Consider the following 56,375-nt stretch of genomic DNA (forward strand, 5'->3'; position numbering starts at 1 on the left):
CACGCCTCAAGCACCTTGCGATCTTTCCTCGAAAGGTGGACTTCTCTTGCTTCGGGTATCATCCCGACCTTGAATCACGACTCACGTTCCAAGAAAAGTGGGTACTAGGGCAGCTACGCGCGCTTCGCCGTCCGCAAAAATCCCCACGCCGCGATCGCCGCCATCAACAGCGAGATCAGCACGTTGTAGCCGGCGAGCGAGAGACCGAGGAAGCGCCACTGCACCTCGTCGCAGCGCACCACCTTCACGGTATCGAGCTTGGACAGCAGGTCGGCGGCATTGCCGAGATTGATGACGGGACCGGAGCAATCGGTCGGGCCCTTCCAGAACCCCCATTCGACGCCGGAGTGGTAGGTGCCGAGGCCGGCATTGGCGAGTGCCGCCAGCGCGAGGATCGCAAGGCCCGCGAGCAGCAGCGGCCGCGGCGCCCCGCTCCGCGCCGCAAGCGCCGTCAGCACACCGACCGGGATCGCGAGATAATAGGCGTAGCGCTGCTCCAGGCACAGCGGACAGGGCAGTATCTCCAGCACGAGCTGGAAGAACCAGGCGCCGGCGATGGTCGCAGCGGCAATCAGCGTGACGAGCACCGAGGCGGTCAGCGCGGGACCGGTCCCAGCCGGCCTGAATGCAGGTATTGCGGCACTCTGGGTCGTCACGGCAGCCTCTTCCGGTGGGTCGCTTTCTTAAGGCTCTAACCCCGGCCCAGGCGGCTGTCGAGAACAGCCGGGATCACTTTGGCGCGGGTTGACCCTGCCCTGTCCATGGCTATAGTCCGCCCGCTTTGCGAGGCCCTTTTCCCGGGGGCCGACCGGGAGCCCCTGTGGCGGAATTGGTAGACGCGCTCGACTCAAAATCGAGTTCCGCAAGGAGTGCTGGTTCGATTCCGGCCAGGGGCACCAGCCTTCGCTGCTTCGCAGCTACGGCTGGGCGAGCCGGGCGGAAGTCTATCCATGCGAAGCGGGGAAGGCTGTCCCGCCGAAGCCTTGGCGAAGGCGGACTGGATCAACGAATCCGGTGTTTCCCTCCCCTTCCAATCGTCACATCCCACCTGTATAAACCGGTAGCTTCTTCTGTAACTCGAAGGAGCTCACATGAACGACCTGCATACGTGGCTTTCGCAACAGCACCACGGCCTGCGCACCTTCCGGACATTTCAGCAAAAGCTCGAGACGCTCGGCCGGGACGATCCCGCCCAGCGCGGTCTTTGCCGCCTGTTGAGCGGCCTCGTCGGCAGCTATGTCGAGGCCTTTGACGAGGAGCCGCTGCCGGTCGAAATCGCCGATGGCGCCTATCAGCGTCTGCTAACGCTGGTTGAGAGCATTGATCTTCACGGCGACGCCGACCGCCGGCTCGCCGACATCAACCGCGTGGCGGAGAGTGAGCTCTGGCGGTGAGAGGCGGCACGGCCGTCGCCATCGCCCCGGCTTGATCACGAGAGACGCGTGTAGGTCGTGTTCATCGTGTAGTCCTTGCGTGGACCCGACACGACATGACGGACGACGAACGTTCCATCCGGCAGGAACATGTAGGCCGACTGATAGTCGTCGTGCTTGCAAAGATGGCGCGCACGTTCGCTCAGCTCTCCTCCGGAAGATGCGGACAGTGAAATCTCGTGAAACAGCCGCGGCGGATCTTCCCTGAAGAAGACCTTGAATCCGCCCTCGCTGTTGCTGAAGACGTATTCGCGTTCGGCCTGCACAATGGTGCCGTTCGCGAGCTTCAGATGTCCCTGCTCGCGATAGGCCAACCGCCCCCCGTCCAGTGGCGTGAAGATCGCGATACCCTGCATCGTAGCCTGGCCTTCGATGACACGGTTGAAGGACCATGAGCCGATCAGCCTTTTCGTGACGTCCGAGGCGTCACCCCAGCCATCGATCATCACTTCATTCATATCTTCAGACCTGCGCAATTAACCAGCCGGTCCAGCTTCACAGGATCCGTAGCTGGGAGTTCGACTTCAGCGAGCCGATACCTATATCCTATCGCAACGAAATGGTGATCCAGTGAGCAGCTTTGATGGCCAGGAGACGCACGACGGAAGCGGACGCCGACGACCTCCCCCGCTATTTCGTCTGGGTCCGGGGCCTCGAGGGGCCCGAGCCGCAGAAATGGACGGCGATGGATTTCGGCATCGGTGACTGGAAGCGGCCGCAAGTGCTGGCCTTTCTGGAGCTGCCGGAAGGCGAACGGCACCTGCCGCTGTCGGCGCTGGCGCGCCGCTATCCGCCGCCGAGGGTTGAAATCCCGTAGCCACGCGGTTGCGAGAATCCCGGTGGCGCGGCGATGCGATCCCGCTTGCTACCTCAACGGGACTATGCACAGAATGCACCTGTTTTTCATGACGCAACCATTGATTGAAATCGTGGAGCGCTGAACGGCGCCAGCCTGAAGTGCTTTACCGTCGATTGCCAGAGGGGCCCCATGACCCAGCATGATGGCGCGCAGAATGGCGATTCTGCCAGACCCAAGCACACGCATGACGATGCAAGCGCCGCCGGGACGACCGCCACCACCCTGTCGAAGCGCAAGCTCGTGCTGTTCGCCGACGGCACGGGCAACGCGTTCACCGCCCAGGAATCCAGCGTCTGGCGGCTCTATGAAGCGCTCGACCACACCCAGCCGGACCAGATCGCCCACTACATCAAGGGTGTCGGCACCGCCGGCTGGGCGCCGCTCGCAGCCATCGACGGCGCCACCGGCATCGGCGTTCCCTCCAACGTCCGCAAGCTCTATCGCTTCCTGTGCTGGAACTGGCGCGAGGGCGACGAGATCTACATCTTCGGCTTCAGCCGTGGCGCCTTCACTGCGCGCACGCTGGCGGCGCTGATCGCGAGCCAGGGATTGGTGCCGGCGGAAATCAAGGGCGAGCCGGTCTCGCATGCCGAGATGGAGCGCAACGCCATGTCCGCATGGCGGGAATACCGCAAGGAATCGGTGGGCTATCGGAGCCTGCCGACGATCTGGATTGCGCGCTGGATTCGCGACCTGCTGCTCATCATCTACCATTTCGTCTGCTGGCACCGCTCCTATTGCACGGTCCGCAAGGCCATGGCCGGCCGCAAGAACGTCAAGATTGAATTCCTCGGGCTGTTCGACACGGTCGAGGCTTTCGGCGTACCGATCGAGGAGCTGCGCGTCGCGATCGACTGGGCAATTTGGCCGATTTCGTTCCGCAATCACCGGCCCTCGCGCAAGGCGAAGCACATCTGTCACGCGCTCGCGCTCGACGACGAGCGCACCACCTTTCATCCGCTGCGGATCGACCAGAGCCGTCTAGCGAATGACCAGACCGTCAAGGAGGTGTGGTTCGCGGGCGTCCATTCCGACATTGGCGGCGGTTACCCGGAATCCACCCTCTCCTTCGTTCCGCTGGTCTGGATGACCGAGCAGCTGGTGGCCAATTGCGCTTCCAGAACGGCACGATCGAGCGTTTCCGCGAGTATCAATCGGCGATCGGGCCAAAGCACGATTCACGCAGCGGCGCCGCCGTGCTTTACCGCTACGGTCCGCGGCCGATCCTCGAAGGCGATGTGAACGGCGGCAAACCGGTCGTTCACTTCGCCGTGGTCGAGCGAATGCTGTTCGGATGCGACGATTATGCGCCGATCATGCTGCCGGCGAACGCGCGGGTGCTGATGCCCGACGGAAACATCAGGGAGCTCACCAATGACGGCGCGCACCAAGCCATGCATGACGCCTACGCGAAGAAAGCGAGGCGCCCGATAAGCAAGGAGGAATCCGACGCCTTCACTGGAATGAAAGCGCCAGACGCGGACATGGCGAATCTGGCGCGCGGCGCCGTGTGGTGGCGACGCGTGGCCTATTTCTCGCTCCTGATCATGACGGGCGTCATTGCCGCCTGGCCGTGGATCGCCCACAAGATCATAGATACATCCGGCAAGAGCCTGCGCGATTTTGTCAGCAACATCGACTGGGGTTTCAGCGCCATACTCGGCTCCGTCGCGAACCTGCTCAAGAACGTGTTGCCCTCCTATGCGGGGCCATGGCTCAATATCGCACTCTATTATCCTGTCGCCACCTCACTCGTCGTGCTGGTCACGTGGTGGGTCTGGAGCATCAACGCCTCGCTGCGTGATGGCATCCAGGAGCGGGCGCGGCTCGCCTGGTACCGGCCGGAACGGAAGGCGAGCGCAAAAAACCTCAGCCGGATGAGTTGGTTGTTCAGGTTTGGCGGTTTGATGCAGCGAAATGCGCGGTGGATGAGCTTTCCGTTCACCAAGATCATCTTTCCCGTCGTCTCCATCGTCGTCATCTACGCCGCGGCCTTGCTGATCGCCTCGAGCAGCTTCTTCACCTGGCGCGTCGCGACCGGACAGGTTTGTGAAACCCCGGAAACAAAAGCCGCAGAGGCGAAGAAAAAGGGAGTGAACGTCGCGGTAGACATTCCGCCAGCCAAGCCGGTGGGCGACAACGCGCTTCCTGCGACCGAGTTGTTCAACGTCAATCAGTTCTGTTGGGCAAGCAGGCTCGCCGTGGAGAAGGGCCGCAAATACCGGGTCTGGATCGATATCGACCAACGCTGGTTCGACCGCACGATCATGACCGGCGTCAACGGATTCCAGACCTACGAAGACCACCATTACCTCGCTCTCCCGACCCGGCGGCTGTTCGGCGCGGACTGGTTCCGGCCGGTCGTACGCGTCGGCGAGAAGGGCCTGAACGATCAGCCGCTGCAGGCCATGAACGTGATGTCGGCAGATGAACTGCCGCGCCGCATTGACCCGACCCTCCCCGAGGACAATGCTCAGGATGAGCCAAAAAACAGATATCCCGTCCGCATCGAAAACGCTGAGGAATCGAGCACGGACGATGCGGCGAAGCTGACGAAACTCAAGGCCGATATCGCGAAGATGGGCACATTCGATGCGCTTCCGCCAGACGAGTCGGCACGCAAGGTCTGGGACACGCAGAAACTTGCAGACCGGATGGTGGCCGAATTCACCGCACCTGATTCCGGCGAGCTGTTCTTCTACGTCAACGACGCCGTGCAGATCGTCCCGGGCTTCCTGCGATGGCTGGCCCCGGCAAAATACGCCGACTATTTCGGGCCGGACGAACAATACTACAAGAACAACAGCGGCACGGCGCGGATCACGGTACAGCGTCTGCCCGCGCAGCCGACGCCAAAGCAGTAGGCGCCGGCCACAACGGAGCGGAAGAGTGACAACGCCCCCATGATGCCCCCATGATTATGGGTGTCGCGGCGTCCGCGCCGCGGCTAAACTTGGCCTCGCGCCGCGGGGGACACGCGGTGCGGGACGACGAACATGAGCGAACAGGGCGAGACGGGTGAGGCCATCACCATCCTCCTCGTCGAGGACGATGCGCCGACCTGCTGGCGGCTCCAGGATGCGCTGGTCAAGGCCGGCTACAAGGTGCGCAGCGCAGGCACGCTCGGCGAGGCGCGCCAGGCCCTGAACGGCGGCGCGCCGCGCGTGCTGCTGACCGATCTGCGGTTGCCCGACGGCCATGGCATCGAGCTGATCCGCGAGACCCGGCAGCGCTTTCCCGACACCGAGATCATGGTGATCTCGGCGCTCGGCGACGAGGAGAGCGTGATCTCCGCGATAACGGTCGGGGCCACCGGCTATCTGCTCAAGGACGCCTTCCCGACCGACATCGCCACCACCGTGCGCGATCTGGTCGCCGGCCATTCGCCGATCTCGGCCTCGATCGCCCGTTTCATCGTGCGCAGAACGCAAGGCGTCGCCCCGAGTTCGGCCGAGCCGCCGCGGGGGCCCGTGCTCAACACCGCACGACTCACCCCGCGCGAGATCGATATCCTCTGGGGCATCGCAAAGGGTTTCAGCTACGCCGAGATCGCGAGCCATCTCGGCCTGTCCAGGCAGACCGTGCCCGGCCACATCAAGAACATCTATCGCAAGCTCGAAGTGCACACGCGCAGTGAAGCGGTGTTCGAGGCGGTGCAGCAGGGCCTGATCAAGCTGTGAGCGAGATCGCGGCGAAGGCACCGACACGCCCGCGGCGCCGGCTGATCGTGTCGCGCCTGGTGCCTTATCTGCTGCTCCAGGCGCTGATCGTGATCGTCACCATCCTGGGGCTGCGGCTACTCCAGCCCAGCGACCCCGACGATTTTGCAGTGAGCGGATTTTCACTGCGGGAGGACGGCGCGAGCCGTCCCGTGACGCTGCCGCATTTCACGTCGTCGCGCTATTCGCTGTCAGATCCTCCGCTCTACACCGGCACCTTCACTTTCAGAAACGGCGATGCCGGATGGTGCGTATTCCTGCCGCGCTTCAGCAACGCGGTGGAGGTCGCCGTCAACGGCGTCGTCGTGCTCGACTCCCGCCGCGATGCCAACGCCAACCGGCCGGATCGCAACACGCCGCAGATCGCGCTCATCCCCGCCTCGCTGCTGCATGACGGCGACAACGAGATCGCGGTGCGGCTGTTCGTCTGGGGACCGCTGAAGGGCTTTCTCGACACCGTCTATGTCGGGCCGGATGCTGCCCTGCGTCCGTCCTACGAAACACGCACATTGCTGTTCGTCACGCTGCCCGTGGTGTTCTCCGCCTGGCAATCGATCCTCGCCGTCATTCTCGCCATCATGTGGCTGATGCGGCGCCGCGAGCCGGTCTATGGCGTGCTGGCGGAGGCGATGGTGCTCGGCGTGGTGCAGGCGTTCGTACCGCCGCCGGTGCCGCCGGCCACGACATCGCGGCTTGCCGCGGTGCTGCTGGCATCGGCGCCGACCGAGAGCGCGCTGATCGTCGTCTTCGCCCTGCTGTTCTTCGGTTGGCGCTGGCCGCGCTATGGCGCGCTGCTGTTCGTGCCGGGCATCGTGGTGTTCGCGGTCGGACTGGTGGGCGGTCCGCCGCTGCCGCGCATTCTCTTCCTGGTCCTCGGCATTCCCATGGTCGGCGTCTGCCTGCTGCTGATGGCCAGCATCACGGCGGCACAGGTGGTGCGGAGGCAGGACGCCGCAAGCTTCACGCTTGGCTGCGCAGTGACCATCGTGCTGACCTGCTGGGTCCACGACATGCTGTCGGTGTTCGAGATCATGACCAACGAGCGCATCTTTGTCTCGCGCCTGTCCTATTCGGCGATGCTGGTCGCGATCGGCGCCGGGCTGACCTGGCGCTTCGCCCGCGCCCTGAACCAGGTCGACAGTTTTGCCAGCCAGCTCGTCGCACGCGTGCGCGAGGCCGAGGAGCGGCTGAAGGCGAGCTTTGCGCGCGAGGAGGAGCGTGCGCGGGCCGCCGCACTCGCCAACGAGCGCACGCGGCTGATGCGCGACCTGCATGACGGCCTCGGCGGCCAGCTCGTCAGCATCGTCGCCCTCTCCGAGCGTGGGCACGAGAGCTCGGGCATCACGGACGCCGCGCGCGCCGCCTTGAAGGATCTGCGCCTCGTCATCGATTCCATGGACGACATCGGCGGCGACCTGATGCTTGCGCTCGGCTCCTGGCGCGAACGCGCGGCGGCACAATTGCGGCCGCACGACGTCGCCCTCGGATGGCACGTGGCGACACCGCAGGGCCTGCCGCTGCATCCCGAACTGCGGCCATGGCACGTCATCCAGATCGTGCGCATCCTCGACGAGGCCGTGACCAACGCGGTCAAGCACGCGCAGGCGCGCCATATCGTTGTCACCATCGAGACGCTCGACGATGGCCAAGGAGATGACTCCGGGCCGCGGGGCATGATCAGCGTTGCGGACGACGGCAAGGGCTTTGCCCTGCCCGGCAACGGCGAAGCCGGCAGTGCGGGCCAGACCGCACGGGGTCTGCGCAACATGCGAAGCCGCGCCGCGCGCTGCGGCGCGGTGCTGGATCTGGCCTCGGATTCCTCGGGGACGAGCGTACGGCTGCAACTGCCGAAAATCTTCCCCGATAGCGACGCCGCCGCCACGGGCTGAAAGGCCCCCCTCCCCGAACGTGTGGGACGCACGGAGAGAGGGAACGGGCCGGATTATCGTCATGCGGAGGACGGGGGGGTCGTCCGCAAATCATCCCTTCGCCCGAAGCGATGCAATCAACTCAATCAAACGAGATCGTCAGCGCACGCCGACGCGATTGACCGGGCCTCCGCGATTCATCGGCGTCCCCGCACGAACGCCGACGCCGGGCGCGCCGACTCCGGGCGTCGCCACCGCGACCGCGGCTGCCGGCGCGACCACCACCGCCCCGGCCGGCCGCACCACGCAGCCCTTGGGCACGCCGACCGTCTTGCAATAGACCACCGCCTGCGCCGGGCTCGTGCCCAGCGACACCATCGCCGCACCTGCGAGCATCATGACCGTCAGCCCGGCGCTCAGCGCTCCCACGTTTTTCAACATCTTGCTCTCCTGCTTCCCGTTCGGCGCCCCGATGCAATCACCGGGTTTCGCAGCCGACGTGCAGCCTGAATGGCAAAAGACGGCGCGCGGATACATGCCATGAAGATGGGGGTGCGGCGGGCGAGCCGATGCCATGAACATGGCATGGACCGGCAACGGCCCTCCGCGAGATGGTCCGGCTCACCCGATCCCAGCGGGACCCGTCACAATCCCAAAGAGGTGTTTCATGAAGACTTCAGTTCTTGCCGCGCTGCTGCTCGCTGCCGCCATCCTGCCCGCCGCTGCGCAATCCGGTCCGACGCCGCAGGAGCAGATGGCCTGCCGCGGCGACGCCGGCAAATTCTGCGCCGAACATATCGGCAAGCCGCCGCAGATGAATGCCTGCCTGCGCGAGAACAAGACAAAGCTCTCGGACGCCTGCCGCAAGGTGGTGGAGTCGCACGGCGGGTGATCTTCTTCCCCCTGTGGGAGAAGGTGCCTTGCTAATGGCAAGGCGGATGAGAGCTGCCTCGACGCCCCCAGAGCAGAGACTCTCTCCCGCGAGCCACCCTCTCCCGCGAAGAAGGGAGAGGGACAGCAGCTAATGCGTCAGGCCATAGACGTCGATGCGGCCGTCATAAGTCGGGCGATAGATGCGGCCTTTCCAGACGATCGGACGGTTGAATTTGGGATGCATGAAGGCGTGCTCCGGCCCCCAGTCCTCGCTGTCCCAGATCACCTGGAGCCGCTTGGAGCCATCCGGATTGGTGGCGAAATTCTGCGCATCGTAGACCAGGAAGCGGCCCGGACTGAGAATCATGTTGCTGTCCTGATAGGGCACCATCGCCACGATGATGCCATCGGTGCCGTTGTTGGCGGCAAGCGTGATGCTCCAGCCGGGCATGCCGCCCGGCGGACGCGGCGATTGCGGCGAGGCGATCTCGTTGCTCCCGGCGAGATAGGTCGTTCTCCCGTCGGCCGCAATCGACCAGGCACGCAAGGCGCTGTTCTCGCCGCCGACGAAATGCATGGTGCCGTGGGTGGCGGACTGGAACAGCAGCGGCGTGCCATGCAGATGCCGCGTCGCGCCGCCTGGAAACAGATTCAGCTCCATCGGTGACGCCGGCGCCGGCGGCACGGCGGGATCGAAATACGTGTACAGGATCGGCGGCATGCGAAGCCTGTTGTAGTTCGCCGCGAAATGGCCGGCTGCAAGTTCGCCCGGCTGTGTCTTGCCGAGCGCATTGGCATTGCCGGTGTAGAGGATGCCGTCCTTGCCCGCGGCCAGAATGGCATGGGCGGAGGCGACATAGACCGGACCGCCGGAACCGAAATCCTGGTCGGCCCACATCGACTCGTTCATCGCCTCCATGTGATGCGCCACGACCGGCGCGATCTGCGCATCGGTTGCACTGCGACCGGACGTGACCTCGACATGCGGCATCTCGCGCGCATACCGCGGCTTCAGCGGCATTCCCATGCGCCTCGCATGCGCGATCACGGAGGGCAGCGAAACATTCGACGGCAACGCCAGTTCGTCATTGTCGTCATCGTCGGCGGCTGCTGCGTCCGCGGCCGCGCCGACCCGGTTGGCGTCGGTCCATGGCGCCCACCACGACATGACTTCGAAATGCGCATGGCTTCCGGTGTGCAAGGCGAGCCGCACGATGCTCTCGCCAAAATCGCCATGCTGCGGCGAGAATGCTCCGTTGCCGGTGATGACGTAGATTGAACCGTCGGGAGCGAGGGCCGGGCCGGCCCCGCTCTGCCACAGCCCGCCGCCGGAGCCGGTGACGGTGGAGCACCACGACGCAGCGTGCCGCCAGGCATGGACGTCGACCGCGAGCAGCCAGCCACGCGCCGTCTTCGACGTCTCGGCGATCGTGCCGAAGGGAATCAGCACGTGGTTCCGCGTCAGCGTCAGGGCGCTGCGCTGCTTGCGCTGGGCCGAGACGAATTTCTGCACCGGCAGGCCGTTCGGCGGCGTGTAGACCGCGCCCTCCAGATTCAGCAGCCCGTGAACCTTCGAGCCGTCGCGGATCCGCAGCGCCGCGAGGAAATGCTGCCCCTTGGCGACGCTGCCGTCGTCGCTGATCCAGGCGCAGGCATAGAGAATGCCCGCCCCCTCGTCGATCACCGGGGTCGAGAGAATACCCCAATGGACGTTGGTCATGTGGCCGTCGATGGCCCTCGTTCCGACGATGGGACGTCCGAGGTTGGTCGCCCAGATCTTCTCACCGGTCACAGCGTCGAATGCATAGACCCAATTGCCCATGCTGGCCTGGAAGATCAGATCGCGTGTCTTGCCGTCGGCCGTGTGCACGCCGCCGACCGCCAGCGGCTGCGCCTCGAGCCTGGGATCGTCGGGAATCGGAAGGCTGAAGAGTTTGACGATGCCCCTGGTGCGGACGGCGGTCGCCGTCAGCACCGTCTCGGAATTGTTCGTACCGGTACGGGCACGGTCGTAGCTGCGGGTCGTGACGGAGGCGACCATGGTCAGGCTCCGTAGGCGATGAGGCTTCCGGCCGCAATCAGGCAAGCCGCTGCAAGCGGTCGTACGTCGCGCAAGCCTGCGCGCCACCCGCGCGACACGGCGGCTCCGCAGGCAAAGCCAAGCCCGGCCATCATCGCGCTCGACAGTGCGGCAACGGCCGGCGCATCAGTCGTACGTGACACGAGATTGTCGATCGCCAGCAGCGGTGGCAGCACATAGAACCAGCCCGGCGCATTCAAAAGACGTTGCGCGATGGGGTGGCGCACCACCAGCGAGGCGCCGCACGCGATCAGCAGGATCGCTGCGAGCCCGCCCGCGACCGGCATCGTGACGCCGAGCGCGGAACCCAGCGCATCGCAAGCGCCGAACATCAGAATGAGCGGCAGCACGTGCCGTTGCGGAACGATGAATGCGAGCGCAAAGGCCACGATGAGACTGTCCGCGGACGTCCACAACAGATGTATCGACATGGAAACCTCTAAAAGGTTTGCAATGCGAGATAAGTGAGGTCAGTCGAGAAGGCCGCTCCGCCGTCCGCCTTCGAGGGCAATTGCAGCGCGGTGAAGCCGCGATTCCGCGCGTGTCGCGCGAGAAAGTGGAGCAGCCAGGCGATGCCGGCTCTATCAACCGGCGCCCGCACGGTGACGCCTTCGCGGTACGGCGCGAAGAAGCGACCCCAAGCTAACAGCGCTACGCCCATGACGCGGCCTTTGGCTAGCCACGCCAATCATGCATTGAACGGAGATCGTCTGGAAGTTGAAAATCGAGGCAAGCGCGTCCGCAGAACGAACCGTCGCTCACGATCGCGTGCGCGATGGCGGGGATGGGCGCTAATCGTCGTCAGGTCCGAACAGCCTGATCTGCGGCAAGCCGCCGCGCGGCCGGCTCGCGACATCGCGCGCATCGGAATCTTCGCGGATGTTGCGCGCGACGTCATCCCAATCGGTGCGGTCGCGCATGCCACGCGGCTCGCGGGAGTCGTAATGCCGGCGCTCGGCCCAGCGCTCGCGGCGCTCCATGCGGCGCCGTTCGGACGCGGCGCGCTTCACGTCGGAATCCCTGGCCTTGGCATAGGCGTTGTCGGCTGAGGATGGCGGCTCTGTCGATGCCTGCTGCTCGGCAGGCCTTGCGACTTGCGGAGGCGATGCCGGCGCCGGCTTGGGCGGCTCGGCCGCGGCCGCCTGGGAAGGCTGCGGCGCTGGCGGCTCGGCGTTCACCTGACTTGCCTGCGTGTCGCGCTTTGCGGGTTCGGATTTGGCTTCGGCCTGTGCCGGCGCGGCGATCATGGCGCCGAAGGCTTGCGAGCCGGTGAGATATTGCAAGCGCTCGGAAGGCGCGTCCGTCATCGCGGGTTTGGCGGCTTCAGCGCGCTGCGCCATCTTGCTCGTGTCCGGGCCCTGCTTGGACGAAACCGGATTCATGATATTGCCGGCGACGATGCCGCCGCCAAGACCAATGGCGATGGCCGCGACGATCGTTCCGGCACCGACGAAATAGGCTGTCGAGGCGCGCATTGGTCCACTCCCTCTTTGGAGCGGGCAACGTTTGTCGATTGCCGGATGTTCCCGATACGGGGCGCAATTCCCGGAGGAACTTGCGCGTCAGATCTGCTGCGCGACCTTCTCCAGCCCGATGATGCGGGCGAGCTTGCGCACTTCTTCTTTCTGGTCGTCGCGCAGTTGGAACAGCAGCGGCATTGCCGCCGATTTCAATTGCTGGACCTCGTCGCAGTTCGGATCGATCGGCACGCCCGGCGCGTTCGGATTGGAGAGCTTGTTTGCCGAGATCTTGCGGACGACATTGCGCAGCGCGGTCTCGACCGAAGGCCAGTAATATTCCTGCGACGACGACAGCTTCAGGCGATCCCTGATGCCCGCGATCTGGGCCTCGGACAGCAGCGAATAGGATTTCTGCGGCGGCGGCTTGGCGACTACCTTCGGCTTCGCCGGGACTTCGACGGCAGGAAGCTCTGCCGCGGCCGGCGCATCATGCGCACTTGCCTTGGGCATCGGGAAGTCGGACGGCGTGGCGGCGGCGAAGGCCTGGCGCAGCGGCTCGGTCAGCACCGGGGTCTGCGAAAGCCTGTCGGCGGGCACCTGCACCGGCTCGATCGCGGCCGAAGCCAGCGCCAGCGTCGGAACCAGACGGTCGGCCTTGGCGGCGCGATTTGTCGAAAGCTGCTTGGGCGGCGGGGCCTGCGTGATCATCTCCGCGCTGACGCTGGGCACGCTGTCACGACCGAGGATGGCGGTGGTGGCGGCGCCGAGGACGAGGAAACAGGTCAGCACAACGATGGTGATGGCTTTGGACAAACGTCTCTCCAGGCCCAACTTCAAGTCCACGTGACGAGTGCCCGGAAACTGGGCGGTAAATAAGGCTTAACCGTGCCATCGTAACGGCAATCGCGCGGACTGCGGCGACATGCCCCGAAATCTCAAGAAAATCAGGCAGCTAGCGCTAGGTCGTAGGCATCCTGGATGTCGGCGACGATCTCGGAGGCTTCCCAGACCGCGCGCGGCTCGACCGATTGCAGCGTCACGGTCCAATTGCCGCCCCGGCGGGTGCGGGGCACGCTGAGGATGTCGAAGCGCACGTTGCGGCACAGCGGGTGACGGGCCAGAGCATGGGCCACGCGGACCCGGATTTCGTCCAGCGTCGCGGCTGTCTTGCTATTGAGAAAATCGAAGTCCATCGCCTGTCCCTCTCGGTCCTGATTGGCGGCCGTGAGGGGATTCTTGGCGGGCGTTGGTTAATCTGCCGTTAAGTACGGGGCCGCGGAGGAGCGCTCGATTAACTGTGATCGGGACCGACCGCCCCTCCTCTCCCTCCCCGGCAAGCGGGGCGAGGGGAAGGACGCCGCCTACCGCCCGCCCGCATCGCGATATTCGGCGAGGGTCCGCGCCACGAGATCGTCGACCGCCATCACGTCGGTCACGCCCGATGTCGCATGTCCCCCGCTCCAGATATCGCGCCAGCGTTTCGGGCGGTTTTCGCGCGCGTCGACGTCAATGTCGTTGCCGATGTCGATCGCGCCGCGTGCCGGCAGATCGTCGGGATCGAGACCCGCAGCCACGATCGACGGCTTCAGCATGCTGGTCTGCAACCCCGTGAACGCGGTGGTGAGCAGGATGTCGTCGGCGCTGCTGTCGACCAGCATCTCCTTGTGGCGCTCGTCCGCCATGCTCTCGCGCGTCGCGATGAATTTCGTGCCCATGTAGCCGAGATCGCAGCCGAGGACTCCAGCCGCATACAGCGCGCGGCCGTCGCTGATCCCTCCGGCGAGCACGATGATGCCGTCAAAGAACGCGCGCACCGCGCGGACGAACGCGAACGGATTGAGCCAGCCGGTCTGCCCGCCGGCGCCCGCGGTGAGCAGCACCAGCCCGTCGGCGCCGGCTTCCGCCGCGTGCTGGGCGTGGCGGATCGAGGCCACGTCCGCCAGCACCAGCGCGCCGGCATCGTGCAGCGGCTTCAACACCGGCGCGGGCGACCCAACAGAGGTGATGACGATCTCCGGCTTGTGTCGCAGCAGCACGGCGAGATCCTGCTCCAGCCGCGCGTTGGAGCGATGCACGATCAGGTTCGGGCAAAGCGGCGCGGCCTTACGTCCTGCGTGATCTTCGTGTTGCCGCAGTCGCGTTTCGATCTCGGCGAACCACGCCTCGAGCTGTTCCGTGCTGCGGCAATTCACAGTGGGGAAGCTGCCGATCACGCCATTGCGACAGGCCGCGACCATGAGCTCGACGCCCGACACCAGAAACATCGGCGCTGCGATCAGAGGCAGAGCGAGACGATCACGGAAGTGTTGCAGTCGATCGGATGCCACTCACGCCTCCTTGCGCGGGCTTTGTCGTTCCATCCCGCATTCTCTGTGCTAGCGTTGCGCGCAAACATTGGCACGTCAAAAGCCGATGACAAAGCAACGGGGAAACATATGTCCGATCCGCTCCACGCATCGTCCCCGACTTGCGCGCAGACGCTGCGGGCACTGTCGCGCTATCCCGGCCGCACCGCATTCGCCTGGCCCGGTGGATCGCTGAGCTATCAGGGCACCATCGACCTGATCGGACGCATCCAGGCGGTGTTCATGCGGCTTGGCTTGCAGCCCGGCGCACGCGTCGCCTTCCTCACCGCCAACCGTGCCGACACCTGGTGCGCCGGCGTCGCCGCGCAATTATCCAGGCTCTGCGTCACCTGGCTGCATCCGCTGGGATCGCGGGCAGACCAGCTCTTTCAGCTCGAGGATTCCGAGGCCGAGATGCTGGTGGTCGATGCCGCCACCTTCCGCGATCGCGGCGGCGAGCTTGCCGCGAGCGCGAGCCGGCTCAAGGCTGTCTTCACCATGGGAGCCGCCGACTATGGTGTCGACCTCCTGCAGGCAATCGAGATCGAGGGCCATGCCAGCGCGCATTGCTTCGCCGTCCCTGACGATCTCTCCACGCTGAATTACACCGGCGGCACGACCGGCAAATCCAAGGGCGCGCTGCGCTATCACCGCGAGAACGCCGGGGGTGCTGCCGCGATCCTCGCCGACTTCGAGATCCCGGACACCCCGCACTACCTCGCGGTTGCCCCGATCAGCCATGTCGCCGGCACGAAAGTCGTGCCGACCCTGATGCGCGGGGGCACCGTGCACATGCTGAAAGGCTTCGATCCCGATGCGGTGCTGACAACGATCGCGCGCGAGCGCATCAATTTCACGCTGTTCGTGCCGACCATGATCTATGTGCTGCTCGATCATCCCGCGCTGAGCAAGACCGATCTGTCCTCGCTCGAGCTCGTGCTCTACGGCGCTTCCGCGATGTCGCCGAGCCGGCTGGTCGAGGGCATCGAACGCATTGGGCCGGTGTTCTCGCAGCTTTACGGGCAGACCGAATGCTATCCGATTTCGGTGCTGCGCAAGGCGGATCATGATCCAAAAACGCCGGAGCTGTTCCTGTCCTGCGGCTTCCCGATCTCGACCTGCGAGGTCAGGATTCTCGACGACAACGACCAGGACGTGAAGACGGGCGAAGCCGGCGAGATCTGCGTGCGCGCTCCTCATGTCATGGCCGAATACTGGAAGCGGCCCGACATCACCGCCGAGACGCTGAAAAATGGCTGGGTGCACACCGGCGACGTCGCACGCAAGGACGAGCGCGGCTACATGTTCATCCTCGACCGCAAGAAGGACATGATCGTCTCCGGCGGCTTCAACATTTTTCCGCGCGAGGTCGAGGACGTGCTGTCGCGGCATGCGGATGTCGCGATGGTCGCGGTCGTCGGCATTCCCGACGAGAAATGGGGCGAAGCCGTCACCGCCATCGTCGTGCCGCGCGAGGGGGCAAAGCCTGATCCGGACGAGCTGATCAATCTGGTGAAGACGCGAAAAGGCTCGGCACATGCACCGAAGCAGATCCAGTTCGTCAAGCAGCTGCCGATGACCGGCGTCGGCAAGGTCGACAAGAAGGTGCTGCGCGCAGGCTTCTGGAGCGGACGGGACCGGATGGTGGGGTAGTCATCCCGGTCTGCAACTTGTGGCAGGCAGCACCGCACGGATTCCCGCGGCCGGACCCCGGGGTTCTACGGGTCCCTGTGACCCGCGCACAACAGCTCGGAAGGGACTTTTCAGGCACGCCGTCCGCGCAATTGCGGGCGAATCAACGAATCAACTAGACCGCTGACGGGGCTGGGAAGCGGAGTATCAAATGAGAGTCGCTTCCTTGGAAAGTGCGTTGGCCGCGATCACGTTGATCACGGCTATCATCGTCCTGCTGTGGGAGATCAAGATCGTCTACGGCAGCTGAACTGGCAGGACGCTGGCGTCGAACAGAGACCTCCGGACAAGAAGAGGTTCGCGACCAGGGCATCCCTTCCGCGGCGGCGGAAGTCTGCCGTTCCATCGGCTCAAGGAGCGATCACGGCGCTTGCCGTCACGCTTACCGCTTTTCGATCACCAGACTCTGCACCGCACGGCCGAAATAGCCGTGACGATCCGCGAGCCGCGACATCGCGAGGCCGGCGCCGTCGGGACCGATCCAGGATTCACCGTCGAGCAAGATCCACTCGCCGACCGGCTGGCGTGACAGGTTCACGGTGAGGTCGGCATTGATGTAGGTCCAGGCACGGAAGTCGAGCGTCGACGCGGTGCCGTTGGAAAAGTCGGCGGCGACCACGGCGCGCATCGCCTGCGAGACCGCTTCGCCTTCGACCAGCGGATGGTCGAGGCGAAACCAGATCGCGCCGGCCCCGGCCTGGCCGAAGCGGCCGCGCGCGGCGCGCATCGAGACCATGCCTGCGAACGGACTGGTCGCGCCATGGCCATCCTCGACCAGCGAGTCCTCGGGCGACGGCAACGTGACCAGCAACTCCTTGACGTCGTCCGGCAACGGCTGTGATTGCCGCTTGATCTTGAGCACGGTGGCACCGACGACCTGAACACCGTCCGCGAACAACTTGATCTCGCAGAGCTGGATCTTGCGCCCCTCGCGCAAAACCTCGCTCTCGATCGTCAGCGGCGCCACCGGCACCGGGCGCATCAAGTCGATGGTGACGCGCGCAACATTCATCGGCACCGGCGTCGGAATGCGCTCCGCCGCCCACGTCACCAGCGCAGACGGCGCCGAGCCGTGCTGCATGCGCCGGTCCCACGGACCGGCAGCATTGGGGCTGGTGACGACGCTGTTGCCGTCGACGCGGTAGATGGCGGTCATGTTTGCAAGATATCTCGGCTGGCGTTCCCCGGACGCAGCGTTGCACGCGGCAGCGCCGTCCGGGACACGAGAGCGGTTAGAGCGGCGGATCGATCGCCTCGTCATATTCCTTCTTGAAGCGCGCGATCAGATCGGCGGCAGGGATGATGCCGTCGACGCTGCCGATGCCCTGGCCCGAACCCCAGATCTCCTTCCAGGCCTTCGGCTTGGCGCGCTCGCCGGAGGCATCCGTGCCGAAGTTCATCTTGGACGGATCGGAGGTCGGCAGGTTTTCCGGATCCATGCCGGCCGCGAGGATCGAAGGTTTCAGATAGTTGCCGTGCACGCCGGTGAAGAGGTTCGAGTAGACGATGTCGTCGGCCGTCGAGCCCGCGATCATCTCCTTGTATTTCTCGACCGCGTTGGCCTCCTTGGTCGCAATGAAGGCCGAGCCGATATAGGCGAAGTCTGCACCGAGGATGCGCGCGGCGCGGATCGCCTTGCCGTTGCCGATGGCACCCGACAGCGCGATCGGGCCGTCGAACCATTTTCGCGTTTCTGCAACGAAGGCCAGCGGCGAGATGGTGCCGGCATGGCCGCCGGCGCCGGCCGCAACAAGGATCAGACCGTCGGCGCCCTTCTCGATCGCCTTGTGGGCGAACTTCTGGTTGATCACGTCGTGGAAAACGATGCCGCCCCAGCCGTGCACCGCTTGATTGAGCTCCTCGCGCGCGCCGAGGGACGAGATGATCATCGGCACCTTGTACTTGGCGCAGAGCTGCATGTCGTGATCGAGCCGGTTGTTCGACTTGTGCACGATCTGGTTCACCGCGAACGGCGCCGACGGCTTGTCGGGATGGGCACGGTCATAGGCCGCGAGCTCTTCGGTGATCCGCGCCAGCCATTCGTCGAGCAGCGCCGGCGGCCGCGCGTTCAGCGACGGAAACGAGCCGACCACGCCGGCCTTGCACTGCGCGATCACGAGATCGGGCACCGAGATGATGAAGAGCGGCGAACCGATCACGGGGATCGACAGGCGCCCCTTGAACAAGGCAGGCATGGACACAGGCGAAACGATCCTTTGGTGGCGAGCAAATCGAAAGCTGGAGGCCATACCAACAGGGCAATCTTTCCACTGTCAAGTATTGCGTTTTGACGCCGTGGCGGATGCCGTTACCGCAATTCCAACATGCGGAATTCGCTACGCAAATGCGGGCGGCATCACCTGATCAAATCCGGATTGATCAGCCGCTCGAACGAGAACATCTCGTCCCATTTCTCCTGCGTCAGCAGCTTGCGCTCGACCACCACGATCTGGTGCAGCGACTTGCCGCTCTTGTAGCCCTCGCGCGCGATCTCGGCGCATTGCTTGTAGCCGAGCAGCGGCTTCAGCACCGTAACGATGCCGAGCGAGTTCAGCACCATGTTGCGGGTGTGCTCCTCGTTGGCGGTGATGCCGACAACACAGTTCTCACGCAGGCTGTTGACCGCGCGCCCCATGGTGCGGATCGAGAAGAACAGCGCGAATGAGATCACCGGCTCCATCACGTTGAGCTGAAGCTGGCCGGCACTTGCGGCCAGCGTCACCGTGGTGTCGAGGCCGATGACGAGGAAGCTGGTCTGGTTGACGACCTCGGGGATGACAGGATTGACCTTGCCCGGCATGATCGAGGAGCCCGGCTGGAGCTGCGGCAGGTTGATCTCGTTGAAGCCGGCGCGCGGGCCCGAGGCCAGCAGGCGGATGTCGTTGCAGATTTTCGTCAGCTTGCTCGCCGTGCGCTTGAGCACGCCGGAGAGCTGCACATAGGCGCCGGTGTCCGAGGTCGCCTCGACGAGATCGCCGGCAAGGATGAAGTCGACGCCGGTCAGCGCGCTCAAATGCCGGACCGCGAGTTTTGGATAACCGACGGCCGCGGTGACGGAGGTGCCGATCGCGGTGGCGCCGAGATTGATCTCGCGCAGCAGCGCGCGCGCCTCGGAGATGCGGTCGACCTCCTCGCCGATCGTGGTGCCCCAACCGCGGAATTCGGCGCCGAGCGACATCGGCACGGCGTCCTGAAGATGCGTGCGCCCCATCTTCAGCACGCGCTCGAACTCGCGGCCCTTGGTGAAGAAGGCCTCCTGGAGCTGGCGCAGCGCCGTCATGTAGCTCTCGAGCCGCAGGATCAGTGCCAGCCGGAACGCGGTCGGATAGGTGTCGTTGGTCGACTGGCCGTAATTGACATGATCGTTCGGGCTGACATGCTGGTAGTCGCCCTTGCTGAAGCCGAGCGATTCCAGCGCGAGATTGGCGATCACCTCGTTGGCGTTCATGTTGGTGGAGGTGCCGGCGCCCCCCTGGATGAAGTCGGTGACGAACTGATCCATCATGTCGCCGGCGATGACGCGGTCGCAGCCCTGGATGATCGCGTCCGCAACTTTCGCGTCGATCGCGCCGAGGTCGCGGTTGGCCATCGCGGCAGCCTTCTTGACGTAACCGAGCGCCTTCACGAAGTAAGGCTCCTGGTTCATCGGGATGCCGGTGATGTGGAAGTTCTCCTTCCCGCGGATGGTCTGGACGCCGTAGTAGATGTCGTCGGCAATCTCACGCTGTCCGAGGAAGTCCTGCTCCGTGCGGCTCATGGGCGCTCCTTTGCTGGCGCTACGTCCTCAGTTCTGGCACAGCGCGCTAGTGACGAAGGTATCGGTGCGGCAGTCGTCCGGTTTGCGTTGCCGGCCCGGGATCAGAACCTTGGCCGAGCATTTTTCCGCGGAATCGGCGTTCAGGCTCTTGCCTTCCTTGTAGCCCTTGCTCTGGCAGAGCTGGTCGGCGGCTTGCTTGCAGTCGGGCGCGCCATTCGACGAGGCGGGGCAGGCGATGCGCCCCGACACCATGGCCGACGGCGTCGCCAGCCGCGACAGGTCGTTCATGGTGTCGCTCGGGCTTTTGATCGGCGGCAGGATCGAGGGCAGCTTGTCGAACAACTTGCCCATTTCGTTGATCAGCCCGGGATTTTCCTCGCGCGCCGACGGCGACGAAGCAGTTGATGTCGAGGGCGGCGGCGCGGTCCGCGGTCCCTGCTCCCGCAAGCCGAGCGCCGGCGGCGCGGATTGCGGCCAGCCGGTGCCGCCGGCACCGAGCAGGAGCGAAAGCACTGCGAATATCAGCGTCCCCGGTCGGAGGACCGGATTGCCGGATCGAACCATCATGACGGCGACCGTAGCCGAACCCGGCGCAGCGGCAAAGCGCGGGGTTATCGAGCGAACATGATCTTTGCGGAGAACGGCTTCACGCGTCGCGCTGACGCGGCCCTTCTCTAGATCAGCTTGACCGCGACGACGAAGCCGAGCACCAGCACGACGGCGCCGAGCGCCACCCAGAGACCGAGATGCTTCTCGATCCTGACGCGGATCCAGTCGCCATAGCGGTTGAGCAGGATCGCGACGATGAAGAAACGGCCGCCGCGCGCGACGATCGAGCACAGGATGAACAGGCCGATATTGTAACCGGCAAAGCCCGAGGTGATGGTGACGAGCTTGTAGGGGATCGGTGTCAGGCCCTTGAGCAGGATGATCACCGCGCCCCATTCCGCATAGGAGGCGCGGAAGGCATCGACCTTGTCGCCGAGGCCATAGACCTGGATCAGCCAATGGCCGACCGAGTCAAACAGCAGCGCACCGATGGCGTAGCCCAGGAGACCGCCCACCACCGAGGTCGCGGTGCAGACCGCGGCGTAGAGCCAGGCGCGCTGCGGGCGCGCCAGCGACATCGGGATCAGCATCACATCCGGCGGGACCGGAAAGAAGGAGCTTTCTGCGAAAGCCACGGCTCCCATGATCCAGAGCGCGTAGGGCTTGTGGGCGGCGTCGATGCACCAGTCGTAGATACGTTTCAGCATGGCGCCGCGATGAAGCACCATGGGACGGATTTGTCCATCGCGAGTTTTGTGACGATTTGGCATGATCCGGAACAGCGTGTCGCGGATTTCCGAAAGATCGCGCGCAAACAACAACCTAAAGCGCGATGACGCTTGGCTCCGGTTTTATCGCGCTTTAGTGGCGCTTGCGCGAGACGCGCCCTTCCAGCGCGACAATTGGCCGCCTGGCGGCAACGCGCGGTGACGCGACTTTGGGCAGCTTCATCGGCGACTTGGGCAGCTTCTCGGCAATGCCGAGCATGTCTTCCCGCCGCGCCATTTCGCGCCAGACATCCTCCGGGCGCACGCCGGCCGAGGCCCAGAGCACCGTGAGATTGTAGAGCAGGTCGGCGCTTTCCCGGATCACGGCCTCGCTATCGCCATTGACCGCGTCGATGACGACCTCAATGGCCTCTTCGGCCAGTTTCTTCGCCATTTTGGATGGCCCACGCTGAAACAGCCGGGCGGTACGCGATGTTGCCGGATCAAGATCCTTGGCCGCGAGCACAGCCAGATATAGCCGCTCAAGCGAATCACTCATGGTACTCAAAACTACCCTAAACCAATGGCGAGCGCGTTAACGCGCAGGGTTAAAAGCGAAAAACAGGCCGCCGCGGCAAGCGCGACGGCCCGTTGTGGTCAAGACTTGGTAGCCCGGGACTTGGTAGCCAAGGACTTGGTAGCCAAGGCTAGTAGCAGTTCTGCATGTAGCCTTGGCCACAGAGCTCCGACGGAGCCGTGCCGCCATAGCGCTGATATTGGTAGTTCGGGCCCGGGCCGTAGTAAGGACCGTAGGCGGGGCCACTGTAATAGGCAGGGCCGCCGCCGTAATAGCCATAGCCCGGACCCGGACCGTAATCATAGGCGTAGGCGTCACGGCTCGCCGCGATCGCGAGCCCGGTGCCGACGATGCCGGCAAAGGCCGCGGCAGCCGCCGCGCCGCCACCGCCGCGCCAGTGGCGGCCGCCTGCGTATGAGGCGGTCGGGGCGACCGCGGTCAGCGCGACCACGGCGGCAGTGGCAAGGACGGCCTTGCGGCCGGCAAATCTCGACAATCTGTCAAACATGTCCTGGACCCTCCTTGGGACCTCGAATGGTGCCTGGCGACAGGCTCATGTCGTTCAAACACCCGCAGCCCATGTTGGGTTCCCCAACCCCAACAGAAGCTGAACGGGGTTGCGTGATCATGACGCAACCCCCGCTCATCCGCCGTTCATGTTGGCGCGCGCAGGCTCGTGGCCGGCCGGCGCTGCGAGCGTCACGAAACCACAACAATGCGGGACCGGCGCGACTGATGTTTGCATTCAAGACGATCGTCCTTCGCGGCCTGCTGGCCATTGCAATCCCGCTCGCCGCGCTGGCTGCGCGCGACGTCAGCGCGGCCGAAACTGCTGCGCCGTCCACAGCGATCCACTTCACATTCGATCGTCCCGTCGATGCGAGCATGGCGCCGTTCTTCCTCGCGGCGAAGGACGGCAATTTCGGCGCCGAGCGTCTCAACGTGTCCTTCAAGAGCGCAGCCGGATCGATGGACGCGCTTGCGCGCGTCGCCAAGGGCGACAGCGAGCTCGCGCTCGTCGACATCAACGAGCTGATCCGCTTTCGCGACAAGGACGATGCCGCGCCGGTCAAAGCCGTGTTCGTGTTGTTCAATCGCGCGCCTTACGCGATCGTCGCGCGCAGGAGCCGCGGCATTCACTTGCTGCCCGACCTCGACGGCAAGACCGTCGGCGTCGCCGACGGTGATCTGTCGATGCGGCTGTGGCCGGCGCTGGCGCAGCAGAACGGCATCAACGCGTCGCAAGTGAAATTCCACAAGATCAGCGCCGCGGTCCGCGAGCCGATCCTCTCCGCGGGCCAGGTCGATGCGGTCGCGGGCTTCAGCTATCTCTCGGCGGTGAACCTGCGCGACCGCGGCGTGCCCGGTGGCGATCTCGTAGTCCTCCGCTATGCCGACTATGGCTGCGAGGCCTACGGCTTCGCCGTGGTGGCCAACCCCGCTTTCGCCGCCACGAAGCCCGACGCCGTGAAGGGATTCGTCCGCGCATTGATCGCCGGCGTCAACGCGACCATCAAAGAGCCGGCCCGTGCGGCGGACGAAGCCACGAGCCGGATCGACGACGGCGACCGCGACCTCGAGCGGGAACGCCTGCGCAGCGTGCTCATCGACAACATCCTGACCGACGAGGTCAAGCGCAACGGCCTCGGCGGCATCGACGCGGCGCGCCTGGACCGCTCGATCGACCAGATCGCGCAGGATTTCAAATTCCGCAAACGGCCGGCGGCGGGCGATATCTTCGACGACCGGTTCCTGCCGCCGGTCGCGGGACGGTTGATCAACTGAGCAAAACCCGCAGCTTCCGCTGTATCTCGCGGGCGATCCCGGATTAGAATATGGGCTCACCCGTTTCGTCCGCCCGAGTTCGTCGCCCGCATGCCCATCCTCCGCCTCTACACCCGCGTTCTCGAACTGCTCGGCAAGGAGGCGCGGCTCGGCTGGCTGCTGGCGTTTGCCAATCTCCTGCTTGCGGCCTCGCAGTTCGCGGAACCCGTGCTGTTCGGCCGGATCGTCGACGTGCTCTCCGGCAAGACGGTCGCCGGAGCGAACTCGGCCTGGCCGTTCCTGCTGGCCTGGGTGGCGTTCGGGCTGTTCACCATCGGCTGCAGCGCGATCGTGGCGCTGCAAGCCGACCGGCTCTCGCACCGCCAGCGCCAGGCGGTGCTGACCGACTATTTCGAGCACATTTTGCAACTGCCGCTGACCTTCCACTCCGGCACCCATTCGGGCCGGCTGATGAAGGTGATGCTCAACGGCACCGACGCGCTGTGGCGATTGTGGCTCGGCTTCTTCCGCGAGCACTTTGCCGCGATCCTGTCGGTCGTGGTGCTGCTGCCGCTGTCGCTCTACCTGAACTGGCGGCTCGCGGTCCTGCTGTTCGTGCTCTGCGTCGTCTTCACCGCGCTGACGACCTTTGTCGTGCGCCGGACCTTCGGCATGCAGATGCAGGTCGAGGAGCACTACAGCGAACTCTCCGCGCGCGCCTCCGACGCCCTCGGCAACGTCGCTCTGGTGCAGAGTTTTGTGCGCGTCGAATCCGAGGTGAAGGGCTTGCGCTCCGTCGCTGATGACCTGCTCGCGGCGCAGATGCCGGTGCTGTCGTGGTGGGCGCTCGTCACCGTCATCACGCGCGCCTCCACCACCATCACGGTGCTCGCGATCTTCACGCTCGGCATCGCGCTGCACGACCAGGGGCTGACCTCCGTCGGCGAGATCGTGATGTTCGTGAGCTTCGCGACGATGCTGATCCAGAAGCTCGAGCAGGTCGTGAGCTTCATCAACAACGTGTTCATGGAAGCCCCGCGGCTGCGCGAGTTCTTCAACGTGCTCGATGCGGTCCCTGCGGTGCACGACCGGCCCGACGCGATCGATGCGGGGCGTCTCTCCGGCCTCGTCGAATTCAACGACGTCACCTTCTCCTATGACGGCAAGCGGCCGGCGGTCGAGGACCTCTCCTTCACCGCGCTGCCCGGCCAGACCATCGCGCTGGTCGGCGCGACCGGCGCCGGCAAGTCGACGGCAATCGCGCTTCTGCATCGCGCCTTCGATCCGCAGTCCGGCTTCATCAGGATCGACGGCATGGACGTGCGCGGCGTGACGCTGACGTCGCTGCGCCGGAACATCGGCGTGGTGTTCCAGGAGGCGCTGCTGTTCAACCGTTCGATCGCGGAGAATTTGCACGTCGGCAAGCCGGATGCGACCGAAGCCGAGATGCGCAAGGCCGCGGAGCGCGCGCAGGCGCTCGAATTCATCGAGCGCAGCGGCGGCTTCGAGACCAATGCCGGCGAGCGCGGCCGCATGCTCTCCGGCGGCGAGCGGCAGCGGCTGTCGATCGCCCGCGCGCTGCTGAAGGATCCGCCGATCCTGATCCTCGACGAGGCGACCTCCGCGCTCGACGCCGTCACCGAGGCCAAGGTGAACGCCGCTCTCGACGAAGTGATGAAGGGGCGCACCACGTTCGTGATCGCCCACCGTCTCTCCACCATCCGCAACGCCACGCGGATCCTGGTGTTCGAGAACGGCCGGGTGATCGAAAGCGGAACTTTCGATGAACTCGTGGCCAAAGGCGGCCATTTTGCCGAACTCGCCCGGGCCCAGTTCATGGTTCAGGAAAATGCACGGGCCAGCGTGACGGCCGCTGAGGCTTCGGCGACCGCGGTCAAGTCCCCATAGCATCGTCGAAATTCGGCCTATTTCATCGCGGAATACCCGGCCGAAACCCCTGTTCTCGACGCACGAGCCGGTATAGGTTTGCGACGCCGCAAGCGGCGGCGCCGGATTTCAGAACCGAACATCAGATCACGAGAGCCGACCGGAACCGGCGGGTCTCCAAGGACCGGAATCGGATAGTGCACGCCCTTCGCCCGCTGCTTCGCAAGTCCCTGTTCAACCTGTTCGCTGCGGCCCTCGCGTCCGCCGCGCTGCTTGCGCCGCGCGCGGCGAGCGCCGAAGCACTGCTGCTGATCGAAGCCGACAGCGGCAAGGTGCTGCAGGCGGAGAACGCGACCATTCCCTGGTATCCTGCCTCCGTCACCAAGATCATGACAGCCTATGTGACCCTGAAGGCGGTGAAGGACGGCAGGCTCACGCTCGACACGCTGCTCACGGTGTCGCCGACGGCGGCTTCGCAATCGCCGTCGAAGATGGGGTTCCGTCCGGGAACGCAGCTCACCGTCGACAACGCTCTGAAGATGATGATGGTGAAGTCGGCGAACGACATGGCCGTGGTGCTCGCCGAAGGCGTCGGCGGCTCGATCGACGGCTTCTCGGCGATGATGAACGACACCGCGCAGAAGCTCGGCATGACGCAGACGAGCTACGTCAATCCGAACGGCCTGCCCGCCGACGGCCAGATCACGTCCGCGCGCGACCTCGGCATTCTCGCGCGCTCGTTCCTGCGCGACCTGCCGGAATACGAATACTTCGTGCACATCCCGGCGATCCGCTTCGGCAAGCGCGTGACCGGCAATTTCAACAAGCTGATCGGCCGCTACCCCGGCGCCGACGGTTTCAAGACCGGCTTCATCTGCGCCTCCGGCTACAATCTCGTGGCGTCGGCCACGCGCAACGGCCGCCGGCTGATCGCCGTCGTGCTCGGCGCCAACTCCGGCACTGCGCGTGCCGTGAAGGCGGCGCAGCTGCTCGAGCGCGGCTTCAGCCAGGACAACCTCACCTGGCTCCGCCCCTCGCTCGGCACCGTCGACAGGCTGGTGCCGGTCGACGCCTCGCCGCCGAACCTGCGCGAGGACATGTGCGGCGGTCATCGCAAGCGGCCGGCCAGCGACGATGACGACGCGCTGATCGCCACCAATGGCGGCACGTCCGGATCGGCCTCCGCCACCGGCGGCGAAGCCCAGGTGACCTTCTTCACCGCGGGCCTTCAGCCGCCCCTGATGAAGGCCTCCGAGCTGATGGCCACGGCGCCCGCGGCGGCCGAGCCCGTGCTGGTCTATACCGGCCCGACCCGCACCGGCACCGCCCTGATCGCGGCGGTCGCGGCCGATGCCGACCAGCAGGCCACGCCAAAGCCGCGTGGCAAGAAGTCGCGCGTCGCCAGGAAGCCTGATGCGGCCGACAAGCCAGCCGACAAGCCGAAGGATGCCAAGACGGCGGCGGCAAAGCCGGATGCCGCCAAGCCTGCCGCCAAGAGCGATACCAAGTCCGCGGCGAAGCCGGCCGGGACCAAGCACGCCGCGGCCAAGCACGATGCGGCGGCGAAGCCCGCCGAGAAGCCTGCGGCAAGCGGCGATCAGGCGGCCAAGCCCGCCAAGCCCAAGGCCGCGACCAAGCCCGCCGCCAAGCCGGCCAACAACAGTTAACGGCCCCCATCGAAAGCCGCCCCCGCGCTTCGCACCTGCGGCAGAGCGGCTTGCGACAATTCCAGTAGCCACTCCCGGACCTTTGTCCTAAGCCTCGACCGGCTTGCCACCCGTTCCGGCAGGCTCGATACTGGCCGCAATGAGGCAAGCCCGAGACACAACGGGCTCTGGTAAATTGAGGGGAGTTTTCCATGGAGCGCATCTGGCTCAAGCAATATCCGCCCGGCGTGCCTGCTGATATCGAGCCGACCCAATACGCATCGCTGGTCGACCTGCTGGAGGAGAGCTTCGCCAAGTTCGCCGACCGCAAGGCGTTCATCTGCATGGACAAGGCGATCAGCTATCGCGACCTCGACCAGATGTCGCTGGCGCTCGCCGCCTATTTGCAGGGCCGCGGCCTGCAACGTGGCGCCCGCGTCGCGATCATGATGCCGAACGTGCTGCAATATCCGGTCGCGACCGCTGCCGTGCTGCGCGCCGGTTTCGCGGTGGTCAACGTCAACCCGCTCTACACGCCGCGCGAGCTCGAGCATCAGCTCAAGGATTCCGGCGCCGAAGCCATCATCGTGCTGGAGAATTTCGCCCACACGGTCGAGCAGGTGATCGCGAAGACGCAAGTCAAGCACGTCATCGTCGGCAGCATGGGCGACCTGCTCGGCTTCAAGGGCGTGATCGTCAACGTCGTCGTCCGCCGCGTCAAGAAGATGGTGCCGGCCTGGTCGCTGCCGGGCGCGGTGTCCTTCAACGACGCGGTATCGGCCGGTCGCGGCCTGACGTTCAACAAGCCGAAGCTGTCGCCGGGCGACGTCGCCTTCCTGCAATATACCGGCGGCACCACCGGCGTCTCCAAGGGCGCCACCCTGCTCCACCGCAACATCGTCGCCAACGTCTTGCAGAACGACGCCTGGCTCCAGCCGGCACTCGCCGCGCCGCCGCATGTCGATCAGCTCATGATCGTCTGCGCGCTGCCGCTCTATCACATCTTCGCGCTGACGGCCTGCTACCTGCTCGCGGTGCGCGCCGGCGGCTGCAATCTGCTGATCCCCAATCCGCGCGACATCGCGGGCTTCGTCAAGGAGCTGGCGAAGTACCAGGTCAACAGCTTCCCGGCCGTGAACACGCTCTACAACGGCTTGATGCACCATCCCGACTTCAAGAAGCTCGACTTCTCCAAGCTGAAGATCTCGAACGGAGGCGGCATGGCGGTGCAGCGCCCCGTCGCCGAGCAGTGGAAGGCCGTGACCGGCTGCTTCATCGCCGAAGGCTACGGCCTGTCGGAGACCTCGCCGACGCTGACCTGCAACCCCGCGACCACGACCGAGTTCTCGGGATCGATCGGCATCCCCGTGCCTTCGACCTGGATCTCGATCCGCGACGACGACGGCAACGAAGTCCCGCTCGGCCAGCCCGGCGAGATCTGCGCCAAGGGCCCGCAGGTGATGTCGGGCTACTGGAACAGGCCGGAAGAGACCGCCAAGGTGATGACCGCCGACGGCTATTTCCGCACCGGCGACATCGGCGTGATGGACGAGAAGGGCTACACCAAGATCGTCGACCGCAAGAAGGACATGATCCTGGTCTCGGGCTTCAACGTCTATCCGAACGAGATCGAGGAAGTGATCGCCAGCAATCCGGGCGTGCTCGAATGCGCCGTGATCGGCATCCCCGATTCCAAGTCGGGCGAGGCGGTGAAGGCGTTCGTGGTGAAGAAGGATCCCAACCTCACCGCGGAAGCCGTGATCAAGTTCTGCCAGGAGCAACTCACCGGCTACAAGGTGCCGAAGCACATCGAATTCCGCACCGACTTGCCGAAGACCAATGTCGGCAAGATCCTGCGCCGGCAGCTCCGCGACGAGAAGAAGGCAGAGGCGGCGTAAGCCGCGCCTTGGTTCATGACTCTTGGGTTCATGACTGACGTCGGCGACATCACGCCGTCAGGCATTCTCGCCTTCTGGCGCGAGGCCGGCCGCGAGCGCTGGTACAAGCGCAGCGACGCTTTCGACGCGGAGGTCAGGCGTCGCTTTCTTCCGCTATGGAAGCGGGCAACCGCCGGCGAGCTGGCCTCCTGGGAAGAAAGCGACGAGGGCGCGCTCGCGCTCGTCATCGCGCTCGACCAGTTTCCCCGCAACATGTTTCGCGGCACGCCGGAAGCCTTTGCCAGCGACGCGCCGGCGCGCGACGTCGCCCGCCGCGCAATCGCGCGGGGCGTCGATCGCAGGATCGATCCCATCCTGCTCGAATTCCTCTATCTGCCCTTCATGCATTCCGAGCACCTGCCCGACCAGTTGCATTGCGTCGCGCTGTTTCAGAACACCGACAATGCCGAGAACCTGAAATACGCGCGGGAGCACGCCGACATCATCCAGCGGTTCGGCCGCTTTCCCCACCGCAACCGCCTGCTCGACCGCGCCACCACCGAGGAAGAACAGGCCTTCCTCGACGCCGGCGGTTTTGCCGGCTGATGACGTAACGGTGAAGGACCGCGACCCTCGCCGCCAATGTTGTGCCGCGCCGCCGCACGGTCTAAAAAGCGGGACCGATTTTCAGGGAGACTGACGATGGCGATCCAGACTGGCGACAAGCTGCCCGAGGCGAAATTCCGCGTGATGACGACCGAGGGTCCGCAGGTGAAGACCACCGACGACATCTTCAAGGGCAAGAAGGTGGCGCTGTTCGCAGTGCCCGGCGCCTACACCGGCACCTGCCACAAGATGCATCTGCCGAGCATCTTCCTCAACGCCTATGCCATGAAGGACAAGGGCGTCGACACCATCGCTATCGTCTCCGTCAACGACGCTTTCGTCATGAACGCCTGGAAGCGCGATACCGACCAGCGCGACGAAGCCATCTTCCTCGCCGACGGCAATGCCGACTTCGCCAAGGCGATCGGCATGGAGCTGGACGCCTCCGGCAACGGCCTCGGCATCCGCTCCAAGCGCTATTCGATGCTGGTCGAGGACGGCGTGGTCAAGAAGCTGAACCTCGAAGCGATGCCCGGCAAGGTCGAAGTCTCCGGCGGCGATACGCTGCTGGGGCAGCTGTAAGCGCCCAAACGCGCCTGTATCCAAGAATGACGTCATGCCCGGGCTTGTCCCGGGCATCCACGTTCTTGGTCGCGCGCGATAAGGCGTGGATGGCCGGGTCAAGCCCGGCCATGACGAATGGAGAGAGCGAGCCCCCTCGCTATTCGCTGATCCGAGTCTGCGTCCTGGCCTTCACGATCCCGTCCCGCGCCAGCTGATCCGCGCGCTCGTTCTCCGGATGCCCGGCGTGGCCCTTGACCCAGTGCCAGCGGACCTCGTGCTGCTTCAGCGCCGCATCGAGGCGCTGCCATAGCTCGACATTCTTCACCGGCTTCTTGTCGGCGGTGCGCCAGCCGTTGCGCTTCCAGCCGTGGATCCAGCCGGTGATGCCCTGCCGCACATACTGGCTGTCGGTATAGAGATCGACGGTGCACGGCTTCTTCAGCGCTTCGAGCGCGGAGATCGCCGCCATCAATTCCATCTGGTTGTTGGTGGTGTGGCGCTCGCCGCCGTTCAGCTCTTTTTCCTTGTCGCCGAACTTCAGGATCGCGCCCCAGCCGCCGGGCCCGGGATTTCCCGAGCAGGCGCCGTCGGTATAGATCGTGACGATGGGAAGCTCGCTCACGCGACCAGTCCTGACGGCATCAGCCCGTAATCGCGCACGCTGGAAACGCTCTGGTGGAAGCGCAGCTTGCGAAAATATTCCAGCGGGTCCTTGGGCTTGACCAGCGCTCCCTCGGGCACGTTGAGCCAGTCGACCAGCCGCGTCAGCAGGAAGCGGATCGCGGCGCCGCGCGCGAGCAGCGGCAGCGCGGCTTCTTCCGCCTCGGAGAGTTTTCGCACACGGCCATAGGCATTGAGGAAGGCGCGCGCCTTGGTGACGTTGAACGAATGGTCCGGCTCGAAACACCAGGCATTCAGGCAGATCGCGACGTCATAGGCCAGCATGTCGTTGCAGGCGAAGGTGAAGTCGATGATGCCGGAGAGCTTGTCGCCGAGGAAGAAGACGTTGTCGTTGAAGAGATCGGCGTGGATCACGCCTTCAGGCAGATCGGTCGGCCAGACCCCGCTCGAGAGATAGTCGAGCTCGGCGGCGAGAAACGCATGCAGGCCCGGCTGGACCTCATCGGCGCGGCTTGCCGCCGCGTCGAACAACGGCCGCCAGCCGGAGACCGACAGCGCATTGCCACGCTTGATCGCAAAATTGGCGCCGGCCAGATGCATCTTGGCCAGCCCCTCGCCGACGCCGGCGCAATGGGCCACGTTCGGCTTGCGCGGCCAGACGCCTTCGAGAAAGGTGATGATCGCGGCCGGCCGGCCCGACAGCTCGCGCAGCGCCTCGCCGTCCCCGGCCTTCACCGGCAGCGGGCAGGTGACGCCGTGCTCAGCGAGATGCGTCATCAGCGCGAGAAAGAACGGCAGGTCGTTCTTCGCCACGCGCTTCTCATAGAGCGTGAGGATGAACGAGCCTTTGCTGGTGTGCAGCAGGAAGTTGGTGTTTTCGACGCCCTCGGCGATGCCCTTGTAGGAGAGCAATTCGCCGAGATCGTATTGCTTCAGGAAATCCGCAAGCTCGTCGGCGGCAACGTCGGTGTAGACCGCCATAAAGGTCTACTCGGCGGCGGCTTCGGGACGCACCTGGCGCGGCAGCGGGAAGAACTCGTTCTCTTCCGCGGCCGAGACCGTCTCCACATGCAGCGTGTAGCGCTCGGCGAACGCGTCCATGATCTCCTCGACGATCACTTCCGGCGCGGACGCGCCCGCGGTGATGCCGAGGCTCTTGATGTTGCCGAACCTGGTCCAGTCGAGATCGGCGGCGCGCTGCGCCAGCACCGCAATCCCGCAGCCCTCACGCTCGGCGACCTCGCGCAGGCGCTGCGAGTTCGACGAGTTCGGCGCACCGACCACGATCAGCGCGTCAACCACCGGCGCCACCTTCTTCACCGCGAGCTGGCGGTTGGTGGTGGCGTAGCAGATGTCTTCCTTGTGCGGGCCGTTGATATTCGGGAAGCGCTCCTTGAGCAGCGCCACGATCTCCGCGGTGTCGTCGATCGACAGCGTGGTCTGCGTCACGAAGGCGATGTTGTCGGGGTTCTTCGGGACGATCGTCTTGGCGTCCTCGGCGGTCTCGATCAGGGTCACGGCGCCGACCGGAAGCTGGCCGAGTGTGCCGACCACTTCGGGGTGGTGGGAATGGCCGATCAGGAAGATCTCGCGGCCGCGCTTGAAGTGGATCGCGGCCTCGCGGTGCACCTTGGTGACCAGCGGGCAGGTCGCATCCAGCGAGAACAAGTTACGGGAGGTGGCGTCGGCCGGGACCGATTTCGGCACGCCATGGGCCGAGAACACCACCGGCGCGGTGGTGTTTTCCGGGATTTCGGCGAGCTCTTCGACGAAGATCGCGCCCTTCTTCTTCAACCCGTCGACGACGTATTTGTTGTGCACAATCTCGTGGCGAACATAGACGGGGGCGCCGTATTTATCGAGCGCCCGTTCCACGGTGTCGATCGCCCGGACCACCCCGGCGCAGAAGCCGCGGGGAGAACAAAGCACGATCTTGAGGTCTGGTTTGGCTGACATTGAGCGATCTCGGGACCGAATCACCCGTTTCGCCTTCTGGCGGGGGCGGTCAATGGATGGAATTGGGCTTTAATGGGTCTGCTAGGACTTTACAGGCGCTTCCAAGGGAATTGGGCCCCCTTTCGGGCGCTGTCAAGGCACTATCTATAGCAGAACCATTGCGTGGCTAGCCCCTCCGGGCTTATATAGCGCGAATTCCCTGTCATCGCTGATGACCACCGGTTTCGCCTCCAGAGGGGTGGGCGAAGCACAAAGGAGATTTGCCATGAGCAACGCACCTCTGATGCCCAAGGCGACCGCCGTCTGGCTGCTCGACAACACCGCGCTGACCTTCGACCAGGTCGCCGATTTCACCAAGATGCATCCCCTCGAGGTGCGTGCGATCGCCGACGGCGACGCTGCCCAGGGCATCAAGGGCATGGATCCCCTCTCCAACGGCCAGCTGACCCGCGAGGAGATCGAGAAGGGCGAGAAGAACCCGGACTACCGGCTCCGCCTTCAGGAGAGCAAAGTCGTGCTGCCGCCCCAGCCCAAGCGCAAGGGCCCGCGCTACACCCCGGTCTCCCGCCGCCACGAGCGCCCGAGCGCCATCCTCTGGCTGCTGCGCAGCCATCCGGAGCTCAAGGACGCCCAGATCATGCGCCTGGTCGGCACCACCAAGAGCACCATCGCCAGCGTTCGCGACCGCACCCACTGGAACACCTCCCAGCTGACCCCGATCGACCCGGTGACCCTTGGCCTTTGCTCGCAGATCGAGCTCGATTTCGAAGTGGCGCGCGCGGCGAAGGAAAAGCCGATCGACGCATCCTACGGTGGCGCCACCCTGCTGCCGGCCTCCGAGACCACCAAGAAGGACGAGTTCGAGCCGGCGGAGCGATCGAACGACGATCTCAACGTCGACGCCGTATTCGCCAAGCTGAAGACGCTCGGCGGCAAGAAGCAGGACGAGGAGGAGGAGTAGGCCTCCGCCTCCGCTTCAGCTTCGATCGATTGAACGCGGCGGGGAAACCTGCCGCGTTTTTGTTTGTCGCTTCCATCGAGCCAGATTTCCGGACGTCATGCCCGCAAAGGCGGCAAGCCGGGCGATGACGGCGAGTGCTTGGCAGGAGCTTCAGCGACCTCGTCATTGCGAGCGCAGCGAAGCAATCCAGAATCCCACCGCGGAGGCAGTCTGGATTGCTTCGCTGCGCTCGCAATGACGGAGCGCGATCCGCTTGCCGAGCTACTGCAAGAGCGGCATCAGAGGACGGCTCGCGCGAACGGTGAATCAGCCCAGCTCGATCGTGTCGTTGACCTCGTGGACGAGTCTGACGCTGTCGATCGTCAGCACCATCTTCGCGTTGAGCTTCTCATGGCCCTTGATCCGGCCCGCCGCGATCGCATCGCGCACGGCCTTCTCGATCTCGCGCTGCGAGGTGACGCCGACTTGTTTTAGGAATTTACGCAGGCTGGTATTGAACTGGTCCTCGTTCATGACGGCCTCCGTAGACCGGGGCAACTTACGGTCGCTCCGGATGGTTCAGCATGTATTCGCCGAGATCACGCTGGCGGCGATCGGCACGGGCGGTAGCGGCATTGCGCTGGACGTCGCGGTCCTTGCGGCAAGCCACGTATTCCGGCGAGCCTACGGCATAACCGCGGCTCTGGCAGACGGCGTCGTCGTCGTCACCGCCCATCGCCACCGGCGTCTGGTAGCGCGCGGAGCAGGCGGAGAGAGCGACGGCGAGCAGGGAGATGGCTCCATACTGCGCAAGTTTGGCTGACATTGATCGGTCCCGTCTCATTCGTCATTGCCGGGCTTGACCCGGCAATCCATCGAAATCAAGGCAATTGCTTGCCCATTGATGGATGCCCGGGTCAAGCCCGGGCACGACGAGCAGAGGGTAGACTCACACCCTGCCCTTCAGCGCCTCGCCGATCTCGTCCAGCACCTTGGGATCCTCGATCGTGGCCGGCATGGTCCAGGCTTCGCCATCGGCGATCTTCTTGATGGTGCCGCGCAGTATCTTGCCGGAACGCGTCTTCGGCAGGCGGCCGACGGTGATGGCGAGCTTGAAGGCGGCGACGGGGCCGAGCCTGTCGCGCACCAGCGCGACGATCTCCTTTTCGATCTCCGCAGGCGCGCGCTTCACGCCGGCCTTGAGCACCAGGAAGCCGCAGGGCACCTCGCCCTTGATCGCGTCCTTGACGCCGAGCACGGCACATTCGGCGACATCCGGATGCGAGGCCAAAATCTCCTCCATGCCGCCGGTGGAGAGCCTGTGGCCGGCGACGTTGATGATGTCGTCGGTGCGGCCCATCACGAAGACATAGCCGTCCTCATCCTTGTAGCCGGCGTCCGAGGTCTTGTAGTAGCCGGGGAATTCAGTGAGGTAGGCGTCCTTAAAGCGCGCGTCCTGATTCCACAACGTCGGCAGGCAACCCGGCGGCATCGGCAGCTTGATGACGATCGAGCCCATGGTGTTGGGGCCGACGGGCTTTGCGGCTTCGTCGACGACGTCGACCTGGTAGCCCGGCATCGGCACCGTCGGCGAGCCATGCTTCACCGGCAGCATGCCGAGACCGACCGGATTGCCGGCGATGCACCAGCCCGTCTCGGTCTGCCACCAATGGTCGATCACCGGCACCTTGAGCTGCTGCTCCGCCCATTCCACCGTGGGCGGATCGGCGCGCTCGCCGGCGAGGAACAGCGTGCGGAATTGCGACAGGTCGTATTGCCGGATGAACTTGCCTTCCGGATCCTCTTTGCGGATCGCGCGGAACGCCGTCGGTGCGGTGAAGAAGGCGACCGCCTTGTGCTCGCTGATGACGCGCCAGAACGCGCCGGCATCGGGCGTGCCGATTGGCTTGCCCTCATACATGATCGAGGTCGCACCGTGCAGCAGCGGGCCATAGATGATGTAGCTGTGGCCGACCACCCAGCCGATGTCGGAGCCACACCACCAGACCTCGCCCGGCTTGACGCCATAGAGATTGAACATCGACCATTTCACCGCGACGAGATGGCCGCCATTGTCGCGCACGACGCCCTTGGGGATTCCGGTCGTGCCTGAGGTGTAGAGGATGTAGAGCGGATCGGTGGCGGCGACAGGCACGCAAGCGGCCTTCTTGCCGTCGTTCAACGCCTTGCGGCGAAGGCTCGCCCAATCGTAGTCGCGGCCCGGTGTGAGGTCGCAGATGTGCTGGGGACGTTGCAGCACGATGCAGGCCTTCGGCTTCGTGCCCGCAAGCTTGATCGCCTCGTCGAGCAGCGGCTTGTACTGCACGATCCGGCCGGGCTCGATGCCGCAGCTCGCGGAGAGGATGAGTTTCGGCTGCGCGTCGTCGATGCGGGTAGCGAGCTCCTTGGCGGCAAAGCCGCCGAACACCACCGAGTGCACCGCGCCGATGCGCGCGCAGGCGAGCATCGCGACGACGGCCTCCGGCACCATCGGCATATACAGGATGACGCGATCGCCCTTGGCGACGCCAAAATCCTGCATGATGGCGGCGAGCGCCTGCACCTCACCCAATAGCTCGGCATAGGTGAACCTGGTGACCGAGCCCGTCAGCGGCGAATCATGGATCAGCGCGACCTGGTCGGCGCGGCCGCGTTCGACATGGCGGTCGAGCGCGTTGTAGCAGGTGTTGACGACGCCCCCCATGAACCAGCGGCCGTAGACGCCCTGCGAGGCATCGAAGATCGTCTTCGGCGGCTCGATCCAGTCGATCTCCGTGGCCGCCTCGGCCCAGAAGCCCTGGGGATCAGCCAGCGAGCGCGCATGGACCTCGTGATAGAGGCTCGTTCCCTTGACGTTCATCGCCGCGCTCCCGTTCCCTTTTCGCCTGGCCTTGACCTGAGCGACAGGACGAGCGTCCCGCCATGACAGGGATCAAGTGCCGGCGTTGTTTGAGAGGTATTTTCCCGGGAACGGGCCGCGGTTCAAGCTGAAAAGGATGGGCCTTTCGGAGGGAGGGAAGAAAGGCCATCGCGGCAAGCTGGAGCCACGACAAAGGTGAGCCCTCTCCCCCCTTGCGGGGCAGAGCGGGAGAGGGGGTGGCCACGAACTCAGTCTGGAGTTTGTGGCTACCCCTCTCCCTAACCCTCCCCCGCAAGGGGGGAGGGAACGCAGTGTGCGCGTAGAGGCGCCTCAACTCTCCATCGCATTCAGCCGCTGCAACCGATCCTGCATAACCTTCCTCAGATCATAGCCGGGCCGGCCGAAGCTCGCATTCCGCGTGCTGAGGAAATCGCGCTGGGTCTTGCGCAGGTCGCCGGCCGAACGGCCTTTCGTAGCCTTCAGCACGCGCTCATAGGTCTCGGCAATCTGGCGATCGAGCACGCCGAGTTGCGGATCGGCGCAGATCACCTTCTCGACCTCGCGCTTCGCCGTGGCGCAATCAAACGACGGACCGTTGCCGGAATTTGCCGCGAGCGGACGCAGCGGCTCGGCGCCGAACTTCGCGATCTCCGACATCATAGTGCGGCGGCCGTTGGCCGCGTTCTCGTTGCCGGGATCGAGCTTCAGCGCCGTCTCGTAATCGGCCAGCGCCTTCTTGCGCTCGCCCATCTTCTTGTAGAGCACGGCGCGGTTGTTGTAGGTCTGCGCGAAATTCGGATCGATCTTGAGCGCAGCCTCGTAGTCGCTGAGCGCCGCGCCAAGCTCGCCCTTGAGCTGGTAGGAATCGCCGCGGTTGGTGAAGAAGTTCGGCCGCGGCGCCAGCCGCAGCGCCTGGTCGTAGTCGGCGATCGCCTTGTCGTACTCACCCATCGCGGCCAGCGCCAGGCCACGATTGTCGTAATATTCGGGGACCTTCGGATCGAGCCTGATCGCCTCGCCATCATCGGCGACCGCCTTGTCGAGCTGGCCGAGCTTCTTATAGGCCGCGCCACGATTGGTGTAGGCGCGCGGCCGGTTCGGATCGAGCCGCAGCGCCTCGCTGAGATCGCGGATCGCCTTCTCGTTGTCGCCGCCGAGATAATAGTTCACGCCGCGGTCGGACCAGGCCTGCGCATCATCCGGCTTCAGCTTGATCGCCTGATCGTAATCGGCGAGCGCGCGGTCGAGCCGGCGCTGATTGGTGTAGACGACGCCGCGCAGCTCGTAGGCTTCCGCGTCCTGCGGATCGAGTTCGATCGCCTTGCTGAGATCAGCCGCGGCACGGTTGAGATCGCCGCCGGCCTCGCGCAGCAGGTCGCCGCGCAGGCGCCAGGCCTTTGAGTTCTTGCCGTCCAGCGCGATGGCGCGGTCGATATCCCGCAGCGCCTGCGTGAGGCCGCCTGAGGTTCGCGCATTGGCGTCGGCGCGCACCAGCAGCGCGGCGGCGCGGTCGGAGCTCGAATTGGTGGTCTGGTCGATGATGGCGCCGCACACCGTGATCAGTTCTGCAGGAGCGGTCTTGCTGCCCATCGCGCAATCGACGGCAGCAGAGGCCGGGGCGGCGAGGACAAGGCTCATCGCGGCGCTGAGCAGGAAGGCGCGAAGCGGGATTTTGGCAAACGGGAACATTTGCGCGGAAGAACGCGTGCCGCACATCGGGAAGACTCCGTGACATCAGGTGTTCACCATTGTCGCGGCGGGCGAGGAATGGGTTCAATTCGGGCCCGTCAGGGACGCACGGGCGCCTGCACTCCCTCGCCCCGCTTGCGGGGAGAGGCGAAGGAAGCCCTCAATACCCGTCCACCCCGTTGATCCGCTGCAGCCGCTCCTGCATCGCCTTCTTCAGATCATAGCCCGGCCGGCCAAATCCGGCATTGCGGCGGGCAATGAACTCGTCCTGCGCGCGCTGGAGCGCCTTGGCTTCCGCAGGATTGCGCGCCTCCCGGATCACGCGGGCATTCGACGCAAAAATCTCCCGATCGAGATCGGCGAGCTCGCGGTTGGCGCAGATCGCCTTCTCGACGGCCCGGGCCGCACTCTTGCAGTTGAAGCTTGGCTTGCCGGCCACCGCCATCTGCGCGCCGATCCGCTCGAGCTCGCGCGCCATCGCCTTGTGATTGGCCTTGGCCTTCTCGTGATTCGGATCGATCTTCAGCGCGGCGCCGAAATCCTGCACCGCCTTCGGCTTGTCGCCCTTCTTCAGCCAGAGCTCGCCGCGGGCGTTGAACAGGTCGGCCAGGGTCGGATCGAGCTGAAGAGCGCGGCTGTCGTCGGCGATCGCACGGTCGACCTGGTCATGCCGCGCATAAAGCGCGCCGCGCGCGATCAGCGCCTTGACCAAATCCGCCTTGGCCGTCTTCTCGTTGTCGATGACGGAGGCGCAGGCGGAGCCGGCCTTGTCCATGTCGTCGGCGGCAGCAGCAGCGAGGCACGGCGCGACATCGACCTGCACGACGGCGGCGGGCTCGCCGCCGGTCGCGGCATAGGCCGCCCCGAGCGAAACCGCACAGAGCGCCACCACACCGGACAATCGAATGAGATTCTGAGAACGCATGCTTGCTGCAGTCGGAAAGTCTTGGCTTGAATCTTAGCCTGGGTCTTGGCTTGGGTCTTTGGCTTGAGCCTTGCCTTGAGGGTGCACTATCCATCATACGGCCGGATTGGTGCTAGCTTGTGGCACAGCCAAAATCGGTTTCGGGGATCAACGTGTCGACATTCGAATGGATCATCGTGCTTCTGCTCGGCGCCGTTGCATTATCGGCGCTGGCGCGGCGGATCAAGGTCCCCTACCCGACCTTTCTCGCCATCGGCGGCGCGCTGATCGCCTTCGTGCCGAACAGCCCCTCCTGGACGCTCGAACCCGACCTGGCCTTGGCACTTTTTGTCGCACCGGTGCTGATGGATGCCGCCTTCGACACCTCGCTGCGCGATCTCCGCAACAACTGGGTTCCGGTCTCGACCCTGGTGGTCGCCGCGGTCGGCCTGACCACCGTCGGCGTGGCCTTCGTCGCGCACCGGCTGATGCCTGACATGCCCTGGGCCGCCGCGATTGCGCTCGGCGCCATCGTGGCCCCGCCGGATGCCGCGGCAGCGGTTGCAATCCTGAGCCAGGTCAAGCTGCCCTATCGCATGGTGAAGGTGCTGGAGGGCGAGAGCCTGCTCAACGACGCCAGCGCGCTTCTGATCTATCGCATCGCGGTCGGCGCTGTCGTCATGGAGCATCTGAAATGGAGCGAGGTCGCGCCGACGATCGCACTCGGGCTGGTTGGCAGCGTCCTCGCCGGTCTTTTGGCCGGGCGCATCATCCCGCTGTTCCTGGAACGCGTGAAGGAAGCGCCGAGCGCGATCATCGTGCAGTTCGCCACCACCTTCATGGTCTGGATCGCAGCCGAGCATCTCGGCCTCTCCGGCATCCTCACCATCGTCGTCTACGCCATCACCGTCGCGCGCACGGCGGGGGCGCGCATGCCGGCGCGGTTGCGGGTGCCGTCCTATGCGGTCTGGGAGACGATGGTGTTCGTGCTCAACGTGCTCGCCTTCATGCTGATCGGCATGCAGATGCGGCCGATCTGGACGCGGCTCGACGCGGAGGTACGCTGGGAATATTGCGTGGCTGCCGCCTGGATCCTGCTCACGGTGGTCCTGGTGCGGCTCGCCTGGATCACGTTCTACCGCACCACGCTGCGCGTCCTGATCGCGCACGGGCTCTATCATCCGAAGGATCCGAAGCAGGTTGCCTCGCCGAAGGGCGGCCTCATCATCTCTTGGTGCGGCATGCGCGGTCTCGTCACGCTCGCCACCGCCTTCGCCCTGCCGGAAAACTTCCCCTATCGCGACTTCATCGTCTTCATCGCCTTTGCGGTGGTGCTGGGCTCGCTGGTCATCCAGGGCCTGACGCTGCGGCCGCTGATCCTCGCCTTCGGCCTCAAGGACGACGATCCCGTCGGTATCGAGGTCGCGCGCGCCCGCGCAATCGCCTATCGCGCCGCGCTCGATGCGATCGAGGACGATCCGTCGGAGGAAGCGGAAATCCTGCGGCTCGAATACCGCGCCATCCTGATGCAGGCCGACGACGATCCGCACGGCGGCATCGCCAGCGGCGAGTTGCCCGCCGATCCCCTGCGCCGCCGCGCCATCGAGGCCGCGCGCAAATCGATCCTCGGCCTGCGTGACACCGAGGTGATCGGCGACGACGCATTTCACCGGATCGAGGAAGAGCTCGATCGCGCAGAATTGAGCGCGGGGGGATAGCTCGCCGTCGTCCCGGACAAGCGAAGCGCAGATCCGGGACGACAGCGGAGGCGTTGAACCAAACACCGCCTCTCCAGACACATTCCAGATGACGACCTTGATCGACGACCGTCGTGTACGCGCGCGTGATGCGTCGCCTGCACGGTATTTTTATCTCAATATGGCACTGGCCTGCGCGGCCACCGCGTTTCTCGGCTTCGCGCCGACCTATTTCGTACCGCTCGCGCAGCGAACGTTTTCCGCGAGCCCGGTGATTCATTTTCATGGGCTCCTGTTCTTCACCTGGTCTCTCTATTTCGTGATCCAGACCTGGCTCGCGGCGTCGGGCCGCGTGGTCAATCACCGCGCGCTCGGGATTGCCGGCGTGTCGCTTGCGACCGCGATGACGATCTTCGGCTTCCTCGCCTCGGTGCACGTGATGCAGCACGCCGCCGCACTTGGGCAGAAGGATGCCGGCATCGGCTTCTCGATCGTGCCGATGAGCGGCATCGCGTTCTTCGCGGTGGTGTTCGTGCTCGCGATTATCAACACGCGAAAGCCCGAGATTCACAAGCGCCTGATCCTGCTTGCCGCGGTCTCGATCCTCGACGCCGCGATCGCGCGCTGGTTCATTACCTTCCTCGCGCCTCCCGGGCCGCCCGGCCCGCCGCCGGTGCCCGTCACGATCGCCCCGGCGGTGGTCGCCTCGCTCCTGCTCGTCGTCGCCATGGTGCGCGACTGGCGCACCGATGGCCGCGTGCACCCGGTCTACATTTACGGCACGCTCGCGCTGCTGGCGGTAAAGGTGCTGAACTGGCCGATCAGCGAGAGTGCCGCGTGGCATTCGTTTGCCGGCGGGATTCTGGCGCTGGCGCAATAGTCACCGCTGTCGTCCCGGACAAGCGCAGCGCAGATCCGGGACCCATAACAACAGGCCGGCGTGGCTACGAAGACTCGGAGTTATAACTTAGCAAAACAACTCTGTCCTGTGGTTATGGGTCCCGGGTTCGCGCCTTGCGCGCCCCGGGACGACGGTGGAGTATGATGCGCCTTAAGCCCCCGCCTTGCACGTGATCCCGCCGTCCACCACCAGCTCGATTCCCGTCACATATTTCGACTCGTCCGACGCCAGGAACAGCGCGGCATTGGCGACGTCCCAGGCCTCGCCCATGTGCCCCATCGGCACCTGCGCATCGCGGGCGCGCCACATCGCCTCGACGTCGCCCTTGGCGTAGCTATTCGCGAGACCCGCGGAATGCTCCACCATCGGCGTCTTCATCAGGCCGGGCAGGACTGCATTCACCCGCACATGGTTCTTCGCGAACTCGATCGCGGTGGAGCGCGTCAGCTGGTTCATCGCGGCTTTGCTGGCGTTGTAGCTGACATAGGAAATCCCGACATGCCGGATCGAGGCGATCGAGGAGATGTTGATGATCGAGCCACCGCCCTGCTTCACCATCACGGGGACGACGTGCTTCATGGCGAGATAGGCGCTCTTGAGGTTGACGTTGAAGACGCGGTCCCAGCTCTCCTCGGCCACCTCGACCACGCTGCCCATCTCGGCGATGCCGACATTGTTGTCGAGCACGTCGATGCGGCCGAAAGCCTTCAGGCACGCCGCGACCATCGCCTCGATCTCGCTCGCGCGCGAGACGTCCGCGGTGAAGGCGGTCGCCTTGCCGCCCTCATCCGTGATGATCTTTGCGGTCTCTTCGGCCGCGGCCCCGTTGCGGTCGACGCAAAACACCTGCGCTCCCTCGCGCGCGAAGGTCACGGCGGTCGCCTTGCCGTTGCCCCAACCCGGCCCGATCGAGCCGGCGCCCACCACCATCGCAACCTTGCCCTTGAGCCGATCCATCGCATTTCTCCCTTGCTGTTGTTCTTGTAGCCCGGATGGAGCGCAGCGTAATCCGGGGCGACTGTTCCCGGATTGCGCTTCGCTTCATCCGGGCTACGGATCGTTGCAGATCTTCATCGTCGTGACGTTAGCACCAATGGGATGCCCGACAATCTCCGAAAGCGTCCGGCACTTTCCGTCATGGCATAGCCGCCATTCACCGGCCGCACCGGAATTACCCAGCACGACCTCCGGTATCGGCGCGCGCGCGGGTCTCCATTGAAACCAGCCGTCGACCAGTCGTGCCTCGGGCGGCGGCTCCATGCCGGGGCCGGTGCCTTTGACCCGCGCCTGCACCAGCTCGAGGCCGGCAGGCGTGACGTGCCAGTCTTCCTGCCAGTCGACCTTCGCGATCGAATGCGTCCACACCAGCGTGAAGGCGGAAAGCGCGAGCGCTTTCACGCCTGAAGCTGTTGCGAAGCAGAGGCTCACGCCGCTTCGACGATGGCCGGCGGACGCTGCCGCCATTGCCACAGCACGAGCGCGGCGGAGAGCAGGAAGCCGGCGGTATCGCTGAAGGCGAAATCGCCGAGCAGGCACAGCGCGGCGCCGAGCGCGACCACGCGCTCGATCAAAGTCAGCCGCGTGAACAGGAAACCGATCGCGACCATGCCGAACAGGCCGATCGCCACCAGCGCCTTCAGGGTCGCGAGCGCCACCGCGCCGTAGAAGCCGAGCTTGGCCGCCATGGGGTCGCCGGCCTGGAGCATCAGCGCCGGGGAATAGACGAAGATGAACGGAATGACGTAGCCGGCGAGCGCGATGCGCATCGCCTCCCAGCCGATCTTGTCCGGGTTTTCTTTCGCGATCGGCGCCGCCGCGAGTGCTGCGAGTGCCACCGGCGGCGAGAGGTCGGCCATGATGCCGTAATAGAACGCGAACATGTGGCTCGCGATCAAGGGCACGCCGAGCTTCGCCAGCGCGGGTGCCGCGAGCGCAGCGGTGATGATGTAGGTCGGGATGGTCGGAATGCCGGTGCCGAGCAGGATCGACAGCAGCATGGTCATGATCAGCGCCAGGAACAGGCTCTTCTCGCCGAGCCCGATCACCCAGCTGCCAAAAATCGTGCCGACGCCGGTCTGCGACATCATGCCGATGATGACGCCGACGATGGCACAGGCCATGCCGACGGTGATGGCGGATTTGGCGCTTTCGGCGAGCGCATCGCGGCACTCGCGCAGGGCCTTGAACCCGCCGCGCACGAACGCGGTGATCACGATCAGGCCGACGACGACGCTCGCGACCGGCACGATCTGGAGGCCGTCGCGCGATAGTGCGGCAACGACCAGCGCGAGCCCGATCCAGAAGATGTAGCGGATCACCATCGACGAGGCGCCGGCGGTAATGCTGGCCCCAAGGATCAGCGTCACCGTCAGTGCGAGGCCCATGCTGCCGGCATAGAGCGGCGTAAAGCCTTCGAACAGCATGTAGACGAGAGCGGCAAGCGGCAGCACGAGGTACCAGCGCGTCACCAGCGCCTTCCAGGCGCTCGGGATCTCCGAGCGCTTCATGCCAACGAGACCGTGCTTGCCGGCTTCCAGATGCACCATCCAGAAGGCGGACGCGAAATAGAGGATGGCGGGGATCGCCGCCGCCTTCACGATTTCCGAGTATTGGACGCCGAGCGTCTCCGCCATGATGAAGGCGACCGCGCCCATCACCGGCGGCATGATCTGGCCGCCCATCGAGGCCGTCGCCTCGACGCCCGCCGCAAACGCGCGGCGATAGCCGAACTTGATCATCAGCGGAATCGTGAACTGGCCGACGGTGACGACGTTGGCGACGCCGGAGCCGGAGATCGTGCCCATCATGCCCGAGGCGAACACTGCGACCTTGGCGGGGCCGCCGCGGGTCCGGCCAAATAGCCCAAGGGAAACGTCAGTGAAGAGCTGGATCATGCCGGCGCGTTCCAGGAACGAGCCGAACAGGATGAACAGGAAGATGTAGGTGGCGGAGACGTAGATCGGAACGCCGTAAAAACCTTCGGTGCCGAACGACAGATGCGTGACGATCTGGTCGAAATCATAGCCGCGATGGTTGAGCGGCGACGGAAGGTACTGCCCGAAGAACCAGTAGAGAAGACACGCGCCGCACATCAGCGGCAGCGCCGCACCCATCAGGCGCCGCGTGCCCTCGAAGATCAGCGCCGCGAGAAGGGTGCCGACCGCGAGATCGAGCCGCGTCGGATCGCCGTCGCGCGCGATCAGGTCGGCATAGAAGATCCATTGGTAGAGGCCGCAGAAGAAGCCCGCGGCGCCGATCACCCAGCCGAGCGTACGGCCAACATCGCTCTTCGCGGTGAAGTTGGCGATCAGGCCGAAGGTAAGGAGAACGAGGAAGCCGACATGGACGCCGCGCACCACCTGGCTCGGCAGATAGTTGAAGGCGGCGACATAGAGCTGGAAGGTGGCGAAGGCAATGCCGATCCAGTAGGCGAGAGTGCCCCACCAGCCCGGACCAAAACCTTCCGGAAAACCGTGCTCGAAATTGTCGAATTCAACCTTGATAGGCCCTGCGGAGCCCTCTACCTGCAACATCGATATGTCCCCGAGCCCTTATGGTGCGTCATTATAACATTGGCAGTGCCACCGCACGCGTCATGGCCGGGCTTGTCCCGGCCATCCACGGCCTACGGTGCGCCAAGAACGTGGATGCCCGGGACAAGCCCGGGCATGACGACACGAATGGAGCTGATCTTACTTGATCAGCCCTTTTTCCTTGTAATAGCGGATCGCGCCGGGGTGCAGCGGAACCGGGCTGCCGGTGGCGGCCGTCTCGAGCTTGATCTCCTTGCCCGCGGCATGGGCGTTCTGCAATTCGGGCAGCGACTCGAAGATCAGCTTGGTCATCTGGTAGGCGAGGTCGTCCGACACCGCGGAGCTGGTTACGAGATAGTTCACCACCGCCGCCGTCGGAACGTCCTTGTCCTGGCCGGTGTAGGTATTGGCCGGAATGATCGCCGAGATGAAGGGCGGGCCGATCTTGTCGATGGTCTCCTTCGGCACCGACACCACCGTGATCGGGATCGAGGTCGAGAGATCCTTCAGCGAGGCGACGCCCAGGCCGGCCGACTGGAGGGTCGCACCGAGCTGGCGGTTCTTCATGAGGTCGACGGACTCGGCGAACGGCAGATATTCGACCTTGCCGAGATCCTTGTAGCTCATGCCGGCGGCGTTGAGGATCGCGCGGGAGTTGAGCTCGGTGCCCGACTTCGGTGCGCCCACCGACAGGCTCTTGCCCTTGAGGTCCGCGAGCGTCTTGATGCCGCTCTCGGCGGTCGCGACGATCTGGATGTAGTTCGGATAGATCGCGCCGATGGTCCTGAGCTTGTCGAGCTTGGCCTTGAAGCCGGCTTCCTCGTCGCCGTCCCAGGCGGCCTTGAGCGAGTCACCCAGCGTGAACGCGATTTCGCCGCGGCCCTGCTGGAGCAGGATCAGGTTCTCAACCGACGCCTTGGTGGCCTGCACCTGCGTCTTCACGTTCGGAATCTTGTCGCCGTAGATCTTCCCGATCGCGACTCCGAGCGGATAGTAGACGCCGGAGGTGCCGCCGGTCAGCACGTTGATGAAGGATTGCGCATGCGCGCAAGGTGCCGACGCCGCCAGGGCAAGAGCCGCGGCCGCGCCGAAAATCGTCCGTTTCATGGTTGTTGTACTCCCCAAACCGGCCGGGAAATTGGCCGGATGGGGGAAGCGGGTCAACCCATCCAAAAGTCACAACAGGACTGCGGTAAACGGCTGACCCGGCTCGATTTTTGGGGAACCCTTGAGGGTGCGGCGAGGTGGCGCAGTCAGGGTCTGGCGCGTGTCGCGCCGTCGCCGGCAAGCCCCACGGTCAAGCCCTCACTGGAAGGTCATGTCCAGACACTTGGAGATGTCGGAGCCGAGGCCGGAGGAGATGATGATGCAGCCGCGCACCTTCTGCGCGGTGACGTCGGCGGCCCAGACCGAATAGCCGCCGGGGCCGAAGAACGAGTTGGTATTCGGCGGTTCGGTCTCGGTCGCGTCGAAATCGTATTTGCCGTCGGTCTCGAAGATGCGCGGCTTCTTGGTGCAGCCGCCGTCGGTCTGGACGTTGATGACTTCCTTGTTGTCGCGAGTCAGCGCCAGCGAGACCTGGCAGCGGAAATATTCCGAGGTCTTGGTATTGAACAGGTAGGTGTAGGATTTGCAGGTCGCGGTGTTGAGCTTGCCCGGGGCGAGGCCACGGCTGCACGAAATCCGCTGGTTGTGGCTGAGCTGGTAGTCATCGGCCCGGGCGGCGGGTGCCAGCGCCGTCGCCAACAGCGCGGCGGCTGAGCAGGCTTTCACGACATGGTTCATCCGAATCATCCCCCTACCAATATTTTTGTCGAATTGCGTTCTAGACTGAAAGCGGAACATAGTCGCGCGGGGACGAAGGGAAAATCACAAACTGCTGGGCAGGACGTGATGCGCTGCGGCGCTTTCGCAAATTGACCTGTAAACGCCGTTCGTGATTTGTTCAAGATGGCAACCCCAATGATGGGGAGGATGGGATGATGGCATTTTCAACGAAGACATTTGCACTTGCACTCACAGCAACGCTCGGCGCATTCAGCGCACCCGCATTGGCGCAGACCGCGGCAACGCCCTGGGAGCTCAAGCCCGACACCGGCTATGCCTATGACAAGGACGGTAAGACCTTCTCCTACAAGATGGGCACCAGCAATGCCGGTGAACTCCTGAAGGGCGCCAAGAAGGTGCCGAAAGGCACGCTGTTCTTCATCGGCCACAACGGCCAGCTCTACATGCGCAGCGGCCCGTATCTCGAAGGCGACGGCAAGTTCAAGTTCGGGTCGGATCAGTAATCCCTCTTTGTCGTCCCGGGGCGCGCGAAGCGCGAACCCGGGACCCATACCCCCAGGGAGCAGTAGCGGCGCGAAGCCGGCAACCGCGAGTCTTCGCCAAACTTTTTCCTGTGGTTATGGGTCCCGGATCTGCGCGCGCCTTAGGCGCGCTTGTCCGGGACGACACCGAATATCTAAAACGCTCCTGCCAGCTCCCGCGCGCCGGCATTGTTGCTGTTACTGTCCATCCGCGTGTCCGTCACCGCCAGCAGCTTGGCCACCGTGTTGTGGCGGATCGCGACCGGGTTGCGCTCGTAGCCGCCGCGCTGGAAGAAGTTCGAGGTCGGCACCTGCTCGCGCATCGCCTGCGGCATCGTCACCATGTCGAGGCCGGTGCCATCGCCGGTGAGGTTCATCATCTCGAGCTCGGCGGCGGTGAGCGGGCGGGTGTAGCCCTTGGCGCGCGCGAACAGCACCGAAGTCAAAAGCTTATGGGTTTGCAGCATCGGGCCGATGTCGATGTCCAGCACCATGGCATGCATGGCCCAGCCCTGCGTGGTGTTGCCGATCTTCTCGTGCTCCGACCAGGTGTCGGGCACCGACTTCGCCTGCGCCACCATCTTCTTCAGCACGGCAAGCTTGTGCTCGAGCGGCTGGCGCGCCGGCCCCGACGTCCGCGCCACCTTGTCGGAGAGCGCGCGGATCAATTCATGGCCCTGCTCGGCCAGCAGCTCGACGCTGTTGGTGGTCAGGAGCTGGTTGTAGCCCATCGCGGTCGAGATCGCGCGCTTGCCGCCATGTTCGATGCCCGCCTGCACGTCGTAGCTGCCGGTGCCGCCGGTCTCGAACGAATAGACCCGCACCGCCTGCTCGCGCGTCAGCCCGGAGGCGAGCGCGTAGCGCGCATAGGCGCGCTTGAACTCGACCTCGCTGGACGGCCGCTGCGGCGTGAACTGATAGAGCTCCCGCGCTGCCTGCAGGAGATCGGCGACCACCGGTATCGGCTTTCTGGTCGGACGCTCCGGCGTTTCCTCCGGCTCCGGATTGACCGGCCGCTTCGGCCCGTTATAGAGCGGCGGATGCTGCAGCACATAATCGTCAAGCGTGACCTGCTGTCCGCTGCGCCGCTTGGCGTTGCGGCCTTTCCGCTTCTCGGAGATCTGGCTCCAATAGGCACCCGCCTCCTCGTCGAAGGCCGCGCGCGCCGCCTGATATTCCTGCAGCTTGCGGCGATATTCGAGCACAGCCGGCGACGCGCCACCCTGCGCAAAGAACTGCGACAGCAACTGGGCCTTGGCATCGCGGACGGCCGGCGGCAGCGCGTCAGCCTCGCCGCCTCGCGCAGTGGTCGCAAGCAGGACGAGCGCGAATGGAACCAGCGCGAGATGTTTTCGAATCGAATGGTGCATGCTGCCCTCTTAGCAGGCATCCGGTAACCGTCACGTTAACGCGCCGTTTACCATCGTCACTTCCAGGCGAACACCGGCTGTTCCAGCTCGGTGACCCGGGTGTGACGTCCCGCCAGCACCTCGCGGAACTGGTAGATCAGCGCCGCGGTTGGCGCGTGAATCAGGCTCGTCTCGTGATGGAAGCGGATCACGCGGCGGGAGCTTTCGGGAATCGCGATGAAGTCGAACGCGTCTTCGCGCTCGATCGTGGCGAGCGCGATGCGGTGGACGGAGGCGACCTCATCCGGGTTCGGCCGGATCGCGGCACTGTCGGCCGTCCAGACCACCACCGGCGTGATCAGATAGCCGGAGCGGGTCGGATAATCGTCGAGCGTGCCGAGCACCTCCGCGTGCGTGAGGCGGAGACCAAGCTCCTCATCCAACTCGCGCAGCGCCGCCTCGACCGGCGTCTCGCCGGCATCGCAGCGACCGCCCGGCAAGGCCCATTGGCCGCGATGGGCGCGCAGGTGTGACGCGCGCAGCGTGAGCAGGAATGCGGTGTCATCGCCGTCACTCGCCGCGGTCAGCGCGACCGCAACCGCCGCGCGCTTCAATGCCGCCGGCGCATCGTCCTCCGGCAGGCGCGTGAAGGCCGCGCAGGCAGCCGCGATATTCCGCCGTGTGGCATCGTCGAACGGTCTCATGGTGCTTGACTACACCACGTCCGGCCCCGATGAAATGAGCTCGCAAGGCCCGCGCAGCAATGGACGACCACATGACCAACAAGGCCGCCGCAAGGCTCAAATCGGACGGCTGGAGGATCCTGGAGACCACGGGCTTCCTGCACCTGATCGGCCCCTTATGGGAGCGCAAGGTCGACGGCCATTACGAATTCGCGCTCGCCACCGAGGACAAGCACCACAATCGCCGCGGCATGGTCCAGGGCGGCGTGATGATGACGTTCGCGGACCGCACCTGCGGCATGACCGCCCGCTACGTTTCCGGCAAGGAATTCATGGCGACGGTGCAGCTCGACACCCATTTCGTCGAGGCCGGCCAGATCGGCGACATCCTGATCTCCCGCCCGCGCGTGGTGCGCTCGACGCGCAGCCTCATCTTTATGAGCACCGAAGTGACGGTGGATGGTCGCTGCATCGTGATGGCGAATGGCGTGTTCAAGATCTTGAAGGGGCCGGCGTAGCGTCGCGCGGTCGGGCTGCCGCTGCTGCGTGCCACACCCACCGCCGTCATTCCCCGCGAAAGCGGGGAATCCAGTACGCCGCGGCTTCTCCGCTCAATCACGAACGTCTCGGCGTACTGGATCGCCCGATCAAGTCGGGCGATGACAGCGAGCATGTGGCGGGCGGCTTCCTCCCCAACCGTCATTGCGAGCGCAGCGAAGCAATCCAGCATCTCACCGCGGATGCATCTCTGGATTGCTTCGCTGCGCTCGCAATGACGGAACTGGGCGGCTATGCTGCCAGCTTCGATAGCGTTGAGGAAATAGCCCATGCAATACCGCCAGCTCGGCCGCACCGGCCTGAAAGTTTCGCCGATCTGTCTGGGCACCATGATGTTCGGCGGGCCGACCGATGAAGCCGCGTCAAACCGGATCATCGCCAAGGCGCATGAGGCCGGGATCAATTTCATCGACACGGCGGATGCCTATTCGAAGGGCGGCTCCGAGGAGGTCGTCGGCCGCGCCATCGGCAACAACCGTCACGCCTGGGTGCTCGCCACAAAACTCGCCAACCCCATGAACACTGGTATGGGCGACGACCCCAACCGTGTCGGCCTGTCGCGCCGCTGGGTGTTGCAGGCCGCGGACGAGAGCCTGAAGCGGCTCGGCACCGACCACATCGACATCTACTATCTGCACAAGGAAGACCATGCGACGCCGCTGGAGGAGACGGTGCGCGCGATGGGCGATCTGATCCGCGCCGGCAAGGTGCGCTATTTTGGCGTCTCGAACTACCGCGCCTGGCGCGTCGCCGAGATCTGCAACATCTGCGACCGGCTCGGCATCGACCGGCCCGCGGTGAGCCAGCCTTATTACAATGCCATGAACCGCATGCCGGAGGTCGAGCACTTCCCGGCCTGCTCCTATTACGGCCTCGGCATCGTCCCCTACAGCCCGCTGGCGCGCGGCGTGCTCACCGGCAAGTACAAGCCCGACGCAGCGCCGGACAAGGAGACACGCGCCGGCCGCAACGACACCCGCATGATGCAGACGGAATGGCGGCCGGAATCGCTCCAGCTCGCGCAGGAGATCAAGACCCACGCCGAGAAGAAAGGCATCACCGCCGGCCAGTTCGCGGTCGCCTGGGTGCTGAACTCCGCCTTTGTCAGCTCGATCGTCGCCGGCCCACGCACCGAGGAGCAGTGGGACGGCTACATCCGCGCGCTCGACTACCGCTTCACGGCGGATGACGAGGCGCTGATCGACAGGCTGGTCGTGCCGGGCCATCCCTCGACGCCGGGCTACAACGACCCGGCCTATCCGATCGAAGGACGCCGCGCGCGGACGGCTTGAGAGCTTAAGACGATGACGGCGCACGAAGACCGCTACGGCCTTTCGCTCTCCACGTCTTCGCACGAAGCGGCAAGCGCCTATCGCGAAGGCGTCGATCTCATGCTGGCCGGTTGGACCGGCACGGCGGAGGCGCTGGAACGCGCGATTGCGGCCGATCCGGATTTCGCGCTGCCCCACATCGCCCGCGCCCGCGTGCATGCTTTCTATCAGCAGGGCGATCTCGCGCGGCAGAAGGCGGCTGTGGCACGCGAACGCGTCGCCAAGCGCGGCACGGAGCGCGAGCGCTCGCATGTCGAGGCGCTGGCGCTTGCGATCGAGGGCCGGCTGCCCGAGGCGATCGCATCGACGCTGAAACACGTCGACGCATGGCCGCGCGACGCCGTGGTGCTGTCGCTGCCGCTAGGCGCATTCGGCCTGTTCGCGTTCTCCGGCATGCCCGATCACGACCGCGCGCGGCACGAGCTGTGCGAGCGCGTCGCGCAGCATTATGGCGAGGACTGGTGGTTTCTCACCATGTCCGGCTGGGCGATGACCGAGAATGGCGACGTCGCGCGCGGCCGCGGCGTCACCGAGCGCGGCTTCGACCTGCGCCGTCAGAACGCCCACGCCGCACACGCCGTGCTGCATGCGATGTTCGAGGACGGCTCAATCGACGCGGCTGACCGCCTCATCGACGAATGGATCCCCTCTTACGACCGCGCCGGCATCCTGCACGGCCATATTCGCTGGCACCAGGCGCTCGGCGCGCTCGAGCATGGCGATGCCGCCCGCGCGCTTGCGATCTATGCCGACGTGCTCCAGCCCTCCGCCACGCAGGCGCCGCCGCTCAACGTCATCACCGACGGCGCCTCGCTGCTCTGGCGCCTGTCGGCTTACGGCCACAGCGTGCCGGAGTCGCTCTGGCTCGAGGCCGACGCCACCGCGCAAAAGCTGTTTCCGAAATCGAGCCTGCCCTTTGCCGACGTCCACATGGCGCTGTTCACTGCGGCGACGCAGAACCAGGAGGCGCTCGCCGCGCGCCTCGCGGCGATCGAGCAGCGGCTCGGCGACGGCAAGCTGCCGGCCGGTCCCGTGGTGCCGGCGATCTGCCGAGCGCTCGCGGCCTTCGCCCGCGAGGATTACACCTTATGCGCGCAAACGCTCGCGCCCGTCCTCGGCGAGGTCGTGCGCATCGGCGGCAGCCATGCCCAGCGCGAACTGATCGAGGATACCTACATCGTCGCGCTCATGCGCAGCAGCGAGCTGCCCCGCGCCCGCGCGCTGCTCGACGCCCGCCTGCACCGCCGGCCGTCCTTGCGCGATACGCGCTGGCAGGCGGCGACCGTTTAGCTCTGCCACGAAAAAAACATCGGTCTGGCAGCAAGTGGCCTGCTAGGACGGGACGGGGCGATCGGATGAATCGCCGATGGGTGGCGCGGTGGTATTCCAGTCGGGTTTAGCTGAACAAACGGGTTCGCAACCAATTTGTGGTTCGCTCGTTGTTGAGCGGAACTTTTCCGCCGCCGTGGCCCCCTGGCATACGAGCCTGATGATGCGCCTCCGCCGACCGGTCCTCGCCGCGGCCCTCGCGATTCTCGCAAGCCCTTGTTTTGCTGAGTCTTCTGCGCCCATCCCCGTCAACAACCCGCCGGCGCAAAACGCCTTCATCGACCTGCTGGCGCTGATGTCGGGCCACTGCAAGACGCTGAAGGTCGCGGGGCGCACCTTCGCTTGCAAGACGGTGGCTTACGCCCATGGTGACAAGGGCCGGGTCAATTTCGCGGTCGCCGTCGACGATCCTTCCGACGCCAACCATGTCGTTTCGTTCTCCGGCGAGAACGGCCAGCGGGCGGACGACAATTCCTACGAGCTGCGAATCGACCGCATGCTGCTCAATTCCAAGGACCGGCCCAAGGTCGACGGCCTGCCGGTGCCGGCCGAGCAGACCTCGACCGGCGTTTGCCGCCAGACCGGCAATTTCGCCGCAAGGAAGGTCACCGACGTCACCTGCACGGCGACCGACAGCGAGGGCCGCCGATACGAGCTGCTGTTCGTCTCCGATGGCAAGCCGGTGAGCGTGCGCCGCATCCGGCAATCGTCGCCATCGATCCAGGATCCGTTCAAGTAGCAGCCCGTTCAAGTAGCGGCCATTCGCGCCGCCCGGCCTGTCACCGGGACCGGCGCGCATCCTTCCGTTGAAACTCCAGGTCGGGCGGGTATGCTTTCGCCTGCGTCCTCATCGAGGAGGCCCGACTGCAACCGGAAGCGGGGCGATGAGTCCAGCAATGCGTATCATCACCGGGCTCGCGCGCATCCTGATCATCTTTCTGTTTGCTAGCCTGTCGCGTGAATGCATCGCAGCAGACGGGCCGCAGCAGCGTTCGATCCTGGTTCTGGAAGAAGCCGATTTTCGCTCGCCCTTCTATTCGGAGATCTTTGCCGGTATCCGTGCCGCCGCGAAGCAGAGCGGGACGACACAGACGGTGATCTACGGCGAGAGCCTCGATCTCGCCCGCTTCCCGGGACCGGACTACGAAGAGAGTCTGGTCGGTCACCTCAAGACAAAATATGCGCACCGGCCGATCGACGTCATCGTTTCGATCGGCGTCGCATCGGCGAAATTCCTTCAGAAGCGCAAGCAGGACATCTGGCCTGCCCCGCCCGTCGTCTACGGCTTCGTGCCCGATCTGCCCGAGACGCGCGCGCTGTTCCTGCCCAACACGACGGCCATCTTTGCACGGGTGAGGCCGGCACATCTCCTGACTGCGGCACGCGCCATCGTTCCCGACCTGACCCGCGTCGTCCTCGTCGGCGACGCCTGGAAGAATCCGCTGGTCTACGGTCACTGGAAGCAGGACTTCGCGGCCGCAATGCCCGATCTCGAAGTCACCGATCTCTCCGACGCGGTGCTGCGTGACGTCCGCAAGCACGTCGCCTCCCTGCCCGCCCGCTCCGCGATCCTGACCTCGGCGATGTATTCCGACGGCGAAGGCACCTATTATTCGCCCGTCTCGGCACTCGCACGCGTCGCCGAGCACGCGAACCGCCCGATCGTGATTACGTCCGATACCTTTCTCGGGCGGGCGGGCGTGGGCGGCTTCCTGCTGCTGCCCGAAACCATCGGAAGGGAAGCCGGCGAAGTGGCGATGCGGATTCTCGACGGAGAAGCGCCGTCGCGCATTCCGCCATTTGCGGGAGACAACGTGAAGCCGATCTTCGATTGGCGGCAACTGAAACGCTGGAACGTGGATGAAGCCAATCTGCCCGCGGGCAGCGAGGTGCGTTTCCGCCAGCCGAGCTTCTGGGAGCAGTATTACTGGCACTCCACGATCGTTGCGAGCGTGGTGCTGGTGCAGGCGCTGATGATCGCCGTTCTGCTGCGCGAGCGCCGCTTGCGCTTCCTCGCCGAGGTCGAGGCACGTCAGCGCATGTCGGAGCTCGCCCACATGAACCGCCGCGCGACCGCGGGAGAGATGACCGCCTCGATCGCACACGAGCTGAACCAGCCACTCGCCGCGATCCTGATCAATGCCGAAACGGCTCAGCAGGTGTTGCGCAATCCGGCCCCTGATCTCGGCGAGGTCACGAACATTCTGGACCACATCCGCCGTGACGATCAGAGGGCCGCCGAAGTCATCGGCCGGCTGCGCTCGTTTCTGAGGCGAGACCCGACCGAACGGCACGAGCTCGACCTCAACGCGACGGTCGGCGAGGTTTTCCGATTCCTCTCCGTGCAGGCCCTGACCCATGATGTCGAACTCACGACGGAGCCATCATCCGCCAACATCCGCGTGAAGGCCGACAAGATCCAGTTGCAGCAAGCCATCCTGAATCTGGTCGTGAACGCCATGGATGCAGTGGCGCATCTTCCGGACGATCGGCGCCGCGTCGTCGGTCGAACAAGCCTTTCCGACGGCAATCTGGCCATTGTCTCCATCGTCGATACGGGCGACGGCATCATGGCGGAAAAGGTGAGCGAGATCTTCCAGCCGTTTTTCACGACCAAGGCGCAAGGCATGGGAATAGGTCTCTCGATCGCCCATACCATCGTCGCGGCACATGGCGGGCGTATCTGGGCCGAAAACGCACCCTCAGGCGGCGCTGTTTTTCATGTCAGCCTGCCGCTGGCAGCGCCGCGATAGCTGCGATCGCAGAGTTGAGGCGATTGACCTGTCGACCACCGCATGGTGTCGTGTGGCGACGTCATCAATTCCCGGGTGACATTGCGGCCATGCTTTGGAGCGATTCATGACGCACGACCGCCTGTTTCTGCTGCGCCCCGGCTTCGAGGATCCGGCCTTTCCGGGCCAGCGCTTCTATTGCTGGCATTGCGCGCTGATCGAGGGCGTGCTCGCCTCGTTTCCGAAGCTCGCCGAAAAGCTCGACGTTGAGCGGATCGCATGGCCGCGGCCAAGGCTGCCGGTGATCGCGCTGGTCGGCGAGGAGAACCAGTCGCTGCCGCTGCTCGTGCTGGCCGACGGGACGACGTCGCCGCACCAGACCGGCAGTCACCACGGCCGCGCCTTCATTGCCGACAAGGACGCGATCCTCGCCGCGCTCTCCGAACGCCACGGGTTTCCCGATCCGCATCCGTGAGGGCCGTGCACGCGCGCAGCTCTCTGCGTCCGGGGCACGAGAGCTGTCGCGAAACGAGGGAAAATCGACATTGCCTGCCACGTCGGTCACCCCGCATACTTCGTGCAGCAAGCAAGTCTGGAAGCCGCTCCTTATGCCCCACTCCCTCCCCGCCCTCATCGTCGTCGACGTCCAGCGCGCATTCGACGAATGGGAGGCGGCCGGCAAGCGGCGCAACAATCCGGACGCGGTGGCGCGCATCGCCG

56 protein-coding genes and 1 tRNA gene (1 of these 57 running past the window's edge) are annotated in these 56,375 nt (G+C 65.0%); 25 read left to right on the forward strand and 32 right to left on the reverse strand.

Going from position 1 to position 56,375, the window contains the following annotated elements; all coding sequences use genetic code 11:
* Positions 1-113 precede the first annotated feature (113 nt).
* Complete coding sequence (locus QJT78_RS22350) at positions 114-656, reverse strand: disulfide bond formation protein B (protein ID WP_028147343.1); 543 nt, start codon at positions 654-656, stop codon at positions 114-116.
* Between the two features lie 158 nt (positions 657-814).
* On the opposite strand from QJT78_RS22350, the gene QJT78_RS22355 reads away from it, so the two are divergent.
* Both QJT78_RS22355 and QJT78_RS22360 read left to right on the forward strand, forming a co-directional pair.
* Positions 815-899: transfer RNA gene (locus tag QJT78_RS22355), tRNA-Leu, on the forward strand.
* A gap of 192 nt (positions 900-1,091) precedes the next feature.
* Positions 1,092-1,394 carry a hypothetical protein gene (locus tag QJT78_RS22360; RefSeq protein WP_028147344.1) on the forward strand — a complete coding sequence of 101 codons (303 nt, stop codon included), beginning with the start codon at positions 1,092-1,094 and terminating at the stop codon, positions 1,392-1,394.
* Positions 1,395-1,429: 35 nt separating this feature from the next.
* Here the strand turns inward: QJT78_RS22360 and QJT78_RS22365 are convergent, their stop codons facing one another.
* Positions 1,430-1,891 (reverse strand): DUF6314 family protein, encoded by a 462-nt coding sequence (locus QJT78_RS22365; protein WP_028147345.1) that lies wholly within the window; start codon positions 1,889-1,891, stop codon positions 1,430-1,432.
* Positions 1,892-2,016: 125 nt separating this feature from the next.
* On the opposite strand from QJT78_RS22365, the gene QJT78_RS22370 reads away from it, so the two are divergent.
* The 4 genes from QJT78_RS22370 to QJT78_RS22385 all read left to right on the forward strand — a co-directional run bounded on the left by QJT78_RS22370 (position 2,017) and on the right by QJT78_RS22385 (position 7,900).
* Positions 2,017-2,250 carry a hypothetical protein gene (locus QJT78_RS22370; protein WP_028147346.1) on the forward strand — a complete coding sequence of 78 codons (234 nt, stop codon included), beginning with the start codon at positions 2,017-2,019 and terminating at the stop codon, positions 2,248-2,250.
* Between the two features lie 171 nt (positions 2,251-2,421).
* Positions 2,422-3,534 carry a DUF2235 domain-containing protein gene (locus tag QJT78_RS22375; protein WP_240537702.1) on the forward strand — a complete coding sequence of 371 codons (1,113 nt, stop codon included), beginning with the start codon at positions 2,422-2,424 and terminating at the stop codon, positions 3,532-3,534.
* Positions 3,535-5,288: 1,754 nt separating this feature from the next.
* Positions 5,289-5,972 carry a response regulator transcription factor gene (locus tag QJT78_RS22380; RefSeq protein ID WP_028147348.1) on the forward strand — a complete coding sequence of 228 codons (684 nt, stop codon included), beginning with the start codon at positions 5,289-5,291 and terminating at the stop codon, positions 5,970-5,972.
* Complete coding sequence (locus tag QJT78_RS22385; RefSeq protein ID WP_038944567.1) at positions 5,969-7,900, forward strand: ATP-binding protein; 1,932 nt, start codon at positions 5,969-5,971, stop codon at positions 7,898-7,900. Before QJT78_RS22380 ends, QJT78_RS22385 begins: the two co-directional genes overlap by 4 nt.
* Positions 7,901-8,038: 138 nt before the next feature.
* On the opposite strand, the gene QJT78_RS22390 is transcribed toward QJT78_RS22385, so the two are convergent.
* Complete coding sequence (locus QJT78_RS22390) at positions 8,039-8,320, reverse strand: hypothetical protein (RefSeq protein ID WP_028147350.1); 282 nt, start codon at positions 8,318-8,320, stop codon at positions 8,039-8,041.
* A gap of 226 nt (positions 8,321-8,546) precedes the next feature.
* On the opposite strand from QJT78_RS22390, the gene QJT78_RS22395 reads away from it, so the two are divergent.
* The gene (locus tag QJT78_RS22395; RefSeq protein ID WP_014491555.1) at positions 8,547-8,771 is read left to right on the forward strand and encodes a hypothetical protein; all 225 of its coding nucleotides are present in this window, start codon (positions 8,547-8,549) and stop codon (positions 8,769-8,771) included.
* 129 nt (positions 8,772-8,900) lie between these two features.
* On the opposite strand, the gene QJT78_RS22400 is transcribed toward QJT78_RS22395, so the two are convergent.
* The 7 genes from QJT78_RS22400 to QJT78_RS22430 form a co-directional block, all read right to left on the reverse strand.
* On the reverse strand, positions 8,901-10,793 hold the full coding sequence (locus QJT78_RS22400) for a PQQ-binding-like beta-propeller repeat protein (RefSeq protein WP_028147351.1): 1,893 nt from the start codon (positions 10,791-10,793) through the stop codon (positions 8,901-8,903).
* Positions 10,794-10,795: 2 nt separating this feature from the next.
* Positions 10,796-11,263: a hypothetical protein gene (locus QJT78_RS22405; protein WP_028147352.1), complete on the reverse strand. Its 468-nt coding sequence runs from the start codon at positions 11,261-11,263 to the stop codon at positions 10,796-10,798.
* Between the two features lie 8 nt (positions 11,264-11,271).
* Positions 11,272-11,493, reverse strand: a complete 222-nt coding sequence (locus QJT78_RS22410) for a hypothetical protein (protein ID WP_028147353.1) — start codon at positions 11,491-11,493, stop codon at positions 11,272-11,274.
* A 130-nt stretch (positions 11,494-11,623) separates the two neighbouring features.
* On the reverse strand, positions 11,624-12,307 hold the full coding sequence (locus QJT78_RS22415; RefSeq protein WP_028147354.1) for a hypothetical protein: 684 nt from the start codon (positions 12,305-12,307) through the stop codon (positions 11,624-11,626).
* 87 nt (positions 12,308-12,394) lie between these two features.
* Positions 12,395-13,105, reverse strand: coding sequence for a hypothetical protein (locus QJT78_RS22420; protein ID WP_038944566.1), 711 nt, complete (start codon positions 13,103-13,105; stop codon positions 12,395-12,397).
* Between the two features lie 131 nt (positions 13,106-13,236).
* Entirely contained in the window at positions 13,237-13,485 is a 249-nt protein-coding gene (locus QJT78_RS22425; RefSeq protein ID WP_028147356.1) for a hypothetical protein, read from the reverse strand.
* A gap of 168 nt (positions 13,486-13,653) precedes the next feature.
* Entirely contained in the window at positions 13,654-14,619 is a 966-nt protein-coding gene (locus tag QJT78_RS22430) for a nitronate monooxygenase (protein ID WP_028147357.1), read from the reverse strand.
* A 108-nt stretch (positions 14,620-14,727) separates the two neighbouring features.
* Between QJT78_RS22430 and QJT78_RS22435 the strand changes: the two genes are divergently transcribed.
* Positions 14,728-16,290: an AMP-binding protein gene (locus tag QJT78_RS22435; protein WP_028147358.1), complete on the forward strand. Its 1,563-nt coding sequence runs from the start codon at positions 14,728-14,730 to the stop codon at positions 16,288-16,290.
* A 421-nt stretch (positions 16,291-16,711) separates the two neighbouring features.
* Here QJT78_RS22435 and QJT78_RS22440 read toward each other — a convergent pair whose 3' ends face one another.
* The 7 genes from QJT78_RS22440 to QJT78_RS22470 form a co-directional block, all read right to left on the reverse strand.
* Positions 16,712-17,485: a thioesterase family protein gene (locus QJT78_RS22440; protein WP_028147359.1), complete on the reverse strand. Its 774-nt coding sequence runs from the start codon at positions 17,483-17,485 to the stop codon at positions 16,712-16,714.
* Positions 17,486-17,561: 76 nt separating this feature from the next.
* Positions 17,562-18,530, reverse strand: coding sequence for a nitronate monooxygenase family protein (locus QJT78_RS22445; protein WP_028147360.1), 969 nt, complete (start codon positions 18,528-18,530; stop codon positions 17,562-17,564).
* 155 nt (positions 18,531-18,685) lie between these two features.
* Positions 18,686-20,086, reverse strand: coding sequence for an aspartate ammonia-lyase (locus tag QJT78_RS22450; protein WP_028147361.1), 1,401 nt, complete (start codon positions 20,084-20,086; stop codon positions 18,686-18,688).
* 27 nt (positions 20,087-20,113) lie between these two features.
* Complete coding sequence (locus QJT78_RS22455; protein ID WP_028147362.1) at positions 20,114-20,653, reverse strand: hypothetical protein; 540 nt, start codon at positions 20,651-20,653, stop codon at positions 20,114-20,116.
* Positions 20,654-20,760: 107 nt separating this feature from the next.
* Entirely contained in the window at positions 20,761-21,363 is a 603-nt protein-coding gene (locus QJT78_RS22460) for a YqaA family protein (protein ID WP_080586632.1), read from the reverse strand.
* A 133-nt stretch (positions 21,364-21,496) separates the two neighbouring features.
* Positions 21,497-21,901 (reverse strand): phosphoribosyl-ATP diphosphatase, encoded by a 405-nt coding sequence (gene hisE, locus QJT78_RS22465; RefSeq protein ID WP_028147364.1) that lies wholly within the window; start codon positions 21,899-21,901, stop codon positions 21,497-21,499.
* 148 nt (positions 21,902-22,049) lie between these two features.
* Entirely contained in the window at positions 22,050-22,427 is a 378-nt protein-coding gene (locus tag QJT78_RS22470; RefSeq protein WP_028147365.1) for a hypothetical protein, read from the reverse strand.
* Between the two features lie 227 nt (positions 22,428-22,654).
* Here QJT78_RS22470 and QJT78_RS22475 point away from each other — a divergent pair, with 227 nt between their 5' ends.
* From QJT78_RS22475 to QJT78_RS22500, 6 genes are all read left to right on the forward strand, one after another.
* Entirely contained in the window at positions 22,655-23,704 is a 1,050-nt protein-coding gene (locus tag QJT78_RS22475; RefSeq protein ID WP_028147366.1) for an ABC transporter substrate-binding protein, read from the forward strand.
* A gap of 90 nt (positions 23,705-23,794) precedes the next feature.
* The gene (locus QJT78_RS22480; protein ID WP_028147367.1) at positions 23,795-25,591 is read left to right on the forward strand and encodes a glucan ABC transporter ATP-binding protein/ permease; all 1,797 of its coding nucleotides are present in this window, start codon (positions 23,795-23,797) and stop codon (positions 25,589-25,591) included.
* Between the two features lie 176 nt (positions 25,592-25,767).
* A complete protein-coding gene (locus tag QJT78_RS22485) occupies positions 25,768-27,237 on the forward strand; it encodes a D-alanyl-D-alanine carboxypeptidase family protein (RefSeq protein ID WP_028147368.1) in 1,470 nt (489 codons plus the stop codon).
* A gap of 191 nt (positions 27,238-27,428) precedes the next feature.
* The gene (locus QJT78_RS22490) at positions 27,429-29,114 is read left to right on the forward strand and encodes a long-chain fatty acid--CoA ligase (protein WP_028147369.1); all 1,686 of its coding nucleotides are present in this window, start codon (positions 27,429-27,431) and stop codon (positions 29,112-29,114) included.
* Between the two features lie 30 nt (positions 29,115-29,144).
* A complete protein-coding gene (locus QJT78_RS22495) occupies positions 29,145-29,699 on the forward strand; it encodes a DUF924 family protein (RefSeq protein ID WP_038943715.1) in 555 nt (184 codons plus the stop codon).
* A 96-nt stretch (positions 29,700-29,795) separates the two neighbouring features.
* Entirely contained in the window at positions 29,796-30,281 is a 486-nt protein-coding gene (locus QJT78_RS22500; RefSeq protein WP_038943714.1) for a peroxiredoxin, read from the forward strand.
* Positions 30,282-30,420: 139 nt separating this feature from the next.
* Here the strand turns inward: QJT78_RS22500 and rnhA are convergent, their stop codons facing one another.
* Genes rnhA through ispH form a run of 3 tightly spaced genes read right to left on the reverse strand, consistent with a single transcriptional unit; the run spans position 30,421 to position 32,840 of the window.
* A complete protein-coding gene (gene rnhA, locus QJT78_RS22505; protein ID WP_028147371.1) occupies positions 30,421-30,885 on the reverse strand; it encodes a ribonuclease HI in 465 nt (154 codons plus the stop codon).
* On the reverse strand, positions 30,882-31,865 hold the full coding sequence (locus tag QJT78_RS22510; RefSeq protein ID WP_028147372.1) for a homoserine kinase: 984 nt from the start codon (positions 31,863-31,865) through the stop codon (positions 30,882-30,884). The genes rnhA and QJT78_RS22510 overlap by 4 nt, the downstream gene beginning before the upstream one ends.
* Positions 31,866-31,871: 6 nt before the next feature.
* On the reverse strand, positions 31,872-32,840 hold the full coding sequence (gene ispH / locus QJT78_RS22515; RefSeq protein WP_028147373.1) for a 4-hydroxy-3-methylbut-2-enyl diphosphate reductase: 969 nt from the start codon (positions 32,838-32,840) through the stop codon (positions 31,872-31,874).
* Positions 32,841-33,105: 265 nt separating this feature from the next.
* Here ispH and QJT78_RS22520 point away from each other — a divergent pair, with 265 nt between their 5' ends.
* The gene (locus tag QJT78_RS22520; RefSeq protein WP_028147374.1) at positions 33,106-33,801 is read left to right on the forward strand and encodes a cell cycle transcriptional regulator TrcR; all 696 of its coding nucleotides are present in this window, start codon (positions 33,106-33,108) and stop codon (positions 33,799-33,801) included.
* A gap of 306 nt (positions 33,802-34,107) precedes the next feature.
* On the opposite strand, the gene QJT78_RS22525 is transcribed toward QJT78_RS22520, so the two are convergent.
* The 5 genes from QJT78_RS22525 to QJT78_RS22545 all read right to left on the reverse strand — a co-directional run bounded on the left by QJT78_RS22525 (position 34,108) and on the right by QJT78_RS22545 (position 39,254).
* Positions 34,108-34,314 (reverse strand): DUF6494 family protein, encoded by a 207-nt coding sequence (locus QJT78_RS22525; RefSeq protein WP_028147375.1) that lies wholly within the window; start codon positions 34,312-34,314, stop codon positions 34,108-34,110.
* Between the two features lie 25 nt (positions 34,315-34,339).
* Positions 34,340-34,606 (reverse strand): hypothetical protein, encoded by a 267-nt coding sequence (locus tag QJT78_RS22530; protein WP_049807703.1) that lies wholly within the window; start codon positions 34,604-34,606, stop codon positions 34,340-34,342.
* 123 nt (positions 34,607-34,729) lie between these two features.
* Positions 34,730-36,640: a propionyl-CoA synthetase gene (locus QJT78_RS22535; protein ID WP_028147377.1), complete on the reverse strand. Its 1,911-nt coding sequence runs from the start codon at positions 36,638-36,640 to the stop codon at positions 34,730-34,732.
* A 330-nt stretch (positions 36,641-36,970) separates the two neighbouring features.
* Positions 36,971-38,356 carry a tetratricopeptide repeat protein gene (locus tag QJT78_RS22540; protein WP_028147378.1) on the reverse strand — a complete coding sequence of 462 codons (1,386 nt, stop codon included), beginning with the start codon at positions 38,354-38,356 and terminating at the stop codon, positions 36,971-36,973.
* Positions 38,357-38,489: 133 nt separating this feature from the next.
* Entirely contained in the window at positions 38,490-39,254 is a 765-nt protein-coding gene (locus QJT78_RS22545; RefSeq protein WP_049807702.1) for a tetratricopeptide repeat protein, read from the reverse strand.
* A gap of 119 nt (positions 39,255-39,373) precedes the next feature.
* On the opposite strand from QJT78_RS22545, the gene QJT78_RS22550 reads away from it, so the two are divergent.
* Positions 39,374-40,951, forward strand: a complete 1,578-nt coding sequence (locus tag QJT78_RS22550; RefSeq protein ID WP_080586630.1) for a sodium:proton antiporter — start codon at positions 39,374-39,376, stop codon at positions 40,949-40,951.
* An 88-nt stretch (positions 40,952-41,039) separates the two neighbouring features.
* On the forward strand, positions 41,040-41,810 hold the full coding sequence (locus QJT78_RS22555; RefSeq protein WP_028147381.1) for a hypothetical protein: 771 nt from the start codon (positions 41,040-41,042) through the stop codon (positions 41,808-41,810).
* 171 nt (positions 41,811-41,981) lie between these two features.
* Here the strand turns inward: QJT78_RS22555 and QJT78_RS22560 are convergent, their stop codons facing one another.
* From QJT78_RS22560 to QJT78_RS22580, 5 genes are all read right to left on the reverse strand, one after another.
* Positions 41,982-42,788, reverse strand: coding sequence for a glucose 1-dehydrogenase (locus tag QJT78_RS22560; RefSeq protein WP_028147382.1), 807 nt, complete (start codon positions 42,786-42,788; stop codon positions 41,982-41,984).
* 93 nt (positions 42,789-42,881) lie between these two features.
* Positions 42,882-43,295 carry a DUF1850 domain-containing protein gene (locus tag QJT78_RS22565; RefSeq protein WP_049807701.1) on the reverse strand — a complete coding sequence of 138 codons (414 nt, stop codon included), beginning with the start codon at positions 43,293-43,295 and terminating at the stop codon, positions 42,882-42,884.
* Positions 43,256-45,364, reverse strand: a complete 2,109-nt coding sequence (locus QJT78_RS22570; RefSeq protein WP_028147384.1) for a TRAP transporter permease — start codon at positions 45,362-45,364, stop codon at positions 43,256-43,258. Before QJT78_RS22570 ends, QJT78_RS22565 begins: the two co-directional genes overlap by 40 nt.
* A gap of 159 nt (positions 45,365-45,523) precedes the next feature.
* Positions 45,524-46,471 (reverse strand): TAXI family TRAP transporter solute-binding subunit, encoded by a 948-nt coding sequence (locus QJT78_RS22575; protein ID WP_281460296.1) that lies wholly within the window; start codon positions 46,469-46,471, stop codon positions 45,524-45,526.
* A gap of 198 nt (positions 46,472-46,669) precedes the next feature.
* Positions 46,670-47,149 carry a hypothetical protein gene (locus QJT78_RS22580; protein ID WP_028147386.1) on the reverse strand — a complete coding sequence of 160 codons (480 nt, stop codon included), beginning with the start codon at positions 47,147-47,149 and terminating at the stop codon, positions 46,670-46,672.
* 197 nt (positions 47,150-47,346) lie between these two features.
* Between QJT78_RS22580 and QJT78_RS22585 the strand changes: the two genes are divergently transcribed.
* Positions 47,347-47,655 carry a hypothetical protein gene (locus tag QJT78_RS22585; RefSeq protein ID WP_028147387.1) on the forward strand — a complete coding sequence of 103 codons (309 nt, stop codon included), beginning with the start codon at positions 47,347-47,349 and terminating at the stop codon, positions 47,653-47,655.
* A 173-nt stretch (positions 47,656-47,828) separates the two neighbouring features.
* On the opposite strand, the gene QJT78_RS22590 is transcribed toward QJT78_RS22585, so the two are convergent.
* Together QJT78_RS22590 and QJT78_RS22595 are read right to left on the reverse strand one after the other, a co-directional pair.
* Positions 47,829-49,043, reverse strand: coding sequence for a hypothetical protein (locus QJT78_RS22590; protein ID WP_028147388.1), 1,215 nt, complete (start codon positions 49,041-49,043; stop codon positions 47,829-47,831).
* Positions 49,044-49,099: 56 nt separating this feature from the next.
* Complete coding sequence (locus QJT78_RS22595) at positions 49,100-49,726, reverse strand: CoA pyrophosphatase (RefSeq protein ID WP_028147389.1); 627 nt, start codon at positions 49,724-49,726, stop codon at positions 49,100-49,102.
* Between the two features lie 71 nt (positions 49,727-49,797).
* Between QJT78_RS22595 and QJT78_RS22600 the strand changes: the two genes are divergently transcribed.
* The 7 genes from QJT78_RS22600 to QJT78_RS22630 form a co-directional block, all read left to right on the forward strand.
* Entirely contained in the window at positions 49,798-50,223 is a 426-nt protein-coding gene (locus QJT78_RS22600; RefSeq protein ID WP_028147390.1) for a PaaI family thioesterase, read from the forward strand.
* A gap of 309 nt (positions 50,224-50,532) precedes the next feature.
* Positions 50,533-51,555, forward strand: coding sequence for an aldo/keto reductase (locus tag QJT78_RS22605; protein WP_028147391.1), 1,023 nt, complete (start codon positions 50,533-50,535; stop codon positions 51,553-51,555).
* Between the two features lie 12 nt (positions 51,556-51,567).
* Positions 51,568-52,884, forward strand: a complete 1,317-nt coding sequence (locus QJT78_RS22610; RefSeq protein WP_038943712.1) for a tetratricopeptide repeat protein — start codon at positions 51,568-51,570, stop codon at positions 52,882-52,884.
* Positions 52,885-53,086: 202 nt separating this feature from the next.
* A complete protein-coding gene (locus QJT78_RS22615) occupies positions 53,087-53,662 on the forward strand; it encodes a hypothetical protein (RefSeq protein ID WP_028147393.1) in 576 nt (191 codons plus the stop codon).
* Between the two features lie 157 nt (positions 53,663-53,819).
* Positions 53,820-55,676 carry an ATP-binding protein gene (locus QJT78_RS22620; protein WP_028147394.1) on the forward strand — a complete coding sequence of 619 codons (1,857 nt, stop codon included), beginning with the start codon at positions 53,820-53,822 and terminating at the stop codon, positions 55,674-55,676.
* Positions 55,677-55,782: 106 nt separating this feature from the next.
* The gene (locus tag QJT78_RS22625) at positions 55,783-56,130 is read left to right on the forward strand and encodes a DUF3088 domain-containing protein (protein ID WP_028147395.1); all 348 of its coding nucleotides are present in this window, start codon (positions 55,783-55,785) and stop codon (positions 56,128-56,130) included.
* A gap of 133 nt (positions 56,131-56,263) precedes the next feature.
* On the forward strand, positions 56,264-56,375 hold the beginning of the coding sequence (locus tag QJT78_RS22630; RefSeq protein WP_028147396.1) for a cysteine hydrolase family protein. It continues 464 nt past the right edge of the window; 112 of the gene's 576 nt are visible here — the first part of the coding sequence; its start codon is at positions 56,264-56,266; its stop codon lies off the right edge, out of view.

The organism is Bradyrhizobium sp. Mp27 (assembly GCF_029953005.1).
Lineage (GTDB): Bacteria > Pseudomonadota > Alphaproteobacteria > Rhizobiales > Xanthobacteraceae > Bradyrhizobium > Bradyrhizobium barranii.

Coding starts and splice junctions, on each gene's coding strand:
- QJT78_RS22440 (WP_028147359.1), bottom strand. CDS start 17,485: ATGACCGCCATCTACCGCGTCGACGGCAACAGCGTCGTCACCAGCCCC.
- QJT78_RS22595 (WP_028147389.1), bottom strand. CDS start 49,726: ATGAGACCGTTCGACGATGCCACACGGCGGAATATCGCGGCTGCCTGC.
- QJT78_RS22395 (WP_014491555.1), top strand. CDS start 8,547: ATGAAGACTTCAGTTCTTGCCGCGCTGCTGCTCGCTGCCGCCATCCTG.
- QJT78_RS22405 (WP_028147352.1), bottom strand. CDS start 11,263: ATGTCGATACATCTGTTGTGGACGTCCGCGGACAGTCTCATCGTGGCC.
- QJT78_RS22510 (WP_028147372.1), bottom strand. CDS start 31,865: ATGGCGGTCTACACCGACGTTGCCGCCGACGAGCTTGCGGATTTCCTG.
- QJT78_RS22490 (WP_028147369.1), top strand. CDS start 27,429: ATGGAGCGCATCTGGCTCAAGCAATATCCGCCCGGCGTGCCTGCTGAT.
- QJT78_RS22570 (WP_028147384.1), bottom strand. CDS start 45,364: ATGTTGCAGGTAGAGGGCTCCGCAGGGCCTATCAAGGTTGAATTCGAC.
- QJT78_RS22615 (WP_028147393.1), top strand. CDS start 53,087: ATGCGCCTCCGCCGACCGGTCCTCGCCGCGGCCCTCGCGATTCTCGCA.
- ispH (WP_028147373.1), bottom strand. CDS start 32,840: ATGTCAGCCAAACCAGACCTCAAGATCGTGCTTTGTTCTCCCCGCGGC.
- QJT78_RS22470 (WP_028147365.1), bottom strand. CDS start 22,427: ATGTTTGACAGATTGTCGAGATTTGCCGGCCGCAAGGCCGTCCTTGCC.
- QJT78_RS22425 (WP_028147356.1), bottom strand. CDS start 13,485: ATGGACTTCGATTTTCTCAATAGCAAGACAGCCGCGACGCTGGACGAA.
- QJT78_RS22480 (WP_028147367.1), top strand. CDS start 23,795: ATGCCCATCCTCCGCCTCTACACCCGCGTTCTCGAACTGCTCGGCAAG.
- QJT78_RS22610 (WP_038943712.1), top strand. CDS start 51,568: ATGACGGCGCACGAAGACCGCTACGGCCTTTCGCTCTCCACGTCTTCG.
- QJT78_RS22540 (WP_028147378.1), bottom strand. CDS start 38,356: ATGTGCGGCACGCGTTCTTCCGCGCAAATGTTCCCGTTTGCCAAAATC.
- QJT78_RS22500 (WP_038943714.1), top strand. CDS start 29,796: ATGGCGATCCAGACTGGCGACAAGCTGCCCGAGGCGAAATTCCGCGTG.
- QJT78_RS22535 (WP_028147377.1), bottom strand. CDS start 36,640: ATGAACGTCAAGGGAACGAGCCTCTATCACGAGGTCCATGCGCGCTCG.
- QJT78_RS22580 (WP_028147386.1), bottom strand. CDS start 47,149: ATGAACCATGTCGTGAAAGCCTGCTCAGCCGCCGCGCTGTTGGCGACG.
- QJT78_RS22400 (WP_028147351.1), bottom strand. CDS start 10,793: ATGGTCGCCTCCGTCACGACCCGCAGCTACGACCGTGCCCGTACCGGT.
- QJT78_RS22605 (WP_028147391.1), top strand. CDS start 50,533: ATGCAATACCGCCAGCTCGGCCGCACCGGCCTGAAAGTTTCGCCGATC.
- QJT78_RS22600 (WP_028147390.1), top strand. CDS start 49,798: ATGACCAACAAGGCCGCCGCAAGGCTCAAATCGGACGGCTGGAGGATC.
- QJT78_RS22360 (WP_028147344.1), top strand. CDS start 1,092: ATGAACGACCTGCATACGTGGCTTTCGCAACAGCACCACGGCCTGCGC.
- QJT78_RS22560 (WP_028147382.1), bottom strand. CDS start 42,788: ATGGATCGGCTCAAGGGCAAGGTTGCGATGGTGGTGGGCGCCGGCTCG.
- QJT78_RS22370 (WP_028147346.1), top strand. CDS start 2,017: ATGGCCAGGAGACGCACGACGGAAGCGGACGCCGACGACCTCCCCCGC.
- QJT78_RS22590 (WP_028147388.1), bottom strand. CDS start 49,043: ATGCACCATTCGATTCGAAAACATCTCGCGCTGGTTCCATTCGCGCTC.
- QJT78_RS22375 (WP_240537702.1), top strand. CDS start 2,422: ATGACCCAGCATGATGGCGCGCAGAATGGCGATTCTGCCAGACCCAAG.
- QJT78_RS22455 (WP_028147362.1), bottom strand. CDS start 20,653: ATGATGGTTCGATCCGGCAATCCGGTCCTCCGACCGGGGACGCTGATA.
- QJT78_RS22520 (WP_028147374.1), top strand. CDS start 33,106: ATGAGCAACGCACCTCTGATGCCCAAGGCGACCGCCGTCTGGCTGCTC.
- QJT78_RS22585 (WP_028147387.1), top strand. CDS start 47,347: ATGGCATTTTCAACGAAGACATTTGCACTTGCACTCACAGCAACGCTC.
- QJT78_RS22390 (WP_028147350.1), bottom strand. CDS start 8,320: ATGTTGAAAAACGTGGGAGCGCTGAGCGCCGGGCTGACGGTCATGATG.
- hisE (WP_028147364.1), bottom strand. CDS start 21,901: ATGAGTGATTCGCTTGAGCGGCTATATCTGGCTGTGCTCGCGGCCAAG.
- QJT78_RS22410 (WP_028147353.1), bottom strand. CDS start 11,493: ATGGGCGTAGCGCTGTTAGCTTGGGGTCGCTTCTTCGCGCCGTACCGC.
- QJT78_RS22530 (WP_049807703.1), bottom strand. CDS start 34,606: ATGTCAGCCAAACTTGCGCAGTATGGAGCCATCTCCCTGCTCGCCGTC.
- QJT78_RS22545 (WP_049807702.1), bottom strand. CDS start 39,254: ATGCGTTCTCAGAATCTCATTCGATTGTCCGGTGTGGTGGCGCTCTGT.
- QJT78_RS22450 (WP_028147361.1), bottom strand. CDS start 20,086: ATGAGCCGCACGGAGCAGGACTTCCTCGGACAGCGTGAGATTGCCGAC.
- QJT78_RS22555 (WP_028147381.1), top strand. CDS start 41,040: ATGACGACCTTGATCGACGACCGTCGTGTACGCGCGCGTGATGCGTCG.
- QJT78_RS22460 (WP_080586632.1), bottom strand. CDS start 21,363: ATGGTGCTTCATCGCGGCGCCATGCTGAAACGTATCTACGACTGGTGC.
- QJT78_RS22380 (WP_028147348.1), top strand. CDS start 5,289: ATGAGCGAACAGGGCGAGACGGGTGAGGCCATCACCATCCTCCTCGTC.
- QJT78_RS22495 (WP_038943715.1), top strand. CDS start 29,145: ATGACTGACGTCGGCGACATCACGCCGTCAGGCATTCTCGCCTTCTGG.
- QJT78_RS22620 (WP_028147394.1), top strand. CDS start 53,820: ATGCGTATCATCACCGGGCTCGCGCGCATCCTGATCATCTTTCTGTTT.
- QJT78_RS22575 (WP_281460296.1), bottom strand. CDS start 46,471: ATGAAACGGACGATTTTCGGCGCGGCCGCGGCTCTTGCCCTGGCGGCG.
- QJT78_RS22565 (WP_049807701.1), bottom strand. CDS start 43,295: ATGGCGGCAGCGTCCGCCGGCCATCGTCGAAGCGGCGTGAGCCTCTGC.
- QJT78_RS22475 (WP_028147366.1), top strand. CDS start 22,655: ATGTTTGCATTCAAGACGATCGTCCTTCGCGGCCTGCTGGCCATTGCA.
- QJT78_RS22625 (WP_028147395.1), top strand. CDS start 55,783: ATGACGCACGACCGCCTGTTTCTGCTGCGCCCCGGCTTCGAGGATCCG.
- QJT78_RS22415 (WP_028147354.1), bottom strand. CDS start 12,307: ATGCGCGCCTCGACAGCCTATTTCGTCGGTGCCGGAACGATCGTCGCG.
- QJT78_RS22525 (WP_028147375.1), bottom strand. CDS start 34,314: ATGAACGAGGACCAGTTCAATACCAGCCTGCGTAAATTCCTAAAACAA.
- QJT78_RS22365 (WP_028147345.1), bottom strand. CDS start 1,891: ATGAATGAAGTGATGATCGATGGCTGGGGTGACGCCTCGGACGTCACG.
- QJT78_RS22435 (WP_028147358.1), top strand. CDS start 14,728: ATGTCCGATCCGCTCCACGCATCGTCCCCGACTTGCGCGCAGACGCTG.